Source organism: Dendrosporobacter sp. 1207_IL3150 (assembly GCF_036763085.1).
Lineage (GTDB): Bacteria > Bacillota > Negativicutes > DSM-1736 > Dendrosporobacteraceae > JBAIYU01.
Map to the genome: position 1 here is coordinate 576,714 of NZ_JBAIYU010000010.1, position 57,671 is coordinate 634,384.

General features: G+C 40.4%; 62 protein-coding genes (2 of these 62 cut by a window edge). 4 read left to right on the forward strand and 58 right to left on the reverse strand.

Annotated elements, in window-relative coordinates; all coding sequences use genetic code 11:
• Positions 1–882 carry the 5' portion of a radical SAM protein gene (locus V6C17_RS06210; protein WP_333521679.1) on the reverse strand. 363 nt of this gene lie to the left of the window's left edge, so only the first 882 of its 1,245 coding nucleotides appear in the window; the start codon lies at positions 880–882; its stop codon lies off the left edge, out of view.
• A 223-nt stretch (positions 883–1,105) separates the two neighbouring features.
• On the opposite strand from V6C17_RS06210, the gene V6C17_RS06215 reads away from it, so the two are divergent.
• A complete protein-coding gene (locus tag V6C17_RS06215; protein ID WP_333521680.1) occupies positions 1,106–1,969 on the forward strand; it encodes a methyl-accepting chemotaxis protein in 864 nt (287 codons plus the stop codon).
• Between the two features lie 308 nt (positions 1,970–2,277).
• On the opposite strand, the gene V6C17_RS06220 is transcribed toward V6C17_RS06215, so the two are convergent.
• From V6C17_RS06220 to V6C17_RS06355, 29 genes are all read right to left on the reverse strand, one after another.
• On the reverse strand, positions 2,278–2,523 hold the full coding sequence (locus V6C17_RS06220; protein WP_333521681.1) for a hypothetical protein: 246 nt from the start codon (positions 2,521–2,523) through the stop codon (positions 2,278–2,280).
• 55 nt (positions 2,524–2,578) lie between these two features.
• Positions 2,579–2,710, reverse strand: coding sequence for a glycohydrolase toxin TNT-related protein (locus tag V6C17_RS15965; RefSeq protein ID WP_442891455.1), 132 nt, complete (start codon positions 2,708–2,710; stop codon positions 2,579–2,581).
• A gap of 12 nt (positions 2,711–2,722) precedes the next feature.
• Entirely contained in the window at positions 2,723–3,211 is a 489-nt protein-coding gene (locus V6C17_RS06225) for a hypothetical protein (protein ID WP_333521682.1), read from the reverse strand.
• 274 nt (positions 3,212–3,485) lie between these two features.
• Positions 3,486–3,812, reverse strand: a complete 327-nt coding sequence (locus tag V6C17_RS06230; protein WP_333521683.1) for a hypothetical protein — start codon at positions 3,810–3,812, stop codon at positions 3,486–3,488.
• A 272-nt stretch (positions 3,813–4,084) separates the two neighbouring features.
• A complete protein-coding gene (locus tag V6C17_RS06235; protein WP_333521684.1) occupies positions 4,085–4,423 on the reverse strand; it encodes a hypothetical protein in 339 nt (112 codons plus the stop codon).
• Between the two features lie 75 nt (positions 4,424–4,498).
• Entirely contained in the window at positions 4,499–4,939 is a 441-nt protein-coding gene (locus tag V6C17_RS06240; protein ID WP_333521685.1) for a hypothetical protein, read from the reverse strand.
• Between the two features lie 119 nt (positions 4,940–5,058).
• Positions 5,059–5,328 carry a hypothetical protein gene (locus tag V6C17_RS06245; RefSeq protein ID WP_333521686.1) on the reverse strand — a complete coding sequence of 90 codons (270 nt, stop codon included), beginning with the start codon at positions 5,326–5,328 and terminating at the stop codon, positions 5,059–5,061.
• Between the two features lie 141 nt (positions 5,329–5,469).
• Positions 5,470–5,883, reverse strand: coding sequence for a hypothetical protein (locus V6C17_RS06250; RefSeq protein ID WP_333521687.1), 414 nt, complete (start codon positions 5,881–5,883; stop codon positions 5,470–5,472).
• 192 nt (positions 5,884–6,075) lie between these two features.
• Entirely contained in the window at positions 6,076–6,978 is a 903-nt protein-coding gene (locus V6C17_RS06255) for a sensor domain-containing diguanylate cyclase (protein ID WP_333521688.1), read from the reverse strand.
• A gap of 185 nt (positions 6,979–7,163) precedes the next feature.
• A complete protein-coding gene (gene lplT, locus V6C17_RS06260) occupies positions 7,164–8,327 on the reverse strand; it encodes a lysophospholipid transporter LplT (RefSeq protein ID WP_333521689.1) in 1,164 nt (387 codons plus the stop codon).
• Complete coding sequence (locus V6C17_RS06265; protein ID WP_333521690.1) at positions 8,317–10,434, reverse strand: AMP-binding protein; 2,118 nt, start codon at positions 10,432–10,434, stop codon at positions 8,317–8,319. Before V6C17_RS06265 ends, lplT begins: the two co-directional genes overlap by 11 nt.
• 38 nt (positions 10,435–10,472) lie before the next feature.
• The gene (locus V6C17_RS06270) at positions 10,473–11,045 is read right to left on the reverse strand and encodes a TetR/AcrR family transcriptional regulator (protein ID WP_333521691.1); all 573 of its coding nucleotides are present in this window, start codon (positions 11,043–11,045) and stop codon (positions 10,473–10,475) included.
• A 302-nt stretch (positions 11,046–11,347) separates the two neighbouring features.
• Complete coding sequence (locus tag V6C17_RS06275) at positions 11,348–11,974, reverse strand: GyrI-like domain-containing protein (protein WP_333521692.1); 627 nt, start codon at positions 11,972–11,974, stop codon at positions 11,348–11,350.
• A 184-nt stretch (positions 11,975–12,158) separates the two neighbouring features.
• Positions 12,159–12,719, reverse strand: coding sequence for an aminoacyl-tRNA hydrolase (gene pth, locus V6C17_RS06280; protein WP_333521693.1), 561 nt, complete (start codon positions 12,717–12,719; stop codon positions 12,159–12,161).
• Positions 12,716–13,543, reverse strand: coding sequence for a polysaccharide deacetylase family protein (locus V6C17_RS06285; RefSeq protein WP_333521694.1), 828 nt, complete (start codon positions 13,541–13,543; stop codon positions 12,716–12,718). The genes pth and V6C17_RS06285 overlap by 4 nt, the downstream gene beginning before the upstream one ends.
• Complete coding sequence (locus V6C17_RS06290; RefSeq protein WP_333521695.1) at positions 13,543–14,181, reverse strand: GNAT family N-acetyltransferase; 639 nt, start codon at positions 14,179–14,181, stop codon at positions 13,543–13,545. The genes V6C17_RS06285 and V6C17_RS06290 overlap by 1 nt, the downstream gene beginning before the upstream one ends.
• A gap of 241 nt (positions 14,182–14,422) precedes the next feature.
• Positions 14,423–15,373, reverse strand: coding sequence for a ribose-phosphate diphosphokinase (locus V6C17_RS06295; protein ID WP_333521696.1), 951 nt, complete (start codon positions 15,371–15,373; stop codon positions 14,423–14,425).
• Positions 15,374–15,448: 75 nt separating this feature from the next.
• Positions 15,449–16,813 carry a bifunctional UDP-N-acetylglucosamine diphosphorylase/glucosamine-1-phosphate N-acetyltransferase GlmU gene (gene glmU, locus V6C17_RS06300; RefSeq protein WP_333521697.1) on the reverse strand — a complete coding sequence of 455 codons (1,365 nt, stop codon included), beginning with the start codon at positions 16,811–16,813 and terminating at the stop codon, positions 15,449–15,451.
• 259 nt (positions 16,814–17,072) lie between these two features.
• On the reverse strand, positions 17,073–18,293 hold the full coding sequence (gene ilvA / locus V6C17_RS06305) for a threonine ammonia-lyase (RefSeq protein WP_333521698.1): 1,221 nt from the start codon (positions 18,291–18,293) through the stop codon (positions 17,073–17,075).
• A gap of 23 nt (positions 18,294–18,316) precedes the next feature.
• On the reverse strand, positions 18,317–19,144 hold the full coding sequence (gene purR / locus V6C17_RS06310) for a pur operon repressor (RefSeq protein ID WP_333521699.1): 828 nt from the start codon (positions 19,142–19,144) through the stop codon (positions 18,317–18,319).
• A 297-nt stretch (positions 19,145–19,441) separates the two neighbouring features.
• Positions 19,442–20,530, reverse strand: a complete 1,089-nt coding sequence (locus tag V6C17_RS06315) for an acyl-CoA dehydratase activase-related protein (RefSeq protein WP_333521700.1) — start codon at positions 20,528–20,530, stop codon at positions 19,442–19,444.
• Positions 20,527–21,435: an acyl-CoA dehydratase activase-related protein gene (locus tag V6C17_RS06320; protein WP_333521701.1), complete on the reverse strand. Its 909-nt coding sequence runs from the start codon at positions 21,433–21,435 to the stop codon at positions 20,527–20,529. The genes V6C17_RS06315 and V6C17_RS06320 overlap by 4 nt, the downstream gene beginning before the upstream one ends.
• A gap of 24 nt (positions 21,436–21,459) precedes the next feature.
• Positions 21,460–22,425, reverse strand: a complete 966-nt coding sequence (locus tag V6C17_RS06325; protein WP_333521702.1) for an acyl-CoA dehydratase activase — start codon at positions 22,423–22,425, stop codon at positions 21,460–21,462.
• Positions 22,426–22,808: 383 nt separating this feature from the next.
• Positions 22,809–23,582 carry a nucleotidyltransferase family protein gene (locus V6C17_RS06330; RefSeq protein WP_333521703.1) on the reverse strand — a complete coding sequence of 258 codons (774 nt, stop codon included), beginning with the start codon at positions 23,580–23,582 and terminating at the stop codon, positions 22,809–22,811.
• 86 nt (positions 23,583–23,668) lie between these two features.
• Entirely contained in the window at positions 23,669–24,352 is a 684-nt protein-coding gene (locus V6C17_RS06335) for a GntR family transcriptional regulator (RefSeq protein WP_333521704.1), read from the reverse strand.
• Positions 24,352–25,218 carry a 4-(cytidine 5'-diphospho)-2-C-methyl-D-erythritol kinase gene (gene ispE, locus V6C17_RS06340; RefSeq protein ID WP_333521705.1) on the reverse strand — a complete coding sequence of 289 codons (867 nt, stop codon included), beginning with the start codon at positions 25,216–25,218 and terminating at the stop codon, positions 24,352–24,354. The genes V6C17_RS06335 and ispE overlap by 1 nt, the downstream gene beginning before the upstream one ends.
• Before the next feature lie 6 nt (positions 25,219–25,224).
• Entirely contained in the window at positions 25,225–25,692 is a 468-nt protein-coding gene (locus V6C17_RS06345) for a chemotaxis protein CheW (RefSeq protein ID WP_333521706.1), read from the reverse strand.
• Between the two features lie 99 nt (positions 25,693–25,791).
• Complete coding sequence (gene cphA / locus V6C17_RS06350) at positions 25,792–28,458, reverse strand: cyanophycin synthetase (RefSeq protein WP_333521707.1); 2,667 nt, start codon at positions 28,456–28,458, stop codon at positions 25,792–25,794.
• A 15-nt stretch (positions 28,459–28,473) separates the two neighbouring features.
• Entirely contained in the window at positions 28,474–29,283 is an 810-nt protein-coding gene (locus V6C17_RS06355; RefSeq protein WP_333521708.1) for a cyanophycinase, read from the reverse strand.
• A gap of 157 nt (positions 29,284–29,440) precedes the next feature.
• Here V6C17_RS06355 and V6C17_RS06360 point away from each other — a divergent pair, with 157 nt between their 5' ends.
• Positions 29,441–30,073, forward strand: coding sequence for a L,D-transpeptidase family protein (locus V6C17_RS06360; RefSeq protein WP_333521709.1), 633 nt, complete (start codon positions 29,441–29,443; stop codon positions 30,071–30,073).
• Here V6C17_RS06360 and V6C17_RS06365 read toward each other — a convergent pair.
• From V6C17_RS06365 to yabG, 5 genes are all read right to left on the reverse strand, one after another.
• A complete protein-coding gene (locus V6C17_RS06365; protein ID WP_333521710.1) occupies positions 30,026–30,826 on the reverse strand; it encodes a HipA family kinase in 801 nt (266 codons plus the stop codon). The two genes, V6C17_RS06360 and V6C17_RS06365, sit on opposite strands and share 48 nt — an antisense overlap.
• Positions 30,827–30,966: 140 nt before the next feature.
• Positions 30,967–31,941, reverse strand: a complete 975-nt coding sequence (locus V6C17_RS06370) for an SPOCS domain-containing protein (protein ID WP_333521711.1) — start codon at positions 31,939–31,941, stop codon at positions 30,967–30,969.
• A gap of 35 nt (positions 31,942–31,976) precedes the next feature.
• Entirely contained in the window at positions 31,977–32,639 is a 663-nt protein-coding gene (locus tag V6C17_RS06375) for a DUF3794 domain-containing protein (protein ID WP_333521712.1), read from the reverse strand.
• A 574-nt stretch (positions 32,640–33,213) separates the two neighbouring features.
• Positions 33,214–33,855, reverse strand: coding sequence for a CAP domain-containing protein (locus V6C17_RS06380; RefSeq protein ID WP_333521713.1), 642 nt, complete (start codon positions 33,853–33,855; stop codon positions 33,214–33,216).
• A 390-nt stretch (positions 33,856–34,245) separates the two neighbouring features.
• Complete coding sequence (gene yabG, locus V6C17_RS06385; RefSeq protein ID WP_333521714.1) at positions 34,246–35,121, reverse strand: sporulation peptidase YabG; 876 nt, start codon at positions 35,119–35,121, stop codon at positions 34,246–34,248.
• A gap of 185 nt (positions 35,122–35,306) precedes the next feature.
• Between yabG and V6C17_RS06390 the strand changes: the two genes are divergently transcribed.
• Positions 35,307–36,095 carry a glycosyltransferase family 2 protein gene (locus V6C17_RS06390; RefSeq protein ID WP_333521715.1) on the forward strand — a complete coding sequence of 263 codons (789 nt, stop codon included), beginning with the start codon at positions 35,307–35,309 and terminating at the stop codon, positions 36,093–36,095.
• 42 nt (positions 36,096–36,137) lie between these two features.
• On the opposite strand, the gene rsmA is transcribed toward V6C17_RS06390, so the two are convergent.
• From rsmA to metG, 5 genes are all read right to left on the reverse strand, one after another.
• Positions 36,138–36,992: a 16S rRNA (adenine(1518)-N(6)/adenine(1519)-N(6))-dimethyltransferase RsmA gene (gene rsmA / locus V6C17_RS06395; RefSeq protein WP_333521716.1), complete on the reverse strand. Its 855-nt coding sequence runs from the start codon at positions 36,990–36,992 to the stop codon at positions 36,138–36,140.
• The gene (gene rnmV, locus V6C17_RS06400; RefSeq protein WP_333521717.1) at positions 36,989–37,546 is read right to left on the reverse strand and encodes a ribonuclease M5; all 558 of its coding nucleotides are present in this window, start codon (positions 37,544–37,546) and stop codon (positions 36,989–36,991) included. Before rnmV ends, rsmA begins: the two co-directional genes overlap by 4 nt.
• Positions 37,547–37,738: 192 nt before the next feature.
• Positions 37,739–38,728 carry a 3D domain-containing protein gene (locus V6C17_RS06405; RefSeq protein ID WP_333521718.1) on the reverse strand — a complete coding sequence of 330 codons (990 nt, stop codon included), beginning with the start codon at positions 38,726–38,728 and terminating at the stop codon, positions 37,739–37,741.
• Between the two features lie 204 nt (positions 38,729–38,932).
• Complete coding sequence (locus V6C17_RS06410; protein ID WP_333521719.1) at positions 38,933–39,694, reverse strand: TatD family hydrolase; 762 nt, start codon at positions 39,692–39,694, stop codon at positions 38,933–38,935.
• Entirely contained in the window at positions 39,695–41,629 is a 1,935-nt protein-coding gene (metG, locus tag V6C17_RS06415; RefSeq protein WP_333521720.1) for a methionine--tRNA ligase, read from the reverse strand. It abuts the gene before it with no gap.
• A gap of 297 nt (positions 41,630–41,926) precedes the next feature.
• Between metG and V6C17_RS06420 the strand changes: the two genes are divergently transcribed.
• The gene (locus tag V6C17_RS06420) at positions 41,927–42,181 is read left to right on the forward strand and encodes an AbrB/MazE/SpoVT family DNA-binding domain-containing protein (RefSeq protein ID WP_333521721.1); all 255 of its coding nucleotides are present in this window, start codon (positions 41,927–41,929) and stop codon (positions 42,179–42,181) included.
• A gap of 233 nt (positions 42,182–42,414) precedes the next feature.
• Here the strand turns inward: V6C17_RS06420 and rsmI are convergent, their stop codons facing one another.
• The 18 genes from rsmI to V6C17_RS06510 all read right to left on the reverse strand — a co-directional run.
• Positions 42,415–43,269, reverse strand: a complete 855-nt coding sequence (gene rsmI / locus V6C17_RS06425) for a 16S rRNA (cytidine(1402)-2'-O)-methyltransferase (protein WP_333521722.1) — start codon at positions 43,267–43,269, stop codon at positions 42,415–42,417.
• 14 nt (positions 43,270–43,283) lie between these two features.
• A complete protein-coding gene (locus V6C17_RS06430) occupies positions 43,284–44,018 on the reverse strand; it encodes a tRNA1(Val) (adenine(37)-N6)-methyltransferase (protein WP_333521723.1) in 735 nt (244 codons plus the stop codon).
• Positions 44,011–44,823, reverse strand: a complete 813-nt coding sequence (locus V6C17_RS06435; protein WP_333521724.1) for a PSP1 domain-containing protein — start codon at positions 44,821–44,823, stop codon at positions 44,011–44,013. Before V6C17_RS06435 ends, V6C17_RS06430 begins: the two co-directional genes overlap by 8 nt.
• Positions 44,824–44,826: 3 nt before the next feature.
• On the reverse strand, positions 44,827–45,816 hold the full coding sequence (gene holB, locus V6C17_RS06440) for a DNA polymerase III subunit delta' (RefSeq protein WP_333521725.1): 990 nt from the start codon (positions 45,814–45,816) through the stop codon (positions 44,827–44,829).
• Between the two features lie 8 nt (positions 45,817–45,824).
• Complete coding sequence (locus V6C17_RS06445; protein WP_333521726.1) at positions 45,825–46,271, reverse strand: YaaR family protein; 447 nt, start codon at positions 46,269–46,271, stop codon at positions 45,825–45,827.
• 108 nt (positions 46,272–46,379) lie between these two features.
• Positions 46,380–47,051: a dTMP kinase gene (locus V6C17_RS06450; protein WP_333521727.1), complete on the reverse strand. Its 672-nt coding sequence runs from the start codon at positions 47,049–47,051 to the stop codon at positions 46,380–46,382.
• A gap of 1 nt (position 47,052) precedes the next feature.
• Positions 47,053–48,528 carry an aminotransferase class I/II-fold pyridoxal phosphate-dependent enzyme gene (locus tag V6C17_RS06455; protein WP_333521728.1) on the reverse strand — a complete coding sequence of 492 codons (1,476 nt, stop codon included), beginning with the start codon at positions 48,526–48,528 and terminating at the stop codon, positions 47,053–47,055.
• A gap of 173 nt (positions 48,529–48,701) precedes the next feature.
• Entirely contained in the window at positions 48,702–49,037 is a 336-nt protein-coding gene (locus V6C17_RS06460) for a DUF192 domain-containing protein (RefSeq protein WP_333521729.1), read from the reverse strand.
• A gap of 20 nt (positions 49,038–49,057) precedes the next feature.
• Positions 49,058–49,846 (reverse strand): TIGR03943 family putative permease subunit, encoded by a 789-nt coding sequence (locus V6C17_RS06465; protein ID WP_333521730.1) that lies wholly within the window; start codon positions 49,844–49,846, stop codon positions 49,058–49,060.
• Positions 49,843–50,865, reverse strand: a complete 1,023-nt coding sequence (locus V6C17_RS06470) for a permease (protein WP_333521731.1) — start codon at positions 50,863–50,865, stop codon at positions 49,843–49,845. Before V6C17_RS06470 ends, V6C17_RS06465 begins: the two co-directional genes overlap by 4 nt.
• 166 nt (positions 50,866–51,031) lie before the next feature.
• On the reverse strand, positions 51,032–51,868 hold the full coding sequence (locus V6C17_RS06475) for a metal ABC transporter permease (protein WP_333521732.1): 837 nt from the start codon (positions 51,866–51,868) through the stop codon (positions 51,032–51,034).
• Positions 51,861–52,610 (reverse strand): metal ABC transporter ATP-binding protein, encoded by a 750-nt coding sequence (locus V6C17_RS06480; RefSeq protein ID WP_333521733.1) that lies wholly within the window; start codon positions 52,608–52,610, stop codon positions 51,861–51,863. The genes V6C17_RS06475 and V6C17_RS06480 overlap by 8 nt, the downstream gene beginning before the upstream one ends.
• Positions 52,611–52,982: 372 nt before the next feature.
• Complete coding sequence (locus V6C17_RS06485) at positions 52,983–53,906, reverse strand: type II secretion system F family protein (RefSeq protein ID WP_333521734.1); 924 nt, start codon at positions 53,904–53,906, stop codon at positions 52,983–52,985.
• A gap of 23 nt (positions 53,907–53,929) precedes the next feature.
• Positions 53,930–55,297 carry a CpaF family protein gene (locus V6C17_RS06490; protein WP_333521735.1) on the reverse strand — a complete coding sequence of 456 codons (1,368 nt, stop codon included), beginning with the start codon at positions 55,295–55,297 and terminating at the stop codon, positions 53,930–53,932.
• Positions 55,298–55,310: 13 nt separating this feature from the next.
• Positions 55,311–56,213 carry a pilus assembly protein TadG-related protein gene (locus V6C17_RS06495; protein WP_333521736.1) on the reverse strand — a complete coding sequence of 301 codons (903 nt, stop codon included), beginning with the start codon at positions 56,211–56,213 and terminating at the stop codon, positions 55,311–55,313.
• Between the two features lie 10 nt (positions 56,214–56,223).
• On the reverse strand, positions 56,224–56,628 hold the full coding sequence (locus V6C17_RS06500) for a TadE/TadG family type IV pilus assembly protein (RefSeq protein ID WP_333521737.1): 405 nt from the start codon (positions 56,626–56,628) through the stop codon (positions 56,224–56,226).
• 422 nt (positions 56,629–57,050) lie between these two features.
• Positions 57,051–57,242: a Flp family type IVb pilin gene (locus V6C17_RS06505; protein WP_333521738.1), complete on the reverse strand. Its 192-nt coding sequence runs from the start codon at positions 57,240–57,242 to the stop codon at positions 57,051–57,053.
• A 227-nt stretch (positions 57,243–57,469) separates the two neighbouring features.
• Positions 57,470–57,671 carry the 3' end of a sensor histidine kinase gene (locus V6C17_RS06510; RefSeq protein ID WP_333521739.1) on the reverse strand. 929 nt of this gene lie beyond the right edge of the window, so the window shows 202 of its 1,131 coding nt (coding positions 930–1,131); its start codon lies beyond the right edge, outside the window; it ends in the stop codon at positions 57,470–57,472.

Consider the following 57,671-nt stretch of genomic DNA (forward strand, 5'->3'; position numbering starts at 1 on the left):
TATTATACTTACCCTCATAGTATCAAGGCCAGCATCAACTATTTTTTTAATTCCCTTTGTATAGCCGGCGTTTGTATTGATATTAATCTGACCTAGCTTTGTCTGACTGCGGATTAACCCGATACCTGCAGCAATATTGTCGGCAGCAAGGGAAGGTTCGCCTTCACAACCTTGTCCGAAACTGATAATTGCTTCCGGAGCATTACTTAGATGATAAATACCCACCTCAGCAATTTCTTCGGCGGTTGGTATGAAGTTAATCCGGCTTTGCGGCGACGGACAGCATTCTGACGGCTGCAGTGAAATACAGCCAAAACAGTTAGCATTGCAGGCCGGTGAAGTTGGTATCCCAGCTTCCCAACGGCGGTAAAATAAATTCTGCGCTGTACAGCAGTGCCACTTCAAAGAACAGCCAGCTACCTGCTCTACAATTCGATTCCCGGGTAAATCCTTTTTAACTCTCTTAACTAGTTTCTTTATCTCCGGCGTATTGTAGTTATACGGATGCCATTTAGCGTTATTATCACTTGGTACAGCCGCTACATATAATTGATCTTGATATAATGCAACTGCAGTATATCCATACAGCGGCAACTGCGGCGCAGACTGGATACTCTTAAAGGCTGGCAGATGAGTGCGTGTATAGCCGACCGGTAAAACGGCCGCTACAGCTGTTAAATCATCCGCTATTGACATTATTTGTCCATCTTTTGCACCAATTGAACTGCGGCCCGGTAAATACATCAGCTCCGCGCCCTCAGGCATAGGAATTAAATCTTCCACTGTCAAAAGCAGAGTATCTTTACCAATCCGACCAGCTGCCGCATAACCCGGGGCATCATATATTTCTCCATTTTTATCAGCATATAGGGCTGTTAACAATCACAATCATCTCCATTATAGATAGTACATATTCCGCAATATGATATTATACCACGAATTAATACCATAAACACTGCTGCAAGACATGAATTGATTTGATTAATGCATTTCTTGTAAAAAGTGGAATTATTTTCATAAATATTACAAATTTGGTAGGTTTATACCGATCACATAGCGAATATACCCACTTATACTACTGAGAAGTCAAAAGGATGTGACTAGAATGGCTGAAACTTCATTATTAGATTCATTCGTACAAGTGTCAAAGTATATTCCTCAGCTTTTGAGCGGTAAAGTTGGCATGGTAGTGAGCGACCATGAAAAATGGCTGGTATCCTATTCTATCCCTGAATTACAACATCAGGTTGTTGCTGGTGAAAAAATTAAAACTGGTGCAGCAGTACACCAGGCAATGCAAAAACGCACTCGCGTCGTGGTAGAAGTATCCAAGGAAGTATATGGAATTCCTTATATTGCCATCAGTATGCCAATTACCGATAGCGCAGGAAAAATATTGGGCGCTGTCGCAGTACATGAATCACTGGAACGTAAAGAGGTTCTACAGGATGCTGCAGGTCACCTTTCAAACTCCGCCAATGTCCTTTCATCATCATTACAGTCTATTCTAGCACAAGCCGAAGAACTGGCCGCCAGCGGTCAATATTTGAAAGATCTAGCTGTTCAAGCTAATAAAGAGGTCAGTGAAACCGACTCAGTTATCAATTTTATAAAAAATGTTGCAAGCCAAACAAATCTGTTGGGATTAAACGCGGCAATCGAGGCGGCAAGAGTCGGTGAGCAAGGCAGAGGCTTCGGAGTAGTAGCCGAAGAGGTTCGAAAGCTTGCTGTTAACAGCTCAAGCTCGGCTGCTCAAATCACTACTACACTAAAGCGCATAAGCGATTCTATTCAGAAGATTACACATGAAATAACACAAATAGACTCAGTAAATCAACATCAAGCTCAAACCATCGAAAAGCTTACTGGACAAAGCCAAGATCTATTAGAAATGTCAGCAAAACTGGCTCAAATGGCGGCAGAACTTAATGCCGACCAAAAATGCAAAGATGTTTCCTGTAGTTTTTAAAATTAGTGCAACCAATTTACTTAGAAAGCAAAAAAGAGTCCGCAGACTATCCGTCTGCGGACTCTTTCAGTTATATTTACTTTACCATTGTGCAATCTTTCTCATGTGACGTTGCTAATGCAAGTATCTCTTAGTATACATTTTTGTCCGTTGACTAACAGTACGGTATAATACATATTCAAAAATATTTTTCAAAAACCACGCCTGTTACTGAGGCTGGATTAATCGCAAATATTTAATTATCGAATAGTTAAGTGCAAAATCATCCATTATACCTTGCATTAACCATTATTTTTTGTAGGTAGTTTTTACATTATATTAGACAATCGGTTTTCTTTAACTAGTCTGTTTAATATGTTAGTACAAGCTTCATCCTCTGTTTGATATTTATCCAAATTAAACATTTTTCCCCGTTCGAAATAATACACCATCCAGGTTTCGCCATCAAAATCTAGGCAAACTCTTTGATCAACCTCGCCTGTATTATCAAGATTATAATAATGCTCAGGGACCTTATTTTCCCGTAGAATAGCTCGCAAAGTTTCTTTTTTCATTATTTAATACCTCCAAGTATTCCTTTTCTAGTAAGTATTCAATTGAATAAGGAAGTTAATACTGGATTCCGCGTCCTGTCTGTTTAAAGGCAGGAGCAATTTCTCCCATACTTACATTCTCTATAGACTTAACTACTCTATATTGATGGTATGCATTGGATTCCCAATATAAGGAAATGACCTTGATTCAGTCTTTTAGTTAGCTACTAATAGCACACCGTTCTTTAAATTCATTTATAATTATACGTTTTTTCATCTGCTCGTCCATACTATCCCACGCACTATGTGTTATCACAGGTAATGTTACTCGTATTACGTCTGGGGGAAATTTTTCATTTACTGATATTTCGTCTGACCCGCAAGATAAGCAGGACACTTTTGTCCTTGTGGCATCAATTTTAGCTTTGTTTACAAAATCACAGGTGCTTCCAAATATTTTGTAAAAGTATTCCGTTTCTTGATCATGTGACATCTTCCGATCAACAATAATACTCTTTAAAATTTGATTAATTTCGTCAAATGCCGTATCATCAAGGCAATTCAAGTAAACATAACATTGCCCATCCTCCGTAAGTAACAGTCTCTCACCATATAGAAAACCAGACAAATTAAAAACCTCACGTTTATCTCCACACTTTTGACATACCCCCTCCGATAATTCAACAGGTAATTCTCTTTGTATAGTCATTTTCGTCCTCCTATTATCCTAGTGGACTAATCATTTGGGAGATTAAGTATCTCATCAAACTAATCATATATTACAATGTTCGTACCTTGTCCACGATATGAGGGAAATGCAATGTTATACCCTCGCTCACGATACAAGCCATCTAGTCTATCCCAAGAGAAAACTGAACATTCGTTATTTCATCTTATCTATAGCAATAATTCGCAAATCGAACACAAATTTCAAATTTTAGGGGGTAACCTAAATGCGCAATTTTTTCTAAACCTTTTCTAACTTATCTTAGGTTGTTTTTCGTGATAAGTTCTTTTTTATCAACATCTACGCAATATACTATACCTAAGACGGAAAAAACATTAAGCTTATTTTCCAATGTCTTTTCAATATCTATATTTCCTGTTGGCTTTTTTATTTTCAAAATATCATTAATTATCCACAATTGCTCGCCTTCGTAATCAAATGCAACAACATTATTAGGAGTAACCGTTTCATCATACATTAGAACAACTATTACATCTTCGAATTCCAACACTTTTCTGATAGAAAAAGCTAACTCTATTTCGTTCTTTTCAATTACAATTTTTTTCCCAACTGCCTTAATCAAATAGAACCCCTCCTTTTACCGCTTACTTCAACTCGTAGATTCAAACCAGGATGGATTAAATCTATATCCTTATTGCATATTGAACATCACCATCAGGTGTTCACCATCTTTTTTGAGGGCCTACTATTGTCCTATTCAATTTGCATCCAATAAGCGGCAGTAGGGGGCGGTTGCGTTATTAATGCTCCCAACGGTACTGCCCAACACTAGGAGCATTTTGGGTGACTGGCTGCAGAATTATTGTGCGGTCAGTTTTGCAGTGAAATGATAAATCATTTGGTTTGAATGCCTCGAATTCTACTACCATCTTTTTTGTTAATTTCATATGAGATTCCATTCCAGTTTCCAATTACGATTCCCTCAGAAAGGTCTTCGAAGTTCGTATATGGACTATCATCGTAAATAAAATCAGGTTCTTGTATCCTCCAAACAATACTTTTATTGTTCATATCCACCGCACAAACGTTCTGGTTATTTATTTCGCCTTTTGGAACAATAAACAATATCAATATTAGATTCTCATATAGCTTAATATCTTTTATTTTGTGCGAGAAATCTATTGTTTCCTCATCGACAATCAACTGTTTGTTTTCAAATCGTATATTTTGCATTACTCACCTATATATCTCGATTATTAAAGTAGTAATATTATCTTAAAATAAAATTGCTATACTTACACTTTACAACTAATTCTTCAAATCCCCGAATATATCTATAATTTGGGGGTTTGCTTTTTTAGGCTTACCCGCCAAAGGATACTTCAAATATTCTCCCAACCAATTTTTGTCACCCTCTAATAAATTATGCCAATGATTCAAAAGCCCCCTTGCAATAATTTGTAATTCATTTGATATCTTTTCTTCAACTGTATTAGATTTTTTAATATTTTCTCTATCAACATCATTAAACTTACTAAATAAAAACGAATCAAAATTGTATACATCTAATTCTCCGTGATCGTTGGCATTAATATAACGAATAAATATATCACCTAAATGTATAAGAAAAACTAAAGCAAACTTCCTACCAACTAACGCAAATTCATTATCACTAATTAGTAAATATTTCATATTATATTTACTAATTAGATTTCCAAATTCACGTCTAAATAATATCTCCATATTCATCTCTTTATCACCTATTTAATAATTCTCATAAATTTTAAATCTAATTATATCCTCTGCTTCAGTTTCTCTTAATTTCTCACATGAATTAGGAAAAATGATATGTAAATACATGGCAGATTCTACTTTGGTCCAGCTAGCGCATGTTTGCAATGTTCACAAAAATAACCTCTTTGTAACTCAAAATGATAGTCACTAGTCTCAAAATAACTGACAAAGTTTAATTTCTTTACTAGTATATTTGCTTGATTTACATCCATCGTTTTTTCTAAATCAATTACCACTACTGCATTGGTGAAAGCATTTTCATGAATTTCTTTAACTACGTTTCCCCTTGCCAGTTCATGGACTAGTACTGGTGCCAAATGTTCACATAACTTCACTGCGCTCACCACATTCCTCATTCTATTATTTTTTAATTAAATTCAGCTCTTTTGCTTCGGAATAGCGAACTGCGTAGCACCATCTAAAATCAGGGCATCTTTATCCGCAATCTACATACAGTTACAATATATCTACTAGTTTTTTAATAACTATCTCCTCTCAATTTTTTTCCTTACCGCGTATAGTAATAGCATAAAAGGAAGAACGAATGGCAAATATAAAACTCCATTTAGCACTATTTCCACTGCAACTTCATGTACCGTTGCAGTTTCCTCAGATGATAAAATAATTTGCTTAATAACTCTGACACTTGTTATCACAAATGGAGCCAAAATACCCCATTGCCAAAAATGCTTTAAATGTATAAATGCTGCTACAAGTAATGAAAAAACAGCAGTAGTGATATATCCCCATTCCACAAGAAGCACTTCATAAGAAGAAGTTGTCTCTACTTGGTCTGAAAATTCCCTTTGTACTTCGATAAATCTTGTTTCGCAGAAAAATACCAAAACCATGACAGCTATTATCACGATAATATCTCTTTTACATTTATACCATTCCATGCTGTCAACTCCCTAATCATAAATAATCATAACTATTCTCCTTTTTTACAGAATATACCTTTTATGAGTAGTCATCAGTAAATATCCCTTCACTTTGATAAATAGTTCTATTCTTTATTAGTACAGCTGAAAGCCCTTTTTGATGGGTACTAAATCAAAATAAAAAAAATGACGGGGAGACCCGTCATTTTTCTATTCTATTGTAACGCAGTTTCGCCCGTTTGCTTTGCTTTTGTACATCAGTTGGTCAACCCGTTTAACAAGACTATCGACCGAATCATCAGCTAACGCAAGCGTTGCTCCTACCGATACTGTTACACTAACAAACTCATCATCCTCATATTCAATGCGTGAGTTTTCCACTAATAAACGCAATTTATCAGATAAATAAGCCAGCTTCTCTTTATGCATCTTCCCAGAGACTATAGCAATTATTTCTTCCCCACCCCAGCGAACTACTATATCGGTACTTCTTAAGCCAAACTTCAAAGTATTGCTAACCATCTGCAGTATTTTATCACCGAAATCGTGACCATATTTATCGTTTACATATTTGAAATGATCAATGTCAAAAAACATTACACCAAACGATTCGCCGCTATTGCGAACTTCATTAAGCTTGCCTTCGAGGAAACCTTTGGCAAATCTTCTATTTCTCAGTCCTGTAAGATTATCGATCATTGCTAGGTCTGAAAGTTCTTGTATTTCCTTTGATAATTCCTCGTGTTTCGAATTATCAAAGAATATCTCTGCTGCACCCACTACTTTACCTCGGTTATTCCTTAAAGGAACAACTCGTATTGATACTGGAATTCTATGACCAGCTTTATGCTGAAGAAAGACCGAAGCTTCTCGTACATCTCCATCCATTAATGTCTCTGCCAGAGGGCATGAAGTATCACAAAGTCCATTACCATTTATATCAACATGCCTTAGGACATTACAGCAATATTTTTTTCCAATAACCTCACTACTAGAATATCCCGTTATCTGCTCGGCGCTTCTGTTCCAGTAGATGATCTTCTTATCGTTGTCTATTATATATAGTCCATCATAGAGATATTCCAGCATATTAGTGCTAATACTTTTTATCATCTACTATCACTCCTCAAATGTTTTTCACATCAATTCGACCAAAATTATCCAATACCTTCATATTCTTGTTTAATAAGTGTACATTTTTGCTAAAAGTAACCACAAATTAAACTAATAGCGTTCAATCAAAAAATGAGATATTCACACTTAATGTCTCATTTAAACTCAAAAATCGCAAGGAAACATTATCGTTTTCTTAATAATATCCAAAGATAGCTTACTAGACCAAGGAAAACAATGCCTGCAGCAGCCAATGATAAATTAACTGAGACACCCATCTTGGCAGCGATAGTATAACTGCCAACACCTATAAACATAAAGATATTTTCGATGAAGTTTTGCACTGCTATAGTTCTTCCTGTCCCTACAGTCTTATGCCCCACCTCTTGTAAGATAGTATTCATTGGAACAATATATATTCCCCCTAAACAGCCTGTTAATAGTAGAAAAATGACTGTCACCGCTAAATTAGATATAAAGAGAAAACCCAAAATACAAACACCCATGGCAAAACCAAACAATATTGTGCGCTCATAACTTTTAAGAGTAATAATAAAGGGCGTAATCATTGCTCCTACGGCTACGCCGACACCAGTTACTGCTATTATCATACTTATTGAACCACCGCTAGTAATCCCGAGCGTTAATGGCACCCAGGCAAATATAATCATTCTAAGGACAGCAGATGACATCCAAAAAGAACCTGTACCAATAAGCGAATAGTGGCACTTTTTATCAGCGAAAAGTCTTTTCATATCGCGAACGAAATCGCCAATAGCGTTACTATAACCAATTGATCTGTTGCCAGCGTCTAATGGAATGATTGTATTAACAGCTATAGAAATCCCGTAAAGAATTATACAAAGGATTAGTGCCATCGTAATAGATAAGTCGGACATATATCCGCCGGCAACTGCTCCGGCTAAAATTGCAAAAATTGTGAAGCTTTCAAGTTTAGAATTGGCCTGCAAAAGCTGTTTCTCATCGCGTGTCAGCAAAGGAAGAATACCATATTTCGCCGGGCTATATATAACAGCCCCAATTCCAACTACAGCATAGCTAAACGCAGGATCCATCCTGAATAGCAGCATAATAATACCAACTGCTTTAACAATGTTTCCAATAATCAAAACCCTAGCCTTTGGTTTATTATCGGCAAACCTGCCTACCCACGGCGATAAAACAATATACGCCGCTAAAAAAGTACTTTGCACAAATGGCAAATAATAGCCAGGATAACCATCCCTCGTAATAACAGCCTGCGCAATAAAAAGTATCATGTTATCAACAAAAGCTGATAAAAATTGGGCAATCAAGAGCGCCTTTAACGGCGAAAAACTATACGTCATCTTTGCCGTACTCCTTTTCAGCAACAGCTTTTAGGGCAACGTAGTCAATTTTACCACTGCCTAACAAGGGAAGACTGTCTACAGTCACTAATTGGCTTGGCATAGCCAGCATTGTAAACCTTGTTTGGCTGAAAAAATCCCGCAGCTTATGTTTAGTTGCAGCTGTAGATTGCGTATATAGGATAATCATTTCACCCTTTTTGCCAGCAATACTTACTGCTGCGTTGCGGTCTGTTCCAAAACACTGTTCAGCAGCTCGCTCAACGGCATCAAGGCTTACCATCTCACCAGATATTTTCGCAAATCTTTTTAAGCGTGATTTAATTGTAATGAAACCTTCCTGATCTATACTAACAACATCGCCGCAATCATACCATTCGCCTGCAGCTGCAAAACCACGTTCGTATAATAGATAGCCCTCCATTACATTCGGGCCTTTTACCTTAAGATTTCCGCCATCGATGATTCCTTCGATCTCACTGATCGACCACTCGATGCCTAGAAGAAACTTTCCAACCGTCCCAGATTTATTAAAAAGCGGTGTATTGAGGCTCAATACCGGCGATGTTTCAGTAGTTCCGTAGCCTTCAAATATTCTAATACCAAATTTGTCCTGCCATATCTTTCGCACATCATCTTTAACCTTCTCGCCGCCCGCAAGCACATACCGCATATTATAGAAATCATAGTGATGCGCGTACTTTGCATATCCGTGAAGAAAGCTCGGCGTACCTAATAGAATAGATGCATTTATATCATAAGCAATTTCTGGAATGACTTTATAGTGCAAAGGGCTTGGGTAGAGAAACACCTCTATTCCGCTTAGTATTGGCAATAATGTTCCAGCGGTCAGACCAAAGGAATGAAACATCGGCAAAGCATTCAGCATTTTATCCCGCGGAGTATAGTCTATAACACAAGATATTTGTCTTACATTTGCAAGAACATTACTTTGCCTCAGAACAACTCCTTTAGGTTTACTCTCACTGCCGCTAGTAAATAATATCAGTCGAGGATTAGCAGAAACATATGCTTTTGCTCGATATAAATAATTAATAAGTCCTTGAAGCTTATCCTTTACCGATATTTGTTCTTTGACATCTTCTAGATAAATAATTTGAAAATGCTCAGCTAACTCATCAATATAATTTTTCAGATTAGCCTTTTCAATGAAAATCCGCGAAGTCAGTATCGACTTGATTTTAGCCGTTTGGGCACAATCGATATTATTTTGAATACCCGCACTAAAGTTTAAAATAGCTGGCGTTTTAGCAATGTAGCAAAGACTAAGCAGGGTTATGAGGTGACCGATAGAGTTAGGCAGAAGAATAGCTACATTTTCTTCCTCTTTAAGACTCTTTCTCAGCCGCTGCCCTAAAGTATAGCCGCCTATTAAAGCTTTGCGGTATGATATTGATCCACTTATATCAGAAGCCATCGTCTTTGACATACTATGAAGCTCACCAGCTTCAATCATTTCATTGAAAATATTGCTGTTAGAGTTCTTTGCTTGCAGTGCTGCAAATTTTGCATTCTGAAGCAGTGTTAGTATTTTATCGCTTACTTCTTTTTTCTGCAGTTTAAAACTCTTACTGCTGTCTGCATTCAGATGAACAAAGTTATTAATATACATCGTTACTTGAGGAAACCAATAGGATTTAACCTTATCTTTGATACGTGAAAACTTCGAGTATTCAAGTCCGGAAAAAATCACTGGAAGTACTGCTGCCCCTGTTTTTAGAGCAATAAATCCAACGCCGCTGTAAATTTTCATGAGGTTGCCTGTTGTGGTAATCCGTCCTTCAGGAAATAGTACAACTGGCTGCCCGTTTCTAATGACACTGACAATTTTCTTTAGTGAATAAGGATTTAATGGATCAACAGCAACATAATCAACGTATTTCAGCACAAAACTGATTTTTTTAGCAATCGCAGTATTTATAACAAAGCAAGTATTAGCAGGCAAATACGCATATAGAAAAACTGCGTCTAAGAAGGATACGTGATTAGGCAGTATTATCGTTGGTCCTGAAAAAGCCAATCTTTCTTTACCTATGTAATTTGTCCGAAAAAAGAGTTGAAGCACCAACCTGATAAGCCATCTCATGACATTTCCTCCCATAGCTATTTTTGCTTATTCCCTACTTAGGAGAACACCTTACGTATGGTACGGCAAATTTCTCTTTTAATATCATTAAACTCTGGCAAAACATCATAAAAGTACTGATACTGGGACAGCGGTTGCAGCATAATGCCAGTAAATATACTAATCAGTAAGTAGACTTCCTGCCTTGGAAACTCTCCATTATCCATACCGCTTTGAATGACACCTTTAATTACAAAATGCGGTTTTATACTCTCCGGTACCTTATCCCAAAATATATATTGTGAAAGTAATGTCAGCTTTATTTCGGCGGGGTTATGCTCATATAGGTCATAGGTTACTTCAGCAATACGGCACAATTTATCAACAGACGTAAGTGGCATTGCATCAATTCCATGCAGTCGATTTGTATAATCCTCAATTATTGCTGAAAAAATATATAACGCCATATCTTCTTTACCCTTATAATGCTTATATAACGCCGCTTCAGATACCCCAGCGGCTTTTGCAATATCCCTAACCGATACTGCATCATATCCTTTTTCCGAGAACAGCTCCAACGCCGCCTTTAGCAAATCCCCTTTTTTCCCATCCTGCATATGTAAGCATTTCATATAATCACCCTCAAGTTAACATTCGTTAACCTAAGTTTATAAAATGTCTGCTGCATTGTCAAGAGATTGTTTCAGCATGGTTTTCTATCCGCAGAGTACGCAGAGTTCGCGGATGGTTACGGAGTTATGTTTTAAAAGAAAAAGCGACATTCTTATGGCTATAAAGGCAAAAATAGACTATCCATAATAGGCAAGGGAGGTGCTTTATTATAGGCTCTGTTCGCAATAACTGTTGCTGTTTATGGAATACAAGGTATTCGTGATGATATTCATTTTTAAAGAATGGGTGTAAGATGTAATTTTTATACTACTGGCTTAACCAAATACCTCAGAACGGTTTTTAGTTTATCTGGTTGAACCTTTCTCGCGTCTGAAAGATAGATTTCTCTATGGATTAAAGAGCTTTTTACAAGGTTATTGTTCGCTATAAAATCATTCATTATTTTAAAACTCTGTGGTTCATCATCGTATGAACCTAAATGAAGCATTTGTACCGATAATCCATCTTCAAGCGTTTCAAATTTCACATCATCTAGTAAGAGATGTGGCTTCTTTTTCCTTACGTTCTCAAATGCTTTGTTTGCAACGTCCACTGTGACAAAATCAGGTTGTCTAATCATGATAGTGTATAGCAATTCATTTTTGTTAAATGTTACAGACTTCTTTCCTTCTTCTGTTAAATCCCACAGTCCTTCTAATGGATACACCGTGTACTCAAAATAACCTTCAGGAATATACCCCTGCTTTGGCATCATTCGAACGGCATAAGCTAATGAGTAAAGGACACCTATCCTTTCTGAGAAAGAATCACTGTTTGGATTTCCTTTTCCCTTTAACATAAAAAATTTTTGCTTGGGGATTGTAATTATTTCAGGAATTTGCTTAGGGAGATATAAATTTTTTTCATGTTTTTTCCATTCGTATTTCATTTAGCTGTCTCCTTTTTTATTTTGGGTTAGGGTTATATTGCTTTTAATGTATCTACCGAGACATGATTAGAGTGGACGAAAGCACGTATTAGCAAGTATAAGCGTTGGAGCGTTAATAAAACACCTCCCTCGCCGACTTACACTAAATTGCGCAAGAAAATAAGAGAGCCAGGTTTACCTGACTCTACTTGCTAAACGTATTCATTGCTTTTGTCAACCCTTGTGCAATCACACACTCAATTGCCTCAGCTGAACGAGTAATTGCCTCTTTTATTAACGGTTCTTCTTCATCTGTAAAACGGCTCAATACAAAGTTATTTACAGTCCACCCAGCAGGAGGCCGACTTATACCTACACGAACACGAGTAAAACTATCCTTGCCAAGATGGCTGAGCAGCGACTCAATTCCGCGATGCCCACCTGAGCTCCCTTTGGTGCGGAGCCGAAGCCGCCCTACAGCAAGATCCATATCATCATAAATAACAATAATGTCCTCAACAGGCACTTTATGCCATCTCGCTAATGCCCCTACCGCTGTTCCACTCAAGTTCATATAAGTCTGCGGCTTTACAAGTAGAACCTGTTCACCGCCGCTTCGATACTCAGCTATCTCGGCGTCAAATTTGTTGCGCCAGCTGCTGATACCCCAGCGACGAGCCATTTCATCAATTACTAAAAACCCTACATTATGGCGGGTTGCACTATATTCTTGACCAGGATTACCCAGTCCAACAACTATTTTCACTTATTCTTTTCCTCCGCTTTAGCTAAAATCTCATCTACAGTTACAAAGGTATATCCTTCAGCTAAAAGCTGCTTTATTATAAGCCTTGTTGCTTCCACAGTCTGAGCTCTTGATGCCTGATTAGCTATACCGTCGCCATCGTGAAGCAGTATAACCGATCCATTTTGCGCTTTGCTAATTACTCGATTAGCTATTACTTCCACCCCAGGATTAGTCCAGTCTCGGCTCATCACTGACCACTCAACTACTTTTAATCCTTGCTCTGCCATTACTTCTAAAACTACAGGATCACGAAAGCCATGCGGCGGTCGAACAATATGTGGTTTTATCCCCGTAACTGAAGATATTGCCTTATTGGTTTTTACGATTTCGGAAATAACCATGTCTCGATCAGCCTTTAATAAATCAATATGGTTATACGTATGGTTTCCAATCTGGTGGCCTTCATCGTGTATACGTTTCATTAATTCAGGATGCCTATCGACGTTTTTTCCAACTACGAAAAAAGTAGCCCGAACATTATTTTCTTTTAAGACATCAAGTATTTGGTCAGTATAAGGCGGATATGGACCATCATCAAAGGTTATCGCAACAACCTTTTGTGTTGTGTCAATCTGTGAAAACACCCGTCCGAAAAAATGGTTCTCTGGCAATACGGCACTTAGAGTAAGCCCTACTCCACAAACAATACCAATAATAGCTATATATAAGCCTAGACGAACAGGACGCCTGAGGACTCGAAGGTAATCTAAAACCAAGGCAAAGATAATAATTATGGTAAGCAAACCAAGCATGCTGGTAAGGCGCATGTTGATGTCAAACATTATTTTTGCTCCATTTCTTTAAACATTATTAGCCATTGGCCCTGAGAATCTGTTGTATAGCCACCAGGATAAAATCCCATTCTATCATAAACTTTAATTGCTGCCGCATTATCAGGGCGAACTTCGAGCCTCACCCGATTTGCTTTTCGCTGACTAAAATAAATTAGGGCCTCATTCATTAATTTACTAGCAATACCTTGCCCTCGGCAGACTTCGGATACAGCTATTGAAAGAATCCTGGCGTTAGCAGATTTGGAAGGAACAAAGGATGAACCTAAGAAAGAAAGCTTGTTTAATACTATTACTTTAACTGGATACAGCCCAAAGCCGTACTTCCCCGTTAGCCAGCGCCATGCCCACTTAAAAATATGACCACCCATAACGGCAGTACTCCATAACTTTGGCAGCGCGGTAGGAGCAAAGCAGTAACCAACAACTTCCCCTGCCTCATTACGTGCCACTAAGGCAGCTTCCGGCTCAGCTTCATAAACCAAAGTAAAAACATCCTGCATAGCTTGTGGCTTGGGCAGCCGCCCACAATGATGCAGTACACTTTCTTTAAAGCTCTCAGTAAAAACGGCGGCAATTGCTGGAATATCACTAGGGTTTGCCCGATCGATTAATGTCTGACAGGACACATTGCTCACCTCATTGGATTATATCATAGGCTTCTGATTTTTAAAACATGGGGACGGATGGTTTAACACAAAGGTCGCAAAGTACGCAAAGGGAACGCAGAGTTATAATATTAATCTATGCGCGATATTATCGCGCAAATCCTTTCCCTTCATAACCCTCCGCGTACTCTGCGGTTCCAACATATCCATTCTTTTATTGTACCAAAAAGGACGCGCTGACACGCGTCCTTTTGTGCTTGATTTAGTCAAAAAGTTTACTTACTGATAATTCGCTGAAGATGCGAACAATTGCTTCGCCAAATAATGGCGCAACTGACAACACCTTGATTTTAGGATGCAATTTACTTTCTGGGAGTGGGATGGTGTTCGTAACAATAAGTTCTTTCATGTTAGATGCAGCGATACGTTCAACCGCTGGGTCACTTAATACTGCGTGTGTACAGCAGGCATATACCTCTTTAGCACCGAAACGTTCCAGAGCTTTAGCCCCTTCTGTAAGAGATCCGGCTGTATCAACAATATCATCAACTATTACAGCGGTCTTGCCTTCGACATTACCAATCAAGTTCATAACTTCAGCAACACCTGGCATTGGGCGGCGCTTCTCAATTATTGCAATTGGCGCATGCAATCTGTCGGCAAGCTGTCTAGCTCTTGTTACCCCTCCGAGGTCCGGGGATACTATAACCAGATCAGACAAATTCTTTGCTTCAATATAATCAGATAAAATCGGTACTCCGATCAAATGATCGAGTGGAATATCAAAGAAACCTTGGATTTGCCCAGCATGTAGGTCCATTGTTACAACTCTGTTTACACCGGCTGTAGTCAAAAGATTTGCAACAAGCTTGGCTGAAATAGGTTCACGTCCGCGCGTTTTGCGATCTTGACGAGCGTATGCGTAATATGGAATAACCGCAGTCACGTGGCGAGCTGAAGCTCTCTTACAAGCATCAACCATAATTAAGAGTTCCATTAGGCTATCATTAACAGGATACGAGGTAGGCTGTACAATAAATACTTCCTTACCGCGAACACTTTCGTCAATAATAACTTGAGTTTCACCATTGTTGAAATGTCCAACAAAGGCATCACCGACTGAAACACCAATATGAGCCGCTATTTCATGGGCTAGAGCTGGGTTTGAATTCCCAGTAAAAATCCGTAATCTTTTACTATCTTCTAACAACATTTTATAATTACCTCCCAAAACTCTATGGCGCTGATTTCAGGCACCTTAATGACAATATTTCAGCCTTACACGGCCTTATTTGCGTTTTTCAACCCAGCCCTCAATATTATTCTGACGAGCTCTCGCGACACCTAATGCCGCCGGTGGAACATCTTTTGTTATTGTAGAACCTGCTGCAACATATGCTCCATGACCTACAGTCACTGGGGCAACAAGGTTAGTATTACAGCCAACAAATGCTCCGTCTTCTATATTAGTGCGGTGTTTATTTTTGCCATCATAGTTAACAGTAATTGTACCGGAGCCAATATTAACTTTCTGCCCCATATCTGTATCTCCAATATAACTCAAGTGAGGTATCTTGCTGCCTTCGCCTATTTGTGAATTTTTAACCTCAACAAAGTTGCCTATTTTTACCCCTTGGGCAAGCTTAGTATTGGGACGAAGATGAACATAGGGACCAACGGTTACGTTATCAGAAATATGGCAGTCATGAGCGTATACAAAATGCAATGTTACATTATCACCAATCATTGTATTTTGAATTCGAGTATTTGGACCAATTTCGCAGCCGCTTCCAATTGAAGTACTTCCCTCAATCCAGGTGAAGGGCATTATAACAGTATCTGGACCGATGCTTACCTCAGCATCAATAAAGGTGCTGTCAACGTCCATGATGGTAACACCGTTATTCATTAATTCCAAGTTTTTTCGTTTTCTTAGAATCTTTTCTGCTTCAGCCAATTGGGCACGAGAATTTATACCAAAAGTTTCTTGATAGTCATCGGCCTCAGCAGCCCAGACCTTAGCGTTCTTTTCCGAGAGAATGCTAATTACATCTGTTAGATAATACTCTCCCTGCACGTTATTGCAATTTAACCCTGCCAGAGCTTCAAATAGTGCCGCTCTTTCAAAACAGTATATCCCCGTATTCACTTCATTTACCAGCAATTCTTCCGAGGTGGCGTCCTTATGCTCCACAATTTTTATTACCTGTCCGCTGGCATCTCTTATTACCCGGCCATAGCCGGTTGGATCTGGCATTTTAGCAGTAAGAACTGTAGCAGATGCTTTGGCCTTACTATGCTCAGCATAAAGTTTTGAAAGCAACTCGGCTCGCAGCAGAGGTGTATCTCCGCATAGCACCATTACTGTTCCCTCAAAATCTTTAAGTAATTCATTAGCCTGCATGACAGCATGACCTGTTCCCAGCTGTTCAGACTGTACAACAAACTCTGCCTGGCTGCCCAGTTCGTCAGCGACACTATCCGCCCCAAAACCAATTACTACAACATTGCGTGAAGCCCCTGCTCCTTTAGCTGCGTCGAGAACATGCTGGACCATTGATTTTCCACCGACCCGGTGTAAAACTTTAGGAAGCGTGGATTTCATCCGCGTACCCTTACCTGCCGCCAAAACTATTGATAATAACTTTGACATTACTGTCCCCCCCATTTTTAAACCAACCAGAACCCGCTTATACACGTCTTACAATGCAAACCGCAAAGCACTCGAAGGACCCAAAGACCAATTAAACTTTACGTACTTTGAGTACTTTACGATGACTGCTAATATATTTGAACATAGATTTTTTCGACATTATCAGCTATATTCCTGCAATTAAAATAAACGCAGAATAGGAAGAGTAATCAGAAAATACAGTATACAAATTAGGGCACCTTAACTCAGGTGCCCTAATTTAGATTATTTTAGCTATATAGCCTTCTTTACGAAGATTAGCCATTATTTCCTCAGTATGCAATGCATCACGTGTTTCAAGACTTATCTCTACAACAGCTTGGCCAATTGGTACGTTTCTCTCCACCCGATCATGATAAACATTGATAACGTTTGCCTTTAATCGAGTTATTACAGCCAAAAGATTTTGCAGCATTCCTGGACGATCAGCAACCAACGTAGTAATCTTTACTCGCCGCCCAGCTTTCACTAAACCACGTTCAATTATGCGTGAAATGAAGTTAACATCGATATTACCACCAGAGATTACACTAACAACCTTGCCGCGAGCGGGAACTTTACCATGTAAAAGAGCTGCAAGACTGACTGCACCTGCTCCTTCAACCATTAGCTTCGCCCGTTCAAGAACCATAAGAATTGTGCTGGCAATAGCTTCATCATCAACAACTACTATATCATCCACATATTTATCAATAATATCAAAAGTCAAATCGCCAGGTACTTTAACGGCTATACCATCTGCCATGGTTACTGCATCTGGTGTTGTCTTAATAGCATGTTCACGTTTTGACATATACATCGCCGGCGCGCCTTCAGCCTGCACTCCATATATCTTAACATGCGGCGCCATTTGCTTAACAGCAAGGGCCAGCCCAGCTATTAAGCCGCCTCCGCCAATTGGCGCAACAATAGCCGTAACATTTTCAAGCTCTTGCAATATTTCTATTCCGATTGTACCTTGCCCGGCAATAACTGCGTTATCGTTAAAAGCATGCACAAAAGTTTGCCCTGTTTGTGCTTGAATTTCCTGTGCTTTTTGGAAAGCCTCATCATAGCAGGTACCGCTCAATACTACTTCAGCATCGTAACCGCGAGTTGCAGTTATTTTAGCAAGCGGTGCTACCTCGGGCATAACAATAGTTGCTTTAACTTTTGCCATTCGCGCAGCATACGCTACTCCCTGAGCATGATTACCTGCAGATGCAGCGATTACACCATTCGCCTTTTCCTCTTCCGTAAGCAAACGAATTTTATTATAAGCACCGCGAATTTTGAATGATCCGGTTTTTTGCAGATTTTCAAGCTTTAAGTAAACGTCACATCCGGCCATAGCACTAAAAGTAGCGCTTTTGTCTAGTGAAGTTTTATGTACAATATCTTTTAATGCAGTGTAGGCATCTTGAACATCAGCTGCTGATAAAACCTTGTGCTGATTTTGCATAATTACCTCCCGTCAACCGGCTGTCAGTTCGCTTGCAAAGCCATCGCAGCTGGTCGAATGTCAATTTTCTTAGTATATTGATCTACATCATGCAGAATAAGCAGCGCAGAGTATTCCTCAACTAATTTTTTTGCTGGTTCGACAGTCGCAACAAGCACTCCTGTCCCTACTACTTCAACCCCAACTTCACCTGCTAAGTCAATCATCCCACGCGCTGTCCCGCCCGCTTTCATAAAATCATCGATAATTAGAACCTTTGCACCCGATTGAATCGCCCGCCTTGGTAGAGACATAGTTTGAATACGCTTCGATGAACCCGACACGTAATTTATGCTTACTGCCGGTCCCTCGGTAACCTTACTTCCTTGTCTTACAATTACAAGCGGCAAATCAAAGGCCCTAGCAGTCATTAACGCCAGCGGTATACCTTTAGTCTCCACAGTCATTATATAATCAGGATTTAGGTGCCCCAGCTTCTTGCGAAATATTTCACCTATCTGGACCATTAGCGAGGGATTAAACAGGATATCGGTCATATACAAAAAACCGCCTTGAATAATCCTTTCCGGCTCAGCTAACTTATCTGCCAGCTCATTTAAAAGCTCATTGATTGACTCCTCTGACCTGCTGGGAATAAAACGGACACCACCAGCTGCTCCCGAAACTGTTTCTAATGTACCTAATCCGAACTGTTGCAAAGATTCTTTGATGGTAACCATATCTTCACTTAGCGTTGATTTGGCTGCACCAAATAGGTTGCTAAAATGACCAAGCGAGAACAGCCGCCCAGGCATATCAGAAAGTATTTTAGTTAAGGCAATAATCCGCTCAATTCTCCGCACTTTATTCATTAGTAAATCCTCCATCGCCAGGAAAAAACCGAATAATATGATTCTTTGTATTAATTTTATTCACATTCTCTGAATTCCTGGCAATTCCTGCCCAATCCAAATAATAATTTAGAATTCAGCATCATCCTTTATTATTTCCACTTATTTAATAGTATTCATAGAAAATAAAGCTTTCTATAGTAAAAACAGGTGTAACGGTTTAATCGCAAAGGGGTCGCGATAGTTCGGCATGTTATCGCGCTGGATTTTTTGCATTCTTTGCGCATTTGCGGTTTTTGCGCCCTTTGCGGTTAATAATCACTTTAGTTGAGCTGCTTTTCGCTGGCGGCGGTATTTCAGGAGATCAATAAATGCTTCTAGCCTTGTTAAAACGCCTGCTTCCCCTGACTGTTCGTCATAAGAGAGCGTTAAAACAGGTATATCTAAATCTTTGCTTACCTGTGGCAGAATGTTTTTCGCAATTACCTCTGGCATACAAGTAAATGGATAGGCCTGAATCATACCATCATATCCCTGCTGCCCCATGTGAATTGTTTGCGCAATGCTTTTCAGTCCATGTCCGCCTACATAATGCCCCAGATAGGGTCTGGCTAATGCGGCTAGGACTTCATGTAATGATATATACTCTTTCTTTTTAAGCAGATGAGCTCTCACATAATCGCTTAAATACATTGTTTTATGAACTTCTACACCCATTTCTCCCATTCGCCGTTCCAGTTCCTGGTTAATATAGGGCTCGAGCATGACGTATATTTCGCCAACTAAGCCAATCTTGAGCGGTTCAATATTGTTTATCTGTTTAACTTCTTTCAGTTCACCAATTGCAGTATCTGCAATTTCTCGGATCCTACCAATATCTTGCGCTTCATCAATACTATCAATTGCTCTGCGGGCGATTTTCTCAGCACTTCCACGAAAAGCTTCGCGGCAACGTATAAAATTAAGCTGGCGCTCGACATTATCTATCGCGCTCATTTTGGCACCAGCTATCTTAAAAGAATGGTAAATTTCGAGCCAACTTTTCCCCGATGAAACCAGCCGGAGTTTTTTTAATGCATCAATTAAATCTGGTTCAACGGCTATCAGGTTGAACTTATATCCTAGCCGATTTAAAATACCTTTCTGTATTTCCGAATAATAGCCCAGTCGACAAGGTCCAACACCTCCACATGTGACTATTGTATCGGCTCCTTGGTCAAGCACCTCAATAAAATTGCCCAGTGTCATTTTAAAAGGCAGACAAACTGTCTCGGGTGAATACTTAGCCCCGAGCTCCAAGGTTTTTTTAGAAATTGGTGGCGGGGTCATTACCTCACAGCCAAAACCAGCAAACAGCGATCTTAGTACAACATGCATATTACCCATATGAGGAAAAGAAATAATCACAGTGGCCACCGCCTTGTAAGCATGTCGGTAAAGGCCTCTAATCTTGTTATAAATCCTGCTTCGGCAGTGTGCTCATCAATTGATAGCTGCATACAAGGTATATTTATTGATTGGGCCCTCTGGCTGATTAGTTCACCAATTAACGCGTCTGGTCCGCATGCAAAACAAGTCATGAAGATAACACCATCGACAGGCCGTTTCGCGGTCAAAAGCGCTATTGCGGCACCAGCTAGGTGATGGCTGCTGCTCCAAAAAATCTTTTTACCTAATGTTTTAGAAGCTTGGGCAACCTCACTGGCGTTCACCATTTCCGGTGTAACTACATTTATACCCATATGTCTTAGCTTTTCTATGACATTCATACTTATCTGCCGATCGTATATCAGGTAAGGATGTCCAATTAAAGCCACTTGAGGACCATCAACTCTGCCACTATACTTAGAAATCGGTTGATTACGATGCTGCCATGCTTTGTACCAAGCATACAAACTAGCGACTTTCCCTTTACCCACGATCTTTCCGATAGCAGCAACAGCCTCATATAAATTACGACTGCTTTGCCGAAGGTTGACATTAACATCAATAACCGGAGGCATCCCAGAAATATTATTTCGCAACATATCTGGCATACCGATAATCTTAGGACACGTATATTGTCCCTTATTAACACTTATCACACGTGGAGCGAATAGGTAGTCTACTTGGTTATTCAACTTAGCGGCGTGCCCATAGTAAACTTTTGCCGGAAGACAAATCTCATCTAATGCACTCCCGCAATCCAATGTTGCACGAGTTGTTTCACCAGACTTGATAACCTCCAATCCTAACTCTTGAAAAAACCTTTCCCATAATATACCGTAATTATAATGCAGCAAACCCTGCGGCATACCAACTCTAGCCAGCATTATTCTCCTCCTCTCAGCAACAATTTAACACGCTTGATGTGTAACTCCACTCCATTTTCCGCAGCGATCGCCCCATCGAGCTATTACGGCTTCATCTTTTTTGAGTTCAATAACTTCACACATATTTGCGCAGCCTGTACATTCAAAACTGCGCGGACTGTATATGCTGTTAACTATATCAAAACCTTTAAAAGCAGTCTTATCCTTTACAGAGATTGTTTCACGTGCCAGCAGTGCTGCGCCCACTGCTCCCATCACGTTATAGTGCTCTGGTATTATAATTGGGCATCCAAGCGCCTCTTCAAAAGCCCTTTTCATCCCCTCATTAGCAGCTACACCACCTTGAAATAATATTGGACCGTTTAACTGTTTGCCTTTACCAACGTTATTTAAGTAATTACGGACCAAAGCTTGACATAGCCCGTTAAGGATATCGGAAATAGGATGACCTGTTTGTTGTTTATGGATCATATCTGATTCAGCAAATACCGCACAGCGTCCAGCAATTCGTACTTGAGCTGTCGATTGCAAGGCAAGTACGCCGAACTGCTCAATGGGGATACTAAGCCTTGCCGCCTGCTGATCCAAAAACGAACCTGTACCAGCGGCACACACTGTATTCATAGCAAAATCCGTGACAACACCATTACGGATAATTATTATCTTAGAGTCCTGCCCACCGATTTCTAATACAGTTTGTACTTCCGGTACAAGATGCATTGCCGCAACAGCATGAGCAGTTATTTCATTTTTTATACTGTCTGCACCAACAATTACGCCCGTTAGATGACGTCCGCTTCCGGTAGTTCCAACACCTAAAACTTTTAGCTCAGGATTGCGCTGTTGAATTTCTTTTAACCCTTCTTGAACAGCATTGATTGGTCTTCCCTGTGTTCTAAGATAAAGAGCATCTGATACCACACCTAAATGATCCATTACAATAACATTAGTACTTACGGATCCAACATCTATACCCAAATAAGCATTCATAACTATGCCTCCTATAATGTGAACCTTAACTCAGGCGGAGGTTTCTCCATCTGAATTTTAGAAAAACTTATTCCGATGGCCAAACCGATCGCCTGTGTGTATTACTCCCATATTGCAGATAGGCGTATTAGATCGTCTTGGTCATCAGGTAAAAAAATGAGCAAAAGTGCAAATCATAATTATTATGTCCATAATCTTTCATAATTAGATTATATTTCCTATAATATTTATCATTTTTTTGAACCATCGTTACTCAGCCTTCGGCGAAAAATAAGTCGAACTCACTAAATTCTCCAGAAAAACTTAAGAGCTCTGATAGCAAAAAGAAGGTTAGTGACCGTAGTTTGAAGTTTCGGCCACTAACCTTCTTAATTTATTAAATATTATATCCTAAGCTTTGGACCTACAGCTGCTACTGTCGTACGAACCAACTCTAGATCACTTTCTTTATCAACATCAATACCTAATTCGGGATAAGACGACTGTATTACCGCCCCAGTAATTCCTAATATTTCCGAGACGCGGCTCTCAGCCCCTTTTAAACTAAGCAATCCAATTACAAACTGGAACAAAAACGTCCAGCCCATTATACAAGCTAATTTCCATGGATTTTTTCGGTTGTCAATTATCTTTTCAGCAACTGACATACATTGAGGTACTATTTGGGGATTAACTAAAAATATATTGCCGCCAGTAAATGTTCCCTCTTTAAGCCTTACATATGTCCGCTTACTATCTGGATATTGCCTGTTATTTATATCCTTTGCTACAACAGGGTAATATAAATCAGCGTTTACTTTGCTGCACTGTGCTAAAAAATCATCAACTGCAGCCTGTGTCAAAAGCGGGATATCGGCAGTTGCTATTAAAACTTTGTCTTTATGCCCCAGAGCTTCCATGCCAATACTAATGGTTTCAAGAATAGTCCGTCCGCCTTCTAACACAGTAGTATTTCCCGGAAATTGACAGTTAGCCAATTCCTTAGCCGGACCTACAACAAATATCCGATTTACATGAGAACTTGCAGCCAGTGCATCAGCAACAAATGAAACCATTGGTCTGCCGGCTATTTCTATCAAAGCCTCATATGGCTGGGGATTAACTTTGCTCAGGCTCTTGTTGTTTGCTCCACCGGCCAAGATAATGGCATCATACATTCACTGCAACCTCCTGCACTGAGATTATTAACTACATCTTTATCATGTTTAAAAATTCCAGCTCAACTTAGCAATAACTAAACTAGTCACTCTTCGGCATGTTCTTGCATATCAAGCAGCAAGGTTTGTTCGGAGTTTTCCATATGTTCCACAGCAAGCTTTTGAGCAAGCTCGACGTCACGCTGGGCTATTGCCTCAACCATTCTGCTGTGCTCCTCGAGAGTCTTTTTAAGACGGCCAGGATAAGACATTGACATTGAACGAAAACGAGTCAACTGCTCCCGTAGGTTGTTTATAATTCCTACAAGTCTATCATTGCGGCTGGCACGGTAAAGAATATCGTGAAATTGAGTGTCAACCTCAACGATTTTTTCCATATCATTTCGTTCAATCGATTCGCCTATTTCTACTAACAACCGCTCTAATTGTTCTAATTCTTCTTCGGTAATTCTTTCGGCAGCCAATCCTGTTGCCAAGACATCCAGCGCGGTACGAATCTCGAATACTTCGTTAATATCCTTGATCGAAAGATTTGCTACGTATGTACCACGGCGAGGCAGCATTATTACATATCCCTCAAGTTCCAACTTGCGAATTGCCTCGCGTACCGGAGTACGGCTTACCCCGAGCTCCTCGGCCAACTGAATCTCCATCAGCCGCTCGCCAGGCTTAAGCACACCGTTTCTGATAGATTCTCGTAAAGTTTCGCAAACTACTTCACGGAGTGGTTGATAACTATCCAATCTAATTGGCGCTAATCTGCGTTGCATTATTCTCCCCCACTTTTGGCCACTGTTTTAGCCACAATTATCTGAGCATCACTCAGTTTCTCTAATTTTGCTGCTATATAATTTGCTCTCTCAGTATCAGGAGTAAGACCAAATACTGTAGGTCCGCTTCCTGACATTAAACTTGCCATAGCACCATATTCACACATCAAAGCCTTCAAACGACCTATTTCGGGATGGACTGGAATAGTTACTGTTTCAAGTGTGTTACATAGTCTGCTCGCAATTCCATCTAAGTCATCAGCTTCTAGACATTTAATTATCCCCGCTGTATCTGGATGGGCACTAACTGCCGACGATCGGTAGTTCTTATAGACCCATGCCGTAGAAACACTAACTGCTGGCTTTGCTAAAATGACATTGCACGCAGGCATATTAGAAAGCCGCTCAAGCACTTCACCACGCCCTGTTGCCAGCATGGTTCCACCATTCAAGCAAAAAGGGACATCGGAACCTAATAATGCACCAAGACGGCTTAACTCATCTAAAGATATACCCAAGTGCCACAATTTATTAAGCCCAATTAGAACACCCGCTGCATCAGTACTGCCACCAGCAAGTCCTGCCGCCATAGGTATTCTTTTATTTAAATCGATTTGTATTCCTTGCTCTATATTATAGATTGTCTTAATTAAATGTGCTGCTTTATAGGCTAGATTAGTATTATCACATGCCAAATCAGGAATATTTGTACAGACCGTAATTCCTTCTTTTTGCTCACGGAACGTCAAATGATCAGCTAGATCTACTTCCTGCATCACCATCTCAACTTCATGATAGCCATCAGGGCGTTTATTTAAGACGTCTAACGTCAAGTTAATCTTAGCATTAGCATATACAGTTAACATAATTTTTTAACCATTCATTTGCGTTAATGCAAATTCTTCCTGATTCGTGAAAATTTGATCTACATCTAATAAAATAATTAGGCGATTATCCATTTTTCCAACACCTTGAATGTAACGGGCGTCTAGTACTGAATTGGCTGGAGCCGGTTCGACATTTGCCGTTGCTAATCGAACTACTTCAGTTACAGCGTCAACAATAACGCCAATAGTTTGTCCATTAAAATCTACAACAATTATCCGGGTATCATCAGTATACTGCTCAACAGCTAGCTTAAAACGCTTACGCAAGTCAATAACAGGAATAATACGGCCTCTTAAATTTATAACCCCCTCCATAAATACCGGTGTCTGTGGAAGCTTAGTAATAGGGGTTAATCGATTAATTTCCTGAACCTTAGTAATAGGAAGACCATATTCTTCAGCAGCTAATCTAAAAATAACTAACTGTAATTCTTCATTTTTGACAAACTCCATGTGAGCAAGCACCTCCACACAATATCTGAAAAGCCTTTATTCGACATTATGACGCGATTTGCCTGCATTTTAGGTAAAATTTATTGTATATAGAAAATTTTATACATTTTGCACACCAGCAACAACTACCTGCTCCATTTTTAGACTAGAATGTTCTAGACCCTGCTCTACAGTCAACTGTTCAGCAAAATTCTGAATTATATTCATCACAGCGTCGTATCTCTCGTAAAAAATTATAACTAGATCTCCGGGTTCAGCGTCTTCTAGTGCACGACCAACCGCTTCGGCTTCAGGCATGATCACTGAAATCCGTTCCTCAGCAAAGCCTGCCTCGACAGCACCCCGGCGCAATAATTCAGCCGTTTCACCAGGACTGCGTCCACGAAGATCATCGTCTTCTTTTATATACAAATAGTCAAAACCTTTGCCAGCTATCCTGCCAATATTGATCGTAACATCATCGCGCCTGTCACCCGGTGCAGCAATAACCCCTATAAGACGCTTGGCTCCCATACGGCGGGCAGTATTTAAAAGCGCTTGGTAACCTGCCGGATTATGCCCATAATCAACACACACTCTGAAACTTCCAACTGTCAGCATGGTCATCCGTCCTGGATTTTGATCAAATGTGGATAACCCTTTTCGTATATAACTTACAGGTACCTTAGCGCTGTAACAGGCACCAACTGCTATAACGGCATTCTGGAGATTATGTAGAGCAATTCCATCTAGTGTTGCCGGAATATCTTTGACCGCAATAATAGGTCTAGCCAACCCACCGCAGGCTATATGAACTGTACCCTCTTTTACAAATACCGCTTTGCCCCCGGCTCCCAAATGACGCCTAATAACAATATTATTAGGTTCAATGCTAAAATACATAATTTCAGACTGAACACGGGCTGCTAATGTTGACGCATAAGGATCATCCGCATTTATTAAAGCAATACCATCAGGTTGAACAATTTCTAAAACGAGCGACTTTATATAAGCCAAGTCTTCTAAACTCTCGATACCATCTTGTCCTAAGTGATCTTCGGTAATATTTGTAACAATACCAATATTACATTTATCAAAAGCTAAACCACCACGAACAATCCCACCGCGTGCTGTTTCAAGTACAGCTACATCAACATTCGGGTCAGACAAGATTATTCTGGCACTATCAGGACCAGTAGTATCGCCATTTAGAATACACTGACCATTAATATAAATACCGTCCGTTGTAGTCATACCTACATTATATCCGGCCTGCTGCCAAATATGGCTAATCATGCGTGTTACTGTTGTTTTGCCGTTAGTACCAGTTATTGCCGTTATCGGTATACGTCCATTGGTTTTTTCGGAAAACAAATATTCCACTATGTGGCCTGCAACATCACGCGGCTTTCCAGCTGTTGGATAGTGATGCATCCTTATTCCGGGTGCTGCATTTATCTCTATTATCGCGCCATTTCCATATTTTACAGGAACGGTAATGTCCTCAGCAACTAAATCAATCCCAGCTACATCAAGTCCTACTAAACGGGCAGCCCTTTCAGTTAATTTGATATTTTCAGGGTGAACTATCCCTGTAACGTCCACCGCAGTGCCGCCGGCACTTAAATTTGCGCAATCTCTTATTCGTACTATTTGCTTCAAAGCTGGAACGGCTTGAGGAGTGAGATTCTGCTTAGCTAACACCGTTATAGCTACAGCGTCTAGCATAATCTTAGTTAACGGTTTTTCGTGACCATCACCGCGGTCAGGGTTGGAGTTTACTAAATTTACCAATTCAGCAACAGTATGCTGACCGTCCCCCACTACATATGCAGGGATGCGCTCAGCGGCAGCTACCATTCTTCCATTAACTATGCATATACGGTATTGCCGGCCTGGTATATACTCCTCAACTAAAACACTTTCGTCATATTCCCGAGCTATTTGGAAAGCACGCTCAACTTCGGCTTGTGTCTTAATGTCTATTGTTACGCCATTTCCATGATTACCCGAAAGTGGTTTAACAACTACCCTTCCACCAATTTCATTTAAAGCTTCAAGTGCCTGGTCGACATCATTAACAACTCTGTTCTGCGGCACAGGTATGCCATTATCTTCGAGCAACCTGCCAGTTAAATATTTGTCTGAAACTAAATCTGTCGCCAGCGCGCTTGTTTTGTCAGTTATCGTTGCCCAAATACGCTTGCTGAAGCGTCCGTGTCCCAAGACTAGTAAATTCTCATCAGCAAATCTCCGCACTGGTATATCCCGCTCTATTGCTGCTTGATAAATTGAATTGGTACTCGGACCAAGCTGATATTTTTCCCCAGCAGACTTGACGGATTTGATAGCTTGACCAACATCAAAAGGTAAATCTTCTAGGGCTGCCTTTAGCAGCTCCTGGGTAACATACGCACTTTGGCGCGCCGCTGCCGGGCACTTAAAGCCAACAATTACATCATAAATCCCAGCCTGATGAGTAGAGCGTGCTTTGCCAAAGTTTACGTCATAACCAGCCATATTTTGAACTTCTAACATAACATGCTCAAAAATGTGGGCTAAATACGTCCCTTCGTTTAGACGTTCCACAAATCCGCCAATCTTATTGCGTGAGCACTTATGTTCCTGAAGCCCTGGAAGAAGTGCCAGCAGTCTTTGAATAAACCCAACGACAGCACAGCTGGCAATATTATCATATTGTCCTAATGCTAATTTTAGCCACAAAACTGGCTTGTAACTGTAGATATTAGGTCCCTGCAGAGTTCGTATCTGTAAAATCCGCATCATCATAATCCTCCTAATTTAGTGGCTAATATACGCCTTGCGACTCCTTAAGTTATAGCCGAATCCAGGTGGTAAGATATGAAGTGTCACATTCGAAATCGCCAACGGATCAAGTCTTTTTGATTCCGAAATATTAGAATGAATAATATTTTTACCATCTACTACCGTTACCGTTTGAGATCCTATTATTTCACATTTCCCCTCTGGTGTTACTAAAAGAGCTGTGTCTTCATCAATACCGATGCCTAATACATGAGGGTTTTGAGAAACAGCTGCCAGCAGACGATTTATTCTGCCACGCTGAGCAAAGTGCTGATCAATTACGACCTCATCAATCAGCCCCATACCATGTGCCATGCTAAGAGCTGATTTTTTTGGTGTGTCACTTGAATCTCCCCCCACGATCATGGTATGGCTCATTACCGAAGCTCCAGCGCTTGTCCCTGCAACAACGGTACCGTTTCGGAACGCTCTGCGGATAGCTCCGTCAACTGCCGAACCACCTAGAATGCTTGTCAGCCTAAGCTGATCCCCGCCTGTAAAAAATATTCCGTCCGCTTGTTCTATTTCTTCGACCCTCTGTCTATCGCCAGCTTCTTCGCGATTTTCAATATTTAAGATAGTTACTGACTCAGCCCCCAAATCTGAAAAAATCATTCTATATTCATCGCCTACTTCACGTGGAAGTTCGGTTGCAGTAGTCATAACAGCAATTTTAGCTTTTCGACCGCCAGATAACTCAATAAACTTGCGTAAGATTGTGCAATCATCATATTTGTCCTCATTGCCGCCTATAATCAAAAGCTTTCCGGCTGTTTTTTCCAGCATATTTCCTCCATTAAATTGATATTTACAAAAAGTATTCTTTACTATATTTGCCAACAAATCCCTTACTTTATACATTATCTTTTGGGAAAAACACCAACTTGAGGGTAAAAACATATAATACCTAAGCTAAAAAATATTTAGCGAGGAGGTATAACAAGTGAAAATTCGCACACTGTATCTTCCCCACCGCATGTCCGAGGTTTATTTAAAGGAGGACGACTGTCACCCCCTTGTTATGTCGGTGCAAAAATTATTGACCGAACGTGGTCTCTATACATCAAATATACATAGCAATTATGATGCTTCTACTAGAGACGCCGTAACACAATTCCAAGAATTAGAAGGTCTGCCTGCGACAGGCTTAATTGACCCAGTAACCTATTGCCGTTTAAACTCTGCATCGATAAGCCAAATTGAAACAAAAATTGCCGAACAGAGGGCTACTAATGCTCTGGCCCGAGCTAATATCCTCATAACTAAATCTGCTCGGACCATCACCTTATTTAACGGCAACAGCCCTTTGCGTCACTATCCGATTGCGATCGGTAAACCTTCTACTCCAACCCCTGTTGGCAATTATGCTATAGCAACTAAAGTAATGAATCCTGGGGGGGTTTTGGGAACAAGATGGATGGGACTTAACTATGATGCCTACGGAATTCACGGCACCAGCAAACCTTGGCTTATAGGGCAAATGGTGTCAAATGGCTGTATTCGTATGCATAACAGCAATGTCGAAGAATTATTTGTTTTGATTAATGTTGGCTGCCCGGTTTACATTCGGGATTAATTTAAATATCTCATCAGCAATTTTGTCAATCATATCCCGGCGCTTCACTAAAAAATTGAACAGCGCCTCACGCTCGCTTTGTTCTGGAAGCCACTCTGTGGGTATTTCAGTAACTAATATTGAAAGCTGGCTGTTAGTTATAGCCTTTATCTGGGCTATATAAGGAGCAAAATCATCTTTAGACAAATAGTATTTAAGCAGCCAGCCAAAACTTCTCCGTTTATTTACGCCAATTTTATCAGCAAGCTTACTAAGTGATTCGATGGTCCATTTTCCTCGGCGAAATAAATGGGAATTATCAATTGCGTATAGTCGGTAAGCATTAGCCTCTCGACGCAGCAGCAGATTCTTTCTATTCCAAGTCCGGTCTACGTTATGAAAGATATGGTCAAACAGAATAATTCCTGCCATTTGAGACTTATTTGCAGCCTTAGCTAGATTCCGGCGTCCTACATACTCGGAGTTATTCAAAAAGCGGCTGGCAAAATGAGCACCTGGCTTAACTTTAGCGGCCTTCAGCCGTTTATTTTTTTGAATAAAAGGTTCCTCTATCTGAATAATTCCACCATCGGGAAAACATAGGTCCATAAGTGAAGAAAACCGGCACGCCAGTAATTCATTAACAAGTACTTTCTGTCCAAGACGGTTATTTTGGAATTTGACCACATATACATACCCATCATTAGCCCTAAATAATCTGGGCGAGGTTACCCCTACTCCGATATCACCTAGATATTCAACTGCTACAAGCATATATCTCTTACCTCCTTTTATTAACACTTATCTCAACAGCATACTACATTATATGACTCGGTTTGCTAATCATTACTTAACGAGCCAAAAACGAATAAAACCGCCCGACCTGCTGAGCAGGGGGGCGGTTTTATTATGGTTTAACCTTTAGGCTGAACCGGAGTTCCAGTTCCGGTATCTACAAGCCAGCTGGCAATCCAGCCAGTTGTTGATCCGTCTGACAGAACTACTCTGTACCAACCGAAAGCCTGTTCCTTAATAGTAACCGATTCGCCTCTGTTAACTTTTCGGATTGAAGGGAAATTAGTGCCAGGACCAGTACGAACGTTAACGTTATTACCAGTAACCGAGCCTAGTGTTCCATTGATTGACATGTTCATTCCGGCAGTTGACTCGAGCGGGCCAGTAACTAACATGTTTTCAGGACTAAAGGCTTCGATATCGCCGCCGCCTGTCTGAGAAGCAGATACTGTATCATCAGTAAACTTTGATGCTGAAACTGAATCGTCTGAAGACGTGCTTGCTTTATTGCTTTCAAACACACCAACTTCATCTACTGGAGTAAGGGCATATACATCCATTTGGGTAGTTGTAAGTACGCGGGTCCAGAACTTAAGCACTATTGTAATATGAACTTTACGATCATCATGTCTTCTGTGGAAATCATAATCAACGTACTCAACCTGAACGTCAGCAGTTGCTTTCATATCAGGGTCAGCACCATCAACATCGATATCACGAGTAAAACGAATGTTCTTTCTCTCAAACGCATGAACTGGCTGATCAGGAAGATCGGCAACATACATAACCTTTACTTCTAAATCACCGCGAATAATAACTTTATTGGGAATAATGTCTACAGATTTGATGCAGACATCTTTAACATATACATCAACAACTTGCTCAATATCCGGTTTTTGTTCCGGAACAAACATATCAAATTCGACTACCTTTTGGCGCATTTCAGCAGCCAAAACCTGTTCTACCTCGATGGTCTCAGGACCAGGCTCAGGGCAGCCGCATATAACGTCTGCACTGTCAACGGTAGTTACACCACCTGAGGCGGTAGTATTCGATGATGTGCTTGAACCTGAAGCCCTTAATTCGTCATCCATTCTTTCTCCCCCCCCTATTGTGAGTTTGAATGATATTAGCCTTTTGCGTTTGTTGGAGCAACAGCGCTGCCTAGCAATACTTCACGATCTGCCATAACTTTAGCTGTAATTTTCAGAACCACTGAAACGTCAAACTCGCGATTGCAGTGGTTGTGATGGTGGTTGTGATTGTTGCAATCATCATCATCGTCATCATCATGATCATCACAATCGTCATCATGGTTATGATGGTGATGCGCATGACCATCATTGCAGTCATCGTCGCAGCCGTACTTATGTTTGTAAGCTCTGCTCCAATGGTCCACATCATAGTCGACGAATTCAACAACAACACTAGCTTCGGCATCCATACCACGGCGAGCACCTGGAAGGTCGATGTCTTGAGTCCACTTATAATGTTTGATTTCTACAGCATGAACTGGTTGATCTGGAAGGCAGGCAACATAGATGGCTTTTACTTCAAATTCCCCACGAACAATAACCTTATCAGTGATTACATCGACACTATTAACATCAACGTCTTTGATAAATACATCGACGATTTGCTCGATTGAAGGTTTTCTTTCAGGAACAACAACATGGATATCAAGCACTTTTTGCTTTTCTTTCTCACCTATTACTTGGCGCACAATAATCGGACCTGTTTGAGAACCTAGAGTACAAGGGTCACCTGCAGCACGCATATCTTTATCTTCCACACATATTCCCCCCTTTGTGTTTTCTATTTATATATATGCTTGCTTCAAATTTTATGTGATAAAAAAGATGGTAATTATTGTTGAATATCATATTCTTTTAATTTTAAATAAAAGTTATTGAACATAACGTTTTGACTACCATTGTCATAGTATATATAAGAAACCCATAGCGGGTTTTAAAAAAAAACATAAAGTTGGAGGTTATGCTAAATGTGCGGAGTGTGCGGATACCCAATCCAATATTGCAAATGCAAAAAGCCTAGTTGTTACAAGCCGATGAAATATAAGTATGACTATGACTGTGATTATGATGACGATTATAATGACATGTGCTGCGATATGCCAAAACCTAAAATGAAGTGCGAAGAAAAAAAATGTGTTAAAACCTATAAGTGCACCTATAAACTTTATAAAACTTGCAACTACTGTTTATATAAAGTATGCAATCGGTGTGGTCATGAGTTCGACTATCATCAACACCGCGGCACTTGCCCCAAATGCTCTGGCTCGATGATGTACTGGAAAGACTAAAAAAACAGCACCTGAGGCAGAGCCTCAGGTGCTGTTTTTTCAATTAGCGACTGATAAATTCTTGAACTACATATACTTGTCCATTAGGACTTGTGCGAACACCTATACCAACTTCCGTATAGGTAGAGTTAAGGATATTGGCGCGGTGACCGGAACTATTCATAAAGGCCACCTCAGCACCAGCCACACTGGAGTTAATAGCTAAATTTTCACCAGCAGTTCTATAGCCTATCCCAGCTGCATTCATACGGTCAAATGGAGATTGCCCTTCAGGATTGTAATGAGAAAAATACCCTCGATTAATCATATCCTGAGCATAGTTTTCCGCTAGACGAGTCAAGCTGGTATTAAGCTTTAATGCCGGCAAACCATACTTAGCTCTATCTTCATTCAAAAGCTTTAACGCTAAGGTAGTATTTGAACTTACACTGCCGGAATTAGCTGGCGGAGTTTGAGTCTTAGGAGCATCACCGACATTGTCGTTGCCTTTATTAGTCATCATAGCTAAAAGACCGACAGCAAGTAACCCTCCTATTAGCCCTTTTTTCGAATCATTGCTATCTTGTACAGTTTCCTTCGGCTCCGCTGCTAATACAGCCGCAGAAAAAGCCCCACCAAAGGATGTTGTCAGTATCGAAACAACTACAAAACCAAACATTAATTTTTTTATTAATTTTTGTCGCAAAATGAAACCACCTTTCTAATATACCAGTTGATTCTCTTTCGCACTTTACATAATGTTCAATAAAAGTTCGTAAAATCCTGTTTTAGTAGCGTGGTAATGTTTACATAATATATTTTTCCTTGCATTTCGAACAACTAAGTGTTTACCTGCCCGCATAAACTATAACAATCATACACCCAATTGTTCACTAAGGATGGATACCATGATTTAGACGTATACTCAACCCTATGCTTAGAAGTAGACCAGACCTCTGCCAGTCATTATTAATAAAGAATGCGGCTTACGCCTAGCGACAGCGCAAGTTGATATTTACAACTTATTCATGCAATAAAGTTTGTACATTCTTATCGTACAAAAAAAGACGCGATTCACTCGCGCCTCAATTATCGCTTAACCGTATGGAGTTTTCGGCATGCCCAGCCTAAACTTTCCACGTGATTCTATTCCGCCCACCCCTTCGATCCCTGTAACCGAAGCTGTAATTGCGTCAGTCACATCAACCGTCTTATTGATTGGCGTAAAAGCAACCTTTTCAGCTATAAACACCGGGTCGTATGCATGTATGAAAATTCGCGTAGGCGAACTAGCAAAATTTGCTCCTGCTACCAAAATCGCCTCGAAGTATGATTGACATGCACCAGCAAATATTACAAGATCATCACGCGACGGCTCAAAAGTTCGTGCTTTTCTAACTGCTTCGACAAAATACTTAGAATTGCGGTAATTGTTAATATCTTTTAGATCCTTTTTTCCGCCTCCGATAAGAGCATCATGGCCTGTTAACACTAGAATATCGGGACGGTACTCTTCCAATAGTGCAAGAACTTGCTCAGGCTGTTTGGATTCATCAACCGCCCGGCCGATGGCCTCAATATTGAGCTGACCATACGTCTTTAGACACATCTTAAGATACTCGTCGTCACCATCTAGGTGCAGCACTCGGCCGGGTAAATCAAAAAAAGTATATTTTTTGGGTTCGGCACGAGTCATTTCAATCTTTTCCCGTTCCATACTGCGACGGGCCATAACTCTCTTTAAACTATCATTATGCATACCTTCCATACGCACTATTTCATTACGTAAGTGTTCTGCATCTATAGGCTCTAAATCGCAAACTGGAGCATCGGCAACTAGCCTTAGATGCATTCCCTTAAGTACACATCGCATATCCTCCGATTCTCCACGGATAATTTCGGTAACTTTAAATACTATGTCGCCGCCATGCGACTTTCGTATTACTAGATCACCAACCGATATGTTAGCCACAGCTGTCTCCCCCCTTCCTGTTAGTTCATACTATGAGACGCTTAAGTGATTTGCCACGAACAACTAAACTAATTTTAATTCTAGTCGGGGTAGCAAATACCCCAGCCTTCAAATATACTGTATTGACACTGATTGTGGCCTTCCGGCCGCAGGCATCGCAGTCAATTCAAACGAGGTGAAGGCGCATGATATCTGTGGTTGTTCCAGCAAAAAACGAAGCTGGCCGCGCAGTTACTGTACTGCAAAATTTAGGAACACTGCCAATAGATCATATTATTTTTATTTCGAATGGCTGTAAAGACGCTACAATGCATGAAGTACTGCAAATGCGGCTGCCCAAACTACAAATTATTTATTTTCACGACTGTCTTGGCATCGATATCCCGCGGGCGATAGGTGCCAAAGTAGCATTATCACTAGGCAGTGATGTTGTTGCTTTTGTCGATGGTGATATGGTAGGTACTTTTAATGAAAATCTAATGGAATTAGTCGATGGAGTGTTGCTTAGACACTTAGATATGGCTCTAACGAACTGCTACCCATCTCCACCTCGACACATTGAGCGTTACAATCCAACCTTTCAATGGAGAATGAACCTAAATAAAGAGCTTGGTCTAGAAAAAAAGATTGGGCTTGCTACTCCAGCCCATGGTCCTCATGCTGTCTCGCGCCGTCTACTCGAAACACTGCCTATAAGCGAACTTGCTATCCCCCCCGTATCTTTAGCCCTTGCCCGCAAGCATAAACTTAAAATTGATGTTGCAACTACTATCCCTCACTATAGATTGGGTTCATCTATCAAGGGCCAGCTTCATACTAATAAAATAATCGACACTATAGTTGGCGACTGCCTTGAGGCTATGGCAAGTTTCCGTGACCAGCCTCGTACTAGACAATGGCAGAATAAAACTTACATAGGTTATCACAGTGATCGTAGATTTGATCTTCTTGACCACTTTTTCGAAACCAAATAAAAAACAACCGCAGATATTTTCTGCGGTTGTTTTTTATTTGGTTTATCCAGGCTGCTTTACCATAGCGTCGGCAATTGCCGCAAATTCTTCAAGTGCCAGCGTCTCACCGCGCCGCATTCCATCAACCCCTGCAGCTTCCAGTGCCAAAGCAATCTTGTCACCAGCAATGCCCATCGTCTTAAGAGCGTTATTCAGCGTTTTACGCCGCTGTGAGAAAGCTGCTTTGACTACTCTAAAGAACATTTTCTCGTCCATTACTTCTACTGCCGGCTTATCACGCAGAATACACCGTATAACTGCCGAATCTACACCGGGTGGCGGCATAAACGAATTTGGCGGAACATCAAACATTATTTCTGCTTTTGTAAAATACTGCACAGAAACCGATAAAGCCCCATAGTCTTTACCGCCCGGGCTTGCCACCATCCGCAGTGCAACTTCTTTTTGAACCATTGTTACAAGCAGTTCGATTGGCAGCCTCTGTTCTATAAGCCCCATAATAATAGGAGTGGTTATGTAATAAGGCAGATTAGCCACTACCTTAAATTTTTCTGATTCTACTTCTTTTGCAACATCAACTTTTAAAATATCGCCATGGACAACTCGTACGTTTTCATAACCGCCAAGCGTTTGCTTGAGAACTTCAAGCAGCCTGCTGTCCAGCTCAACTGCGACTACCTTGGCCCCAGCTTCAGCCAGTCCCTGAGTCAGCGTTCCAATCCCTGGTCCAATTTCTAGAACGGTTTCTCCCTCTTTTATATTGGCGGCTGATACTATGCCATTCACAATACCTTCATCAATAAGGAAATTTTGTCCCAGCTTCTTACTCATACGAATATCAAAGCGTTTTAATATATGCTTAGTTACATCCCGCTTGGCGATTACTGGCTGAATCATTCCGCTGCCTCCAGTTCATTGTGTTCTAAGTTAATTATGGCTTCATCAAATTCACTACGAGTCACACCATAATTATTAAGTCTGTACAGAAAGGTTTTAGCATTTGCGTAACCAATGCCAAGCTTGGCCCCAAGTTTGGCTCTTCGCTCCGCTGCATCAGGAACACCGCTCAGACCTGAGCTCATAATATCAACTAAAGTAAATTCTACCTTAGGCTTCCATTCCAAATAACGCACCTTTGCAAGAGCTGATCTTATAGCGTCACCCGACGCCTGCTCAATTCCGATATCATTATTAGCCGTTGCTTGCTCTTTAGGAATAAAGGCATGCTTAGCCTCTGGAAAACGTTTGCTTAGAAATTTCCTTATCCTTTCGCCAGCACTATCTGGATCGGTTAAAATAATTATCCCACGCTTGCTGCAAGCTTGTTCAATTCTCTCTAAAGTGTGCGGGGCTAAATTAAACCCCCCGGTTATAATGCATTCGGCGTCTACCGCCCGCCTTACAGCTTGGACATCCTGTTTTCCCTCAACAACTATTACTTCTTTAATCACGATACCCCTACTTTAGTAGAATTTTTAATTTTTACGTTTAACCGCAGAGTACGCAGAGTACACAGAGGGGTTATAATAATAATCATCTAGATAACACCCCTCCGGGTACTCGGTATACTCCGCTGTTAATATCGCTATTTTATCCTGATTTAAAAAATAACAGGGTTTGCACCCTGTTATTTTTCTGCTAGTTTATTCTGCTAGCACATACACTTTGACCATGCGCCGCCCAAAGCGCCAGGCCTCACTTGAACTTTCCATACATAGATCGACAGTATTACCGTTAATCGCGCCACCAGTATCAGCTGCTAACGCTAAACCGTAACCTGGTATGTACACCCTGGTTCCCAGCGGGATAACATCTGGGTCAACAGCTACAATGCCCCTGCGTGCAGGGATTCCAGTTGCAGTGATTCCCTCAGGAGAACCATCTGTCGGCAAATATGCTGTTGCCTCCATCCATTCGACTCGCTTAAAGCGATGTGTTCCCCGGGATGTTTCTACTACATCTCGTGTACCCAGTCGAACGATTTTGGGTTTGGAAGGTTCTTTTACTTTTTCTTCAATTACTTCTTCAGATGCTTGTACTCCATCGGCAAAATGTTGTTTAACGGTTACAATCTTTACGCCGGCTCGACCTTCCTCCACCAACTCCTCAACACCTTTTTCCAAGGTTGAATCAGGCTGATGTACTACTTGATAAGGAACATTTTCTGTGCGCTCAATTATTTGTTCCGATAACTTAATTGCCTGAATTTGCATACCAGCCTGAATTTTTTCGTCAGCATTAGGTACGAGCTTTGTACTCGAATTTAGTAATCCTAAGCTGTCGGCCAGTTCACCGACTGTCGGTTTGCCAGTGTTAAAAGTCTTACTTACTCCTTGATAAACTACGGTAACAGGTACTGCTCTATATACTGTTATAGTTGATCCGCTAATTAATTTCGGCGTCGATATGCGATATTCGTCTTGTGGTCCTAATACTACACCAGCTTTTGCCAGAATATCATTAGGGTTGCTGTGATAAGTACTGACTACCAAATTACCTCCGTCGGCAGCAATATGGACTTTTTTATTGGCCCATATAAAGCCTGTTGCCAACAGTAAGACAGTGATTAACGCGGCAATTAGCGCCATCATCCTGCCTTTAGATTGCGAATTTTTGGGCTGAGTATTATTCATAAATCTCCCCCTTTTGAAGCGCCTGAAAATTATACCATATACAGCGCTTATGTGTCAAACAAGGAAATTTTATTCCTTGTAGCAACAGTGTTTGCCAAATATGACTACATTATACATTTCGCTCTAAAAAAGCTATAAAGTGGAAAAAGAGACGATACATAATATGTATTCGTCTCTTTTTAAAAATATTCCATTTAGTTGACATTATATCGAGAAAAGTCTCCGAACATTATCGGTGGTAGCGTGAGCTAAATTCTCTAGCTCCATTTTTCGCAATTCAGCAACCCTCTCAGCAACTATTCTAACATAGGCCGGCTCATTACGCTGGCCCCGGTAGGGATGGGGTGTTAAGTAAGGACAGTCTGTTTCCAACAGCAGTCTTTCAAGCGGTACTGCCGCAGCGATATCTGGTAATTTAGCAGCATTTTTAAAGGTAACAGGACCTGCTATTGATATATAAAAACCCATCTTGAGCACTTCCTGGGCCATTTCAAGACTGCCGGAAAAACAGTGCAGGACTCCAGTCAAGCCCTTACCTTCGGTTTTTAATATCTTCAATATATCGGCATGTGATTCCCTATCATGAATTATAACAGGCATTCGCATCTGCCTAGCTACATCAAGCTGGCGAATAAAAATCTTTTGCTGCTGCTCCCGCGGCGATAAATCGTAATGATAATCAAGTCCGATTTCTCCTAGTGCAACTACTTTAGGCATACCTAACCACTCAGACAGCTTATCATAATCGCCGTCTTGAACATCTTTGGCATCATGAGGATGATTGCCTACTGCAGCATAAACACAATCGTAGCGCTCAGTGAGCTTAATTGACCGCTCAGAAGAAGCCATACAAGCACCAATGTTTATAATTCCAGTAACTCCATTTTCCAGGGCACGTGCTATAACTTCGTCTCTGTCGGCATCAAATCTTTCATCATCAATATGTGCATGAGAATCAAATAACATTTATTTCACCTTACTGCCTGCCGGCATCTCAGGTGCCGTTACTAAAGTGAGTTTATCATCACAAGAGGCAGCCAGCACCATACCGCGCGATTCAATACCGCGAATTTTTGCTGGTTTTAAATTGATAATCATTACAACATTTTTGCCCACAAGTTCTTCTGGCGTATAATGCTTAGCAATACCAGATACGATCGTGCGTTGTTCTGTTCCTAAATCTACGGTAAGCGTTAGTAATTTATCTGCACCCTTAACTTTTTCTGCAGCCAAAACTTTAGCAACACGCAAATCCATCTTAGCAAAATCATCAATAGTTATTTCTGGTGTTGCAGGGTTCTCTACAACTTTTACTTCTTGTTTCTTCTCAGGTTTAGCAGCCGGCTTAGTTTCTTCAGCTTGTTCTTTTTCTTCAATGCGTGGAAAGATTGGTTCGGGTTTTGCGACCACTGTTCCAGCCGCCAAGCGTCCCCAGCCTTGCGCATCATCTAAGCACACTGTTGCAAAATCACTCTTAATACCTAGCTGCTGCCAGATTTTAGGAGCAGTACTTGGCATAAACGGCGAAATCAATATCGAGACGATCCTAAGTGTTTCGGCTAGATTGTACATTACGGTGTTAAGCCTGGACTTTTGGGCCGGATCTTTTGCCAACGCCCAAGGAGCCGTTTCATCAATATATTTATTAGTTCGGCTTATTAGTGTCCATACTTGTTTAATCGCAGCGTTAATATCCATCGCTTCCATTAGGCGTTCATATTCAGCTGTGGTATTTTGAGCTAGCTTAATAAGCTCATCGTCAACTGTATCCGTCTCGCCCGGCTGCTCAATAATACTATTATTAAAGCGACCAATCATATTTAATGTACGATGAAGAAGGTTGCCTAAATCATTAGCAAGGTCAGCATTAATCCTGTTGATTAAAGCATCACGTGAGAAGTTTCCATCCATACCGAGCGTAATTTCACGCAGTAAAAAATATCTGATGGCATCAGAACCAAATTCTTCGATCAGTTGAAGCGGTTCAATTACATTGCCTTTAGATTTGGACATCTTATCGCCTTCAACAACAAGCCACCCATGACCGTACACCATTTTAGGCAGTTCTACCTCTAAAGCCATAAGGATGATCGGCCAAATGATAGTGTGAAATCTAACTATCTCTTTGCCCACAAGATGAATGTCAGCTGGCCAATATTTTGCTAATTTATCTCGGTCATGTAGGTAGCCAGCTGCTGTAATATAGTTTGTCAGTGCATCAAACCAAACGTATACCACGTGCTTTGTGTCAAAAGGTACTGGTATCCCCCAGTCAAAAGTCGTACGAGATACGCAAAGATCCTCAAGACCGCCCTTTATAAAATTAATCATTTCATTACGACGAGAAGCCGGCTGAATGAAGTCTGGGTTTTCTTCAATATATTTTAGCAGACGGTCCTGATATTTGGACATACGGAAAAAATAGCTTTCCTCTTGTACAACCTCAACTGGACGTCCGCAGTCAGGGCACTTTCCATCATTTAGCTGACGCTCAATCCAAAAAGTTTCACAAGGTGTGCAGTACCAGCCCTCATATGAAGCTTTATAAATATCACCTTGATCATGAATTTTTTGGAAAATTGCTTGTACAACTTCACGATGACGAGTTTCTGTTGTGCGAATAAAGTCATCATTAGATATGTTAAGCTTAACCCATAAGTGCTTAAAAGAATCTACAATCTTATCTACATACTCGATAGGTGTTACCTTGTTCTCCTGAGCCTTTCGCTGGATCTTTTGGCCATGCTCGTCTGAGCCAGTGAGAAAAAAAACATCATAGCCGGCCAGGCGCTTAAATCGAGCTACAGAATCAGCGATAGTTGTACAATAGGCATGACCAATATGTAATTTGTCACTTGGATAGTATATCGGTGTGGTGATATAAAACGGTTTCTTTTCCATTTATTTTGACCTCCTTCGTTTAAAAAGTAATCAGACCTTTTAAACGCAGTAATTTTATTTTTTGATCTTACTTTATGGCAATTATAGACAGGAGCAATCGCCTTGTCAACAGTGTTATCTCGACAAGAAGTAATATATTGTGACAAATTATGTTATAATTTATTCATCCAAAAGTCGATTATAAGAAAAAATATTACTTTATTGGAAAAATTAGGGTTGACACGTCTTGTAATATTTGGTATTATTTAGTCAGACAAATTTTGTCGAAAGATGTTGAAACGAGAGGGGAAATAGAATATGAAATCAACTGGTATTGTACGTAAAGTGGACGAGCTAGGTCAAGTAGTTATTCCAATCGAACTGCGTCGCACCCTTGACATTGAAGAAAAAGACGCTTTAGAAATATATGTAGATCATGACCGCATCATCCTTCGCAAATATGAGCCTGCTTGTTCCTGTGTTTTCTGCGGTAACGGTGATGAAGTAACCAACTTCAAGGGCAAAAATGTTTGCAAAGACTGCCTTGATGCAATGGTACAAAAAGCAATCTAACTTTATAAATAAAGCCGCTGTATCCTTAACTAAAGGTAACATAAGAATTATCTAGCCTGCGCTTGCTAGAACTAATTCTTATGTTACCTTTTTTTGCGCTGATGGGGTGTGTTTTTTAACCGCAAAGACGCGAAGGTCGCAAAGGATTCAATTATTAGCGCGATTATTTATTGCGCTTTTTCACATCCACCTCGAGTACTTTGAGTAATTTGCGTTAAATTAAAATCCTATGCCTAACTATCCTTGCCAATTGCAGCCTGATATACGTCGCGCTTGGGTATGCCGCGTTCTTGGGCAACCCTCTTAATAGCATCCTTTTTATCAATACCCATCTGGACTAAAACTTGAACAGCCTCATCAAGCGGCAACAGTTCTCTACCCACATCATTTATGTCTTTATTTTGCATTTCTTTATTGCCTGCAACAATTAAAGTAAACTCACCTCGGGGTAGGTTTTCGTTAAAATAGCTTTGTAAAGTCACAAGCGATCCACGTACAAACTGTTCAAATTTTTTCGTCAATTCCCTTGCTGCCACGGCCTCTCGGTCACCGAAAACATCGAGCAACTCGGCTAGGGTATTTTTTAAGCGATGTGGAGATTCATAAAATACTAACGTAGTCGTATAGGAAGTCAATGAACTTAGCAGCTCGCGGCGTTTTTTATTTGTCTTAGGCAAAAAGCCAACAAACGTAAACGCTGTTGTATCAAGCCCCGAGCAGACTATAGCCGATAAAGCAGCATTTGCTCCAGGCAAAGGGGTCACCGTAACTCCGGCTTCGATCGCTAACTTAACTAAATCACTTCCAGGGTCAGAAATTCCTGGCATTCCAGCATCACTTACCACTACTACGGTATCTCCCTGCAGCAATCGCTCAATTAGCTCAGGTCCACGAGAATCCTTATTGTGTTCATGATAGCTGACCAGTGGTGTATGAATATCAAAGTGAGTTAGCAATTTACGTGTATGTCTAGTATCTTCAGCAGCAATAACTTTAGCTTCTTTGAGATGGCGTATTGCCCGGAACGTCATGTCCTCAAGATTGCCAATAGGCGTTGCGCATAGATATAATATTCCAGCTTGTACCATTTGAACTTATTCACCTACTTATAATACGCCATAACTGCATCGCTATAACTGCCATCATCCTTATAAATAATGAAGGGTGGTAAGACTTCTAGTCCCGCTTTAGCCCCACGAATCCCTTCAACAAGCACCATTGTTGGCTTACTGTCGGCTTTTGGATAAATCACCTGCAACCGCTTAGGTTCAAGATCTGCGTTACTCATTTTTTTGAGAATTTCAGCCATACGCTCTGGTAGATGTATCATTGCAAACCGACCGCGGTATTTAACAAGATGCCTAGCAGCAGCAATAATGTCATCAAGACTGGCTTTAACTTCGTGCCTTGCAATTGCAAGACTGCCACTAGGATTAATCAAGCCGCCGCCGACTGGCCGATAGGGAGGGTTAGAAACAACAAGATCGTATTTTCCTTGTGAAAGATACCCTTTAACATTACAAAGATCTGCATTAATAACATCCATCTTTTGTGATAATCCATTAAGGGCTACACTGCGACTGGCCATTTCGGCAACGCGTTGATTGATTTCTATACCAGTGACAAAACCTGCTCCCCGAGCAGCTAGCAATAAACCTATTATCCCTGTTCCAGTGCCCAAATCAATAACAGCTGACCCATGCTTTAGCGTTGCAAAATGTGCTAATAGAACAGCATCCAGCGAAAACCGAAATTCATCCTCATGCTGGATTATCTTCATATTATTGATAATTAGGTCATCCAACCGCTCTCCTGGGTTCAGTATTTCCTTATTCATCTTCCTTTTCGACTACTTCCTCCCACGGTACCACAAGGGTTTTACCGTCATCAAGTAATATTGTTGCTGTCTTTTTGTTATTACTTACAGAGATTACTTTACCCTCGCCGTCTACTGTAATAACTTTTCTACCTGCAGTTGGTGCAACAACCTTTTTGCAGCTATGACCATAATAGTCACTTTCGTATTTGAGGCAACACATTAGTCTACCGCATATGCCAGATATTTTCGTTGGATTGAGCGATAAATTCTGCTCTTTTGCCATTCTGATGGATACTGGCTCAAAATCACCGAGAAAAGTAGCGCAGCATAATGAACGACCGCAACACCCAATCCCGCCCATCATTTTGGCCTCATCTCGAACACCGATTTGTCTTAATTCTATTCTAGTACGGAAAACGGCCGCAAGGTCTTTTACCAGTTCACGAAAATCGATACGCCCTTCGGCAGTAAAGTAGAAAATAATCTTATTAACATCAAATGTGTATTCGACATCAATGAGTTTCATAGGCAGGTTGTGCGCTTGGATTTTTTGTTCACAAACCCTAAATGCCTCTTCTTCCTTAGCCGTGTTCTCTTTCACTTTGTCCATATCAATTGGTGATGCCTTGCGCTGCACTGTTTTAAGCGGTGCAACAATATCTTCTTCAGATACCTGTCTTGGGCCAATTACAATTTGTCCATGCTCGAGACCACGCGCTGTCTCAACAATAACATTCTCGCCGGCTTTTAGTTCCATTTGCCCTGGATCGAAATAATATATTTTCCCGGCCTTTTTAAACCGTACACCTACTACTGTTTGCACCTTTTATCCTCCTCCGGCTAAATCGCGCAGCTTAATGAGCAAAGCCTCACCGGTTAAACGCGGATTGGCGTTGGCTTGAAGCGATTGTCGGCATTTACTAATTTCCTTTAACGCTTTCATAAGCGCATACTCGCTCCAACTTCCAGCTTGCTTAGTCAAACCTTCTGTTAAATCAAAATTATATAAAAGTTTATCGTCTTGTCTATTAGCGATCATTAACATATCACGTAGAATCAAACTTAAGTATTCCAGAAGCGTTAAAAATTCTTTACGTTCCAATTTATCTAATACTGCTGCCGTGTCCCAAACAAACTTCATACTACTATTATTTAAAGCAGCAGCAATATCCATAGCCCGATTACGATCAGCCAATCCGTCGGGTACCAAGAACGTGAGCGCCTTCCCCATTTTGCCTCCGGACAGTCGAGCTGCTGTTTCAGCTTGCACTGAATTATAGCCTCTAAGTATTAAAGCCTCGGTCAAAACATTAGGCTTTAATGGCTGAAAAGATATGGACAGACAGCGTGAAATGATTGTTTCAAGCAAAAGCTGCCGCTTAGAAGAAATTAAAATAAATATAATATCCCCTTGCGGCTCTTCTAGCGTCTTAAGTATACTGTTGGCTGCTTGGACTGTCATTAGCTCGGCATCCTCTATAATGCAAACTCGCCGACTTCCTAATAGCGGAGCCAAAGCTACCTCCTGCTGCAACTGCCTAATTTGTTCAATTTTTATTGAGGTTCCCTCTGGTCGAGTTGTAAGCAGATCAGGGTGAGTGTTACGTTCAATACTTTTGCAAGATTGACATAAACCACACGGCTTGCCAGCATCCGCCGAACACAAGATCGCTGCCGCCAGCATGCTCGCAATCATTGTTTTACCAATACCACTGGGTCCGGTAAAAAGCATTGCATGCGGCATTCTGTTGGAATTCAGCATGTTTTTCAGTCGCTCAATACTTTCACTATTGCCAACTATATCATCCCACTGCATAAATCGCCTCACATATATAGGTCAACTAACATGCCGCGAATAGCATCCTGTTTGGCCATAATCTCAAGCTGACGATCTTGGCCATTCCTAACATCTTCAGTTAGGCTGGCTAATGTGTCGTCTACTTTTTTAATAGTTGTATACATCTTCTGCCTGCCTTGGCGATCCCACCCAGTTTGGGACTGAAGAGTATACATTTTTGATACTGTTTCGCTGATAAAACTGCGAACTAATTCACGATACGTCTTAAGCTCGGAGTAAGTCGGCACTTGTCCCAATCTGGCTCCCTGCTTAGTTATCTGCTCCATAAGAGCATCGAGACGTTCCTTAGAATACCCTGCTTGACTACGCAAAAGGTCATTCGAAAAAGGATTAGAAGTTTTTCCAGGTTTGGCATTGCTGTCTGAATCACTAATCGGCAGGGCATTTAATGCTGCTCGGTTGTTTATTTTCACAAGAACCAGCCTTTCAACTTTTAGATAATGGTTCTTCGTATTTGAGCATACGTTATCTATTTTAAATTATAATTGGTTTATATGAATTAAGCAAATAAAGCCTATATATTACAGTATTCTTTCAGAAACTATATTATAAATTTCTTCATGTATTTCATCTATTGTCCTAAGTCTGTCACGCTCTACACACGAGACCTTCTGCCACCCATATTTTTCAGCAATTTCACAATAATTATTATAACACCGCGCTAGATACTGTTCGTCACGTTCATGAATATCTGCAGCCGTACCGGATAGAATAGCCCGTTCTTTAATGAGCTTTCTGCTGTGTTCAGGAGGCATATTTAGAAATATTACTGCATCTGGTATGGGCAGGCCAAACTTTATAAACTCAAAATCCCAAAGCCAATTGAGGTAAGCTTCTCTAGCCTCTTTATCGTCGATTTTAATGGCCTGATGAACCATATTTGATGTAGTATAGCGATCACAGATCACAATTCCGCCTGCTTCATAGAAACTTTCCCAATCCTTTTTAAAAGACGCATATCGATCAACTGCGTAGAAAGTTGAAGCGGCATAGGGATTTACTGCCTGAGCATTATCGCCAAATTCCCCATTCAAGTACATCTTTATTAGCGCTGAAGATTGGCTTTTATAGTCGGGAAACTCAATCTTCCGAACATTTCGTTTTTCTGTTAATAGTCTGCTAAAGAGTTTCTCGGCCTGAGTAGCCTTGCCACAGCCGTCACCTGCTTCAATAATTATAAGTTTTCCTGTCATTTCAATCCACCACTTTAATAGTTTTCAGCGTATAGTCTTCCGGTCCTGATATGTGAAGACCTGCTTTCTGCAGCTGATCGCAATAGTTAATTATTTCTTGAGTTATCCGCTCTCCCGGACACAATAGAGGAATTCCCGGAGGATAAAATGTTACTATTTCAGCACAGATATGTCCGGCTGAGTGCTTAAAAGGGACAGTACACTGATTTCCAAACAACGCCTCCCGTGGTGAGAGCACACCTTCAGGCGGTTCGGGATAACGCACAGAAACGCACGCGGTATTCATAGTTGAGAAGTCACAGCTTCTGGCATACTTAGCAGCCATATCCCTAAGAGCATCAACCAAAATAGCTGCTTCCTTTTCTGTATCTCCTAGTGTAATTAAAAATAAAATATTATATATATCAGACAGCTCAACTTGGACTTTATATTGATGCCTTAGTATTCGCTCAGCTTCCGCTCCCCTCAGCCCTAGTTCTTTTACGGAAACTGTGACTTTTGTTGGATCTATGCTGTATACCCCTGACTCTCCTATCTTCTCTTTTCCGAAGCAATAAAGTCCTGGAATTGTGTTTATTTCTCTTCGTACCCACTCAGCTAGTTCAATTGATTTACTGATAAGTTCACGACCTTGCAGAGCCATTTGCATTCTGGCTACATCCAGTGAAGCAAGCAGTATATAGTTAGGGCTTGTTGACTGAACCAGCTGCAGCATTGCTTTAAGCCTAGGCACACTTATTCGGCCTTCTCGGCAGTGAACTATAGAACACTGCGTCAATGCCCCTATGATCTTATGGGTACTTTGGGCACAAATATCTGCTCCCGCATCGAGTGCCTGCAACGGCAGACGCTCATCAAATTTCAGGTGTGGACCATGTGCTTCATCAACTATGACTACCATATTATGTTCATGCACAATGTCCACAATTTTTTTCAAATCTGTTGATACACCATAATAGGTTGGATTTATTATCAGCACTCCTTTAGCATCTGGATGCTGCTTTACAGTAATTTCTACAGTTTCTGGTGTAACCCCCATCGCTAGGCCTAAATCATGGTCTACAGCCGGATGCATAAATACAGGAATAGCACCATTTAAGATTATCCCGCCTATTATTGAACGATGGGCATTGCGGGGCACAATGATTTTATCACCTGGTCCAGCGATTGTCATAATCATGGCATAAATGCCACCGGTTGTACCATTAATAACAAAAAAGCTATGATCGGCACCATACAGTTCGGCTGCCAAATCCTGAGCCTTTTTAATACATCCGTGTGGTTCATGGAAATCATCTAGTTCCTCCATGAGAGCTAGATCAAGTTCTAATGTCTCTTTACTAATTAGTTCACCTAGTAAAGGATGAATACCTTTGCCTTGCTTATGACCAGGCGTATGAAACGGGACGACTCCATCCTTAACATATTTTAGCATTGCATTCAACAAAGGAGTTTCAGCTTGTCTGCCCCTATACAAAACAACCGCCTCCGTGTACTAAATTTATATATTGTTACCTTAGATGAATAATTGTTAATAAAGGTTAAATTTGGCTTCTCCGCATATTATAACCTATTTTCTTCTAATAATGATACAACTGTGGCAAAAGCATATCTAACGGATAAACAAAAAAAGATAAAGCGAAATACGCCCTATCTTTTAAAGACTAGTTTATCCCCTGCGTTAGCTGGCTCCGCCCCTCCCGCAGGCAGTTCTATTACATATGAGCTGCCTTTTTTTGCAGCTATTTTGCCTGACTGCATTTTAGAAACTTTCTCGAGAACAACATCATCCTTACTGACAAATAGCACATCAATCGGATAACGCATGCCAAATGTATGTACACTATTGCATGGCCTAATAACCAAACAGTGCCCAGGCGGCAATAGAGCAGTACCTAAAAGTCCTTTTAGTCGAGCAAAGAAATTGTCCGCTATTCTTACTTGATCGGCCAAGATATAACCGTTAGTTTCGTTTATAAGCTTCACTTACCTCACCTACTAAACTTTTATATTTCCGGCAATCCTTCTGGAGCATAAAGGTAAGGATTCTCAGGCATATTTATTTGATTTATATTCGTTACTTCTAAATATACATCCTCTTTGCTCATTGCAATTTTCCCATTAACTTTTACCCAGGTATCATTTGGAAATGGTGCCCTGCCATTAACAGTAAAGCCTAGTACTTGAGCATCAGCAGCACAACAGACAACAGTGTAACGGGCAATCATATATTTGTCTTTATCCATTAATGGATGATGTGCAATAAAGCCTTCAAGTTCGATTTCTTTTCCGATAAACTCAGTTTTATATCGCTGAATCTTAGCAAACTGCACAATGAAATTATTATCGCTTAGTTTAATATAATCGTCAGTTGCCTTTTTTTTCTCAGTTTCTGGCTGCTTTTTTTCATTATCACTTGTTGAGTTTTGCTTAGTTTTTTGCTGTGTCTCACCTTGAACTTGATCAATTCTATTATATCCACCAAAAGTGAATAGTCCCTTTTGGCCTATCATAGAACTTCCTAATACTTGAGGAGAAAATAATAGCGGGCTTAGGGCGGTAATTAGGACAATTACTGGAATGCCCTGTATAGTAAATTTAATTTGCCTTTTTATAACTTTCCTTATTAAAGTTAATAACGCTAAAACGAACATTATTACAACTAGCACAAATGATATTTTAGTCAATGGAATAAAGCGGGGGTTAATATAAAGACTAATTGTGCCATTGTTTATAAGCTGATAGAGTGTATTTGCCAATAGAAAAAGGGTGATTGTCCTACCTAAATCACTCATCTAATCACCCCTAACTGATTGATTAATATTCCATAGCTAAAAACCGTAATTGAAACGATAGTGACTAAATATAAAACAAATCTTGTTTTAAATACCGCGCGAAGCATCAGGAGATTTTTCAAATCAATCATTGGTCCATAAACAAGAAAGGTAACTAAAGCTCCGGCTGTAAAAGTATTGACAAAGGTACTAGCGACAAATGCATCCGCCCCTGAACAGATCGACAGGAAAAAAGCTGCAATCATCATTACTCCGACCGACACTTCGGAATTGCCCCCGAGTAAGTTTAGCCATTCCCTTGGTATATATACCTGCATAATTGCAGCCATTAATGCCCCAATTATTAAATACTTCATTATACTAAAGAATTCATCAAGACAATGATTAATAGCCCCGGAAATACGACCCACGCCGAGGCCTGTGTTGCTATGGCTGCATCCGCAGGCACAGTGATTGCTTTTACCTTTAATAAGAATACTCTTTTTACCCCAAATTGCTAAAGTAACCAAACCGATAATAATAGCAATTACAAAGGCTCCGCCCAACCGAAAAGCCACTATCTCCGGTTGGCTATAAAATGCGTAGCTTGTTGCCAGACCAACTATTGGATTAACAATAGGTATTGTCAATAACATTACTACAGCTAAATGTGCAGGCACTCCCTTCTCAATGAGTTTTCTTATAATCGGTACAAGCCCACATTCACAAAAAGGAAATATTACACCCAATAACCCGCTTACAACGACAGCTGGAAGCAAACTTTTAGGCAACAGCTTCCTAATTAATTCAGGGCTAACAAAGATCTCTAAGAGGAACGATCCTATTACCCCTATAAGAACAAATGGTAGTGCTTCGATAACAATACTAAAAAAAATTATATGGACTGTAGTAAAATGCTCTACAAGCCAATTAGAAAACTTCACGCCTAGCTCGCTATATTTGGGCAGTAGTATAGCAAGCATACTCCCACTTAATAACGTTATGATTGACCATGGGCTAATCTGCCTAATCCATTGCATAATTTACCTCCTTACATAAAATCAAAAGGACTTCCTTTAAATTTATATTAAAGAAGGCCCTAGCTCATTCGTTATATTCCTATTTAATGTTTGCTATTAAAAAAGACAAAACCGCCTACGCGGTTTTTTGCAAAGTATTCACACTATTAAACTTGCTTCATTGTAGCTAGCATTTATGGCTAGCTGTATTAACATTCCGTACACTGCTTATTTGTTTTACTGCAAATAAGATGATGAAGATAGCAACTGCTGCGATAACTATCGTCCCGCCTGTTGCCAAGTTGGCTGTAAAAGATACCAACAAGCCAGATATTACCGCTGTTTCTGAAATGATAATAGCATTAATTAACGTACTGCGAAAACTTCGGGATATTTGCAGGCTGGCTGCAACTGGTATAACCATTAGCGCGGAAACTAATAAAATACCAACAATGCGCATCGAAACAGAAACAGTAAGCGCCGTCAATACAGCAAGGATGGTATTGATTTTTCTAACAGGTATTCCGCTGACTTTAGCAGACTCCTCGTCGAAAGTTATATATACAAGCTCTTTAAATATGTACGATAACACACCTAATACTACCAGTGTTAAGCCTGTAATTGTCGCAACATCACTGGTTGTAACAGTTACAATACTGCCAAACAGGTAGCTGATTAGATTTACATTGTTTGATCTCATCATACTGCTGAATATAATTGCAACTGCTATGCCGGTATAGAAAAAAATTGCTAATATCATATCGGCAAAGGCTGGGCGTCTAGCTCTAAGTTCTTCAATACCTAAAGCCGACAGCACAGTTACAACAGTTGCACTGAGAACTGGATAAACATCTAGTAGCCAACCGGCAGAAACACCGGCAAAAGCGATATGTCCGAGTCCATCCCCAATCAAAGATTGGCGCTTCATTATAAGAAATATCCCAATTGCCGGACACAGTATCCCAACCAATATTCCAGCAACAAGCGCTCGCTGCATAAATTCATATTGTAATAAATCAAGCATTGCTGAGTTTCCCCCAATTTACTTTGTCTGCCCAGCTATTCCTGCGAACTTCACAGCAATTGTTAAAACCAGCCGAACTTCCATAATAACTAATTCCACCATTAATACTTAAGATTTGACCGGCAAACTGCGAAACTCGATCAACGTCATGAGAAACAAGAATTATTGAGGTTTTACATGTTTCATTTATGGATTTTAACAAGGCATAGATATTATCACGTGATTTGGCGTCGACGCCAGACATGGCCTCATCCATAAGTACTACTTCAGGGTTACTTACAAGGGCCTTAGCGATAGCTACCCGCTGCTGCTGCCCGCCTGAGAGTTCACCGATCATTCTTTTACTAAACTGCTGCATTCCAACGGTACAAAGAGCTTCCTCTATCATTGCACGATCCTCTTTACTTGGTTTGCGTCCAATACCCAGTTTAGCAACCCTTCCCATTGCTACTACTTCTTCAACTGTTACCGGAAAACTTCTATTGCATATTCCCTGCTGAGCAATATACGCTAGCTTATGTCTATCACTAAAATTTTCAATTGGTACTCCTAATATCTTAACGGTCCCAGAATCAGGCTTTAGAAGCCCCACACATAACTTTAACAAGGTTGATTTACCTGCCCCATTAGGGCCGACCATTGCCAGAAAAACACCCTTGGGTATTTCTAAACTGATGTTTTCTAGCACTGTATTTCCCTGCGAATATGAAAATGAAATATCATTTAATGCGAATACACTCATTGCAAATTCCGCCCTTGAAATATTTAAATTTAACTTAAAGCTAGTCCGTCCAATATTCAATAATACATTTATTTCCCAATAACTTAGACTTAATTCAATTAAAGGTAAATAATTCTAAACGATTTCTAAATAAGTTAATTTTTAAATAATAATATTATTATTTAGTGTAATTGATACTAACATTTTTTTCAAGTATATTTCAAAAATAATTTAGAATGATATTCAATATCATTCTAAATTACAACAGGTATATAAGAAAAGGAAATGCCAAGTATAACACTTCTGGCATTTCCTTTTCTTATATTAGTAGCTCTTCCTTTCAAAAAGTCACAGTTTCTGCTATTTAAATTGCTCATTTAATATTAGTGTCAATTACTTTCCAAATGCAGCTATTAGCTGTATTACAGCAGGTCCAAGAAGTACTATGAAAATCGTTGGAAAGATAAACATAACCATTGGCAGCAGCATTTTGATAGGGGCTTTCATAGCCTTTTCCTCTGCACGCTGCTTGCGTTTTTCTCGCATGCTTGCAGATTGGACTCTTAGGACATTTCCAATACTAACACCTAGTTGATCTGCCTGAACTAAAGAGGTCGTGAATAAAGAAACATCTGGTACATTACACCTAATGCCCATTACCGATAAAGCCTCTCTTCTAGGTACTCCCATCCGTATTTCTTGGAGTACTCTGCTAAATTCATCAACTAATGCGCCTTTCATCTTTTCCGATAGTTTAGCTAAAGCACCATCGAAGCCGAGTCCTGCCTCGACACTGACGGTAAGCAAATCCAAAACATCGGGTAGGTCTTTTTGGATGCTTAACTTGCGTTTAGCGATTTTCTGATTCAATAAAATAAAAGGAATGGCGATAGCAACAGCAACGGCGATTATGGAAGAGCCAAGCACTTTATTTACAGGTGCATTTGCTAACGTTGCTATAAATGCAGTGATAACGGGCAATGCCACAGCTAGGAAGCCACATAAGCCGAGAAACTGCTCTGTCCCCATACCGCCAAATCCTCCAGCCGCCAAAAGCTTCTCATCAACCATTTTTCTTATAGCACTAGGAGTTAGACGTGCTAATACAGTACTCAAATCACTGGTAATTGGCAACAATACCCGCTGTGCAAAAGGTTTAGCAAGTTCTTCATCAATATCCGATCTGCCTTGCGTAATGCTATTTAAAGCTTTCAGCCGCATATCAATAGGTCCCTGGGTTGGGGCATAAGTACTAAGCAAAAGGTAGATAACAATAAATAGAGTAATAAAAGCCGTCAGCGCGATGAGTAATAACATCTTAGCACCTTCGTTCTTAATGTTTATTTGGGCCAAAAGGTTTCATTGGGTAATGTTATGCCATTGGCAGCAAGTTTGTCTAGGAATTTGGGTCGAATTCCGGTTGGCTTAAACCTGCCAATAATTTTATTTTTATCGTCTTTACCTAATTGCTCAAAAACGAAAATATCCTGCAGGGTAATAACATCCCCCTCCATACCTTGTACTTCGCTTAAGTGAGTTATTCGACGGCTGCCATCCTGCAGACGGGATTGCTGCAGGATTAGATCAACTGCCGATGCAATTTGTTCTCGGATGGCTCGCACCGGTAGATCCATGCCAGCCATAAGCACCATTGTTTCTAGACGGCTGAGCATATCTCGTGGAGTATTGGCGTGACCAGTTGTTAGCGAGCCATCGTGTCCAGTATTCATAGCCTGGAGCATATCTAAAGCCTCACCGCTTCGCACCTCACCAACAACAATACGATCCGGCCTCATCCTAAGTGAGTTTTTCACTAATTCACGCATTGTTATCGCGCCTTTGCCTTCGATATTCGGTGGCCTAGTTTCAAGTGTAACTACATGGTCTTGGCGAAGCTGTAATTCCGCCGCGTCTTCTATAGTTACTATACGCTCATCATCAGGTATAAACGATGAGAGAATATTTAGTGTTGTTGTTTTACCCGAGCCTGTTCCGCCTGAAACTACAATATTCAGCTTGCCCTCAACGCAGGCTTTAAGGAAATCAGCCATTTCTTGCGTTAAGGTACCGAATCCAACTAAATTATCAACAGTAAGCGGGTTTTTAGCAAATTTACGTATAGTAATACTCGGTCCTTTTAAAGCGAGCGGCGGAATAATCGCATTAACGCGAGAGCCATCCGGCAATCTAGCATCTACCATTGGCGAGCTTTCGTCAATTCGCCGCCCAATCGGAGCAACTATTCTCTCAATAATCTGGAGCACATGTAAGTCATTTCGAAATTTTACATCGGTGAGAGTCAGTTTACCTTTCCGTTCTACATATACTTGGCTTGCACTGTTTACCATTACTTCTGATACGCTATCATCTTTCAGCAACGGTTCAATCGGACCAAAGCCGAGAACCTCATCAACTACTTCCGTAATTATTTTAAAGCGGTCACCACGGGGAATTGGAACGGCTTCTTCGTCCATTACGGTATTGGCAACTTTAGCGACCATATCCTCAAGATTTTTTTTATCAAGATCTTTATCCGTCAGATTTGTGCTGTCTTCGATGCTCATCTCTTCTATAATGCGGCGGTGAATCCGGCCTTTTATATCCTGATATGGGTCAGTTTTCACTGATACTGCAGACCTATTTTTCTCTTTACCCTGTAGTGGCTGTTCGGTTTGCTTCTGCGCCTCAAGTCTTTTTAATAGCGACATAACTACCATCCCTTTACTCGATCAGTCTTATATCCCGCAAACCATAATCGGTACCAGAATCACTCGTCTCACCAATTGAATACATTCTGAGAAATTTCCCTTTAACAAAATTTTCATTACCGGATGAGCCTACTTCTTCAATGAAAAAAGCGGCAAAACCAGCTATTTGAACAGGTTTTCTGCCTTCAACATCTAGCGTTTCTACTACCGGTACTACTACAATCCTCGGCGATCCTGTTTTAACAGTTTCATAGGTTGCATGGGGATCTTGACTTATTCTATAGCTAATACCAGAACTAGTAGGGCCTGACATATTACCTGGCTCAGTGTCAACCCATTGACCAACTTGCAAACTCCCGCTATATCCATAAGTTAGATTATGTAAATATAAACTTGCTCCCGATCCTCCTAGGGATAATCCATCATAATTGCCTGTAGTTCCGCTTCCCCCGCCTTCCTTTAGGGTATAGGTCTGCCCATATATAAGGGTTTGTTTTTCGATCCCTAAAGGTACCGCTCCAGTTACTCCCGTGATTACTCTATTTGCAGCTCTTGCTGTTACCTTTACATTTGATAAGTTCATAGAAAAAACCTTAGCGAACAATAACGGAACATTACGTGTTACCGTTACAGCCACAACTGTATTATTGTTAGTAACTGCTGCTTGAACGCTATCCCCTTGCTTGCCATTAATAGAAGCATAACTTCTAGCAGTCGAAACTGCCTGCTCTGAATCGTAAGGTAAATCAGCTGCGCCTGCCAAGGCTGCTGAATCAGCTTCTTTTGATAATTGGGTTCGATTTAAGTAGAGCGTTCCAACATCAACTGATAAAGCACCGAAGCCCATTAAAGCTGTCATATATAATGCAGTCATAACAATAACAGAGCCTTTTTGCTGACGTAATATACTAAGCATTGTCTCACACCTACTCCACTCGCATAGTTGCACTGCCTTCTACATTAGGAATCTGGGTAAAAAAAGCCCCTATCAGCGGGGTTATTGGCTGCAGTGGATGTTTTACAGTTACAGTAACGGCCTCACCCCTTGTCCTCGCTGCTGGACTTATAACTATCTGAAGTTTATCTTTACTTACTATAGCAGTAGGTACCGCATCTTTTACTGTAGCAAATACTGTTGCATCACTTCCACCCAAAGCTGCTGACCGCGCGCCCTCCCGAGCCGTTTGGTTGACAATAGTGTATTGATGAATAATAAGGGAAAACTCCATAATTCCAAGGGCCAACAATAAGAATACCGGCATAATTAACCCCATCTCCACAAGCCCTTGACCACGATTATTCCTTAAATAACCCATAATTCGCTTTAGCATGAAACCACCGTCCTACAACCGCAGTTTATTCATTAAAACTAATGCCATACTCCATTCAAAAAAACACAAGTCTGTTCCTACTTCTTGGTATTCGAAACAGCTAATAAAGCTACACAATCAAGCAAATAGTTGTCCATTTTTCGAGTAGAAATAACTTTTTGATATCTGATTACTTAGCCTACCTTTATTGCAAGTTCTAAGTAAGCTGGTAGTAAAAAAATATATAACTATACATTTAATTTTACATCGCAATATCGTTAAATACATCTTGCCTCAGTCTTATATTGTTCTGGATAAGGTCCTGGCTTTTTTAGGTGATAGGTCCTATTACTTTTTAAGGTATAAGTATTTTGCTGACCGATTTTTCATTTCATTTAAACAAAAAATAAATACCCCCGTAAGCCGGGGGTATTAGGGATAAGCTATTTTAATTTGTTTGATACATCGGTCATCTTAGTGTTGAGATCGTTACCCATAACTGTCATCGTTCCTACAACTACTACAGCAATCAGCGCGAGGATTAGGCCGTATTCAACCATACCTTGTCCCTTTTCATTGCGCACTGCACTTTTGGCTTTTTCCCACCACATCATCATTTTTACCATTGTTTCCATTAATTTGACCTCCCCACATTTTTAAAATAAGTTCGATATACTTTAGTTAGTCCGCATTTTTTTGACTGACTAACTGGGCGACTTGGTATCTTCAACCTGTCCAACTTGTTGTGTTCTTGTTGATCTTATTCTATCAGATTGACTCTATTCTTCCATCGACCATTCGTCTTATTATATGTGGGTGATTAGTCTCATTAATATTTTGTCTAGTAATGGGTATTAGGTACTCATTTGAACGGGACCTTAATACTAACCTTAGTCCCTTTGCCGATCTCTGATGAAACGGTAACTTGGCCATTAAGCAAATTCATTCGTTCTCTCATTCCGAGCAATCCAAAACTTTCGCTCCCAGCTGTTTCAGCAGAGTTAAAGCCAGCACCATCATCTTCAACTACTGCTGAAACAAAACCAGGTCTAAATTCGATTATA

Excerpts from the sequence above, each read along its gene's own strand:
- V6C17_RS06480 (WP_333521733.1), bottom strand. The coding sequence starts at position 52,610 with ATGAGTGTATTCGCATTAAATGATATTTCATTTTCATATTCGCAGGGA.
- rsmI (WP_333521722.1), bottom strand. The coding sequence starts at position 43,269 with ATGGTACAAGCTGGAATATTATATCTATGCGCAACGCCTATTGGCAAT.
- cphA (WP_333521707.1), bottom strand. The coding sequence starts at position 28,458 with ATGATGCGGATTTTACAGATACGAACTCTGCAGGGACCTAATATCTAC.
- glmU (WP_333521697.1), bottom strand. The coding sequence starts at position 16,813 with ATGTCAAAGTTATTATCAATAGTTTTGGCGGCAGGTAAGGGTACGCGG.
- V6C17_RS06275 (WP_333521692.1), bottom strand. The coding sequence starts at position 11,974 with ATGAAATACGAATGGAAAAAACATGAAAAAAATTTATATCTCCCTAAG.
- V6C17_RS06390 (WP_333521715.1), top strand. The coding sequence starts at position 35,307 with ATGATATCTGTGGTTGTTCCAGCAAAAAACGAAGCTGGCCGCGCAGTT.
- V6C17_RS06325 (WP_333521702.1), bottom strand. The coding sequence starts at position 22,425 with ATGAATGCTTATTTGGGTATAGATGTTGGATCCGTAAGTACTAATGTT.
- V6C17_RS06220 (WP_333521681.1), bottom strand. The coding sequence starts at position 2,523 with ATGAAAAAAGAAACTTTGCGAGCTATTCTACGGGAAAATAAGGTCCCT.
- V6C17_RS06270 (WP_333521691.1), bottom strand. The coding sequence starts at position 11,045 with ATGAAATGCTTACATATGCAGGATGGGAAAAAAGGGGATTTGCTAAAG.
- V6C17_RS06225 (WP_333521682.1), bottom strand. The coding sequence starts at position 3,211 with ATGACTATACAAAGAGAATTACCTGTTGAATTATCGGAGGGGGTATGT.
- V6C17_RS06465 (WP_333521730.1), bottom strand. The coding sequence starts at position 49,846 with ATGAGTGATTTAGGTAGGACAATCACCCTTTTTCTATTGGCAAATACA.
- V6C17_RS06490 (WP_333521735.1), bottom strand. The coding sequence starts at position 55,297 with ATGTCGCTATTAAAAAGACTTGAGGCGCAGAAGCAAACCGAACAGCCA.
- V6C17_RS06215 (WP_333521680.1), top strand. The coding sequence starts at position 1,106 with ATGGCTGAAACTTCATTATTAGATTCATTCGTACAAGTGTCAAAGTAT.
- V6C17_RS06405 (WP_333521718.1), bottom strand. The coding sequence starts at position 38,728 with ATGAATAATACTCAGCCCAAAAATTCGCAATCTAAAGGCAGGATGATG.
- purR (WP_333521699.1), bottom strand. The coding sequence starts at position 19,144 with ATGAATAAAGTGCGGAGAATTGAGCGGATTATTGCCTTAACTAAAATA.
- metG (WP_333521720.1), bottom strand. The coding sequence starts at position 41,629 with ATGGAAAAGAAACCGTTTTATATCACCACACCGATATACTATCCAAGT.
- V6C17_RS06255 (WP_333521688.1), bottom strand. The coding sequence starts at position 6,978 with ATGATAAAAAGTATTAGCACTAATATGCTGGAATATCTCTATGATGGA.
- V6C17_RS06475 (WP_333521732.1), bottom strand. The coding sequence starts at position 51,868 with ATGCTTGATTTATTACAATATGAATTTATGCAGCGAGCGCTTGTTGCT.
- V6C17_RS06330 (WP_333521703.1), bottom strand. The coding sequence starts at position 23,582 with ATGTATGATGCCATTATCTTGGCCGGTGGAGCAAACAACAAGAGCCTG.
- rsmA (WP_333521716.1), bottom strand. The coding sequence starts at position 36,992 with ATGATTCAGCCAGTAATCGCCAAGCGGGATGTAACTAAGCATATATTA.
- V6C17_RS06500 (WP_333521737.1), bottom strand. The coding sequence starts at position 56,628 with ATGCTAAAGCGAATTATGGGTTATTTAAGGAATAATCGTGGTCAAGGG.
- V6C17_RS06505 (WP_333521738.1), bottom strand. The coding sequence starts at position 57,242 with ATGGAAACAATGGTAAAAATGATGATGTGGTGGGAAAAAGCCAAAAGT.
- ilvA (WP_333521698.1), bottom strand. The coding sequence starts at position 18,293 with ATGCAAAATCAGCACAAGGTTTTATCAGCAGCTGATGTTCAAGATGCC.
- V6C17_RS06250 (WP_333521687.1), bottom strand. The coding sequence starts at position 5,883 with ATGGAATGGTATAAATGTAAAAGAGATATTATCGTGATAATAGCTGTC.
- V6C17_RS06370 (WP_333521711.1), bottom strand. The coding sequence starts at position 31,941 with ATGGATGACGAATTAAGGGCTTCAGGTTCAAGCACATCATCGAATACT.
- V6C17_RS06235 (WP_333521684.1), bottom strand. The coding sequence starts at position 4,423 with ATGCAAAATATACGATTTGAAAACAAACAGTTGATTGTCGATGAGGAA.
- V6C17_RS06335 (WP_333521704.1), bottom strand. The coding sequence starts at position 24,352 with ATGCAACGCAGATTAGCGCCAATTAGATTGGATAGTTATCAACCACTC.
- V6C17_RS06240 (WP_333521685.1), bottom strand. The coding sequence starts at position 4,939 with ATGAATATGGAGATATTATTTAGACGTGAATTTGGAAATCTAATTAGT.
- V6C17_RS06430 (WP_333521723.1), bottom strand. The coding sequence starts at position 44,018 with ATGAATAAGGAAATACTGAACCCAGGAGAGCGGTTGGATGACCTAATT.
- V6C17_RS06295 (WP_333521696.1), bottom strand. The coding sequence starts at position 15,373 with ATGTTGTTAGAAGATAGTAAAAGATTACGGATTTTTACTGGGAATTCA.
- V6C17_RS06265 (WP_333521690.1), bottom strand. The coding sequence starts at position 10,434 with ATGAGATGGCTTATCAGGTTGGTGCTTCAACTCTTTTTTCGGACAAAT.
- V6C17_RS06410 (WP_333521719.1), bottom strand. The coding sequence starts at position 39,694 with ATGTTATTTGATTCTCATGCACATATTGATGATGAAAGATTTGATGCC.
- V6C17_RS06365 (WP_333521710.1), bottom strand. The coding sequence starts at position 30,826 with ATGCTTGTAGCAGTTGAATATCTAGGTGATATCGGAGTAGGGGTAACC.
- ispE (WP_333521705.1), bottom strand. The coding sequence starts at position 25,218 with ATGTTAACTGTATATGCTAATGCTAAGATTAACTTGACGTTAGACGTC.
- V6C17_RS06450 (WP_333521727.1), bottom strand. The coding sequence starts at position 47,051 with ATGACAGGAAAACTTATAATTATTGAAGCAGGTGACGGCTGTGGCAAG.
- V6C17_RS06345 (WP_333521706.1), bottom strand. The coding sequence starts at position 25,692 with ATGGAGTTTGTCAAAAATGAAGAATTACAGTTAGTTATTTTTAGATTA.
- V6C17_RS06420 (WP_333521721.1), top strand. The coding sequence starts at position 41,927 with ATGAAATCAACTGGTATTGTACGTAAAGTGGACGAGCTAGGTCAAGTA.
- V6C17_RS06485 (WP_333521734.1), bottom strand. The coding sequence starts at position 53,906 with ATGTTATTACTCATCGCGCTGACGGCTTTTATTACTCTATTTATTGTT.
- V6C17_RS06470 (WP_333521731.1), bottom strand. The coding sequence starts at position 50,865 with ATGCAATGGATTAGGCAGATTAGCCCATGGTCAATCATAACGTTATTA.
- V6C17_RS06355 (WP_333521708.1), bottom strand. The coding sequence starts at position 29,283 with ATGCTGGAAAAAACAGCCGGAAAGCTTTTGATTATAGGCGGCAATGAG.
- V6C17_RS06285 (WP_333521694.1), bottom strand. The coding sequence starts at position 13,543 with ATGTTTGACATCAACATGCGCCTTACCAGCATGCTTGGTTTGCTTACC.
- holB (WP_333521725.1), bottom strand. The coding sequence starts at position 45,816 with ATGCAGTGGGATGATATAGTTGGCAATAGTGAAAGTATTGAGCGACTG.
- lplT (WP_333521689.1), bottom strand. The coding sequence starts at position 8,327 with ATGACGTATAGTTTTTCGCCGTTAAAGGCGCTCTTGATTGCCCAATTT.
- V6C17_RS06320 (WP_333521701.1), bottom strand. The coding sequence starts at position 21,435 with ATGCTGGCTAGAGTTGGTATGCCGCAGGGTTTGCTGCATTATAATTAC.
- V6C17_RS06495 (WP_333521736.1), bottom strand. The coding sequence starts at position 56,213 with ATGCTTAGTATATTACGTCAGCAAAAAGGCTCTGTTATTGTTATGACT.